The following is a 55,319-nucleotide window of genomic DNA, read 5'->3' on the forward strand; positions in this document are numbered from 1 at the left end:
GTGGGGAGAGGGATGGCGCATACAGGAAACCCCGGCGAGAGAGGCCGAAGGCCAATTCATGACCATGACTGATCCGATCGCGGACATGCTGACTCGTCTGCGTAACGCGAACTCGGCGTACCACGACTCCGTGACGATGCCGCACAGCAAGATCAAGTCGCACATCGCGGAGATCCTCCAGCAGGAGGGCTTCATCACGGGCTGGAAGGTCGAGGACGCCGAGGTCGGCAAGAACCTCGTCCTCGAGCTGAAGTTCGGCCCGAACCGTGAGCGCTCCATCGCGGGCATCAAGCGGATCTCCAAGCCCGGTCTCCGGGTGTACGCGAAGTCCACCAACCTGCCGAAGGTGCTGGGCGGCCTGGGCGTGGCGATCATCTCCACGTCGCACGGGCTCCTCACCGACAAGCAGGCCAGCAAGAAGGGTGTGGGCGGGGAAGTCCTCGCCTACGTCTGGTAGTCGGGAACGGAGGAGAAGAAACATGTCGCGTATCGGCAAGCTCCCCATCTCGGTTCCCGCCGGCGTGGATGTCACCATCGATGGCCGTACGGTCCAGGTGAAGGGTCCCAAGGGCACCCTCAGCCACACCGTTGCCGCGCCGATCGAGATCGTGAAGGGTGAGGAAGGCGTTCTGAACGTCACCCGCCCGAACGACGAGCGTCAGAACAAGGCCCTGCACGGCCTGTCCCGCACGCTGGTGGCCAACATGATCACCGGTGTGACCCAGGGATACACCAAGGCGCTTGAGATCAGCGGTGTCGGTTACCGCGTTGCCGCGAAGGGCTCCAACCTGGAGTTCCAGCTCGGCTACAGCCACCCGATCCTGGTGGAGGCCCCCGAGGGCATCTCCTTCAAGGTCGAGTCGCCGACCAAGTTCTCGGTCGAGGGCATCGACAAGCAGAAGGTCGGCGAGGTCGCCGCGAACATCCGCAAGCTGCGCAAGCCCGACCCGTACAAGGCCAAGGGCGTGAAGTACGCGGGCGAGGTCATCCGCCGCAAGGTCGGAAAGGCTGGTAAGTAAGCCATGGCATACGGCGTGAAGATTGCCAAGGGCAAGGCCTACAAGGGCGCTTCCCTGAAGCGTCGCCACATCCGCATCCGCAAGAAGATCTCGGGTACCCCGGCGCGTCCGCGTCTGGTCGTCACCCGGTCCAACCGCGGCATCACGGCTCAGGTCATCGACGACCTCGCGGGTCACACCCTCGCGTCGGCGTCCACCCTGGACTCGTCCATCCGCGGCGGCGAAGGCGACAAGTCGGCGAAGGCGAAGCAGGTCGGCCAGCTCGTGGCCGAGCGTGCCAAGGCCGCCGGCGTCGAGGCTGTCGTGTTCGACCGTGGCGGCAACCAGTACGCCGGGCGCATCGCCGCCCTGGCGGACGCCGCCCGCGAAGCCGGCCTGAAGTTCTGAGCCGGTTCCGTAGCTCAGCGGAAAACGAAGAGAGGTAATTCCAATGGCTGGACCCCAGCGCCGCGGAAGCGGTGCCGGTGGCGGCGAGCGGCGGGACCGGAAGGGCCGTGACGGCGGCGCAGCTGCCGCCGAGAAGACCGCTTACGTTGAGCGCGTTGTCGCGATCAACCGTGTCGCCAAGGTTGTGAAGGGTGGTCGTCGCTTCAGCTTCACCGCGCTGGTCGTGGTGGGCGACGGTGACGGCACCGTGGGTGTCGGTTACGGCAAGGCCAAGGAGGTGCCGGCCGCCATCGCCAAGGGTGTTGAGGAGGCCAAGAAGCACTTCTTCAAGGTCCCCCGTATCCAGGGCACCATCCCGCACCCGATCACGGGCGAGAAGGCCGCGGGCGTCGTCCTGCTCAAGCCTGCTTCCCCCGGTACCGGTGTTATCGCCGGTGGCCCGGTGCGTGCCGTGCTGGAGTGCGCCGGCGTTCACGACATCCTGTCGAAGTCGCTCGGCTCGTCCAACGCGATCAACATCGTGCACGCGACCGTGGAGGCCCTGAAGGGCCTGCAGCGTCCCGAGGAGATCGCGGCTCGCCGTGGTCTGCCGCTCGAGGACGTCGCCCCCGCGGCCCTGCTTCGTGCGCGTGCGGGAGCGGGTGCGTAATGGCCCGCCTCAAGATCACGCAGACGAAGTCGTACATCGGCAGCAAGCAGAACCACCGCGACACCCTGCGTTCGCTTGGCCTGAAGAGGGTCAACGACGTGGTCGTCAAGGAGGACCGCCCCGAGTTCCGCGGAATGGTGCACACCGTCCGCCACCTCGTGACGGTTGAGGAGGTCGACTGATCATGGCGGAGAACAACCCGCTCAAGATCCACAACCTCCGTCCCGCCCCGGGCGCCAAGACCGCCAAGACCCGTGTGGGTCGTGGTGAGGCGTCGAAGGGTAAGACGGCCGGTCGTGGTACCAAGGGCACGAAGGCCCGCTACCAGGTTCCGGAGCGCTTCGAGGGTGGGCAGATGCCCCTCCACATGCGTCTCCCGAAGCTGAAGGGCTTCAAGAACCCGTTCCGCACCGAGTACCAGGTCGTGAACCTGGACAAGCTGGCCGCGCTCTACCCGCAGGGTGGCGAGGTCACGGTGGCCGATCTGGTCGCCAAGGGTGCGGTGCGCAAGAACAGCCTCGTCAAGGTCCTGGGCCAGGGCGAGATCTCCGTGGCGCTGCAGGTTTCGGTTGACGCCGTCTCCGGCTCCGCCAAGGAGAAGATCGCCGCCGCCGGCGGCACCGTCACCGAGCTCGTCTGAGACGAGCCGATGGCTTGAACATCGACCGGGGATGCCTCGCAACGGGGGCATCCCCGGTTGGTCGTTCCAAGCGGGGCACACTCGCCGGTAAGGTGGCGTGCGTTGTTGCTGTTATCCCTTGGGGGGCGACCCCCTGGCCGTGAGGTCCGCCCGCAGGGCACTCCGAGCGGCTCTTGACTCATACGTATTCGTCGAACCTCAAGACCGTCACCTCTGACGCTTTGCGCGGGGGTCGCAGGAGGCACCGTGCTCACCGCGTTCGCCCGGGCGTTCAAGACGCCCGACCTGCGCAAGAAGCTGCTCTTCACGCTCGGCATCATCGTGCTGTACCGGGTCGGCGCGCACATTCCCGTCCCCGGTGTCAGCTACGAGAGTGTCCAGATCTGTGTGGACCAGGCCTCGAAGAACAACAACAGCTTGTTCGGCCTCGTCAACATGTTCAGCGGCGGAGCGCTGCTGCAGATCACGATCTTCGCGCTCGGCATCATGCCGTACATCACGGCGAGCATCATCCTGCAGCTGCTGACCGTGGTCATTCCGCGCCTGGAAGCCCTCAAGAAGGAGGGCCAGTCCGGCACGGCGAAGATCACGCAGTACACGCGCTACCTCACGGTCGCCCTGGCCGTGCTTCAGGGCACCGGTCTGGTGGCCACCGCCCGCAGCGGTGCGCTGTTCTCCGGCTGTTCGGCGGCCCGCGACATCGTCCCCGATCAGTCGATCTTCGTGACCGCCACCATGGTGATCACGATGACCGCCGGTACGGCCATGGTGATGTGGCTCGGTGAGCTGATCACCGACCGCGGTATCGGCAACGGCATGTCGATCCTCATGTTCATCTCGATCGCGGCCGGCTTCCCCGGCGCGCTGTGGGCCATCAAGGAGAGCGGCAAGCTCGCCAAGGGCTGGATCGAGTTCGGCACGGTCATTCTGATCGGCTTCGTGATGGTCGCCCTCGTCGTCTTCGTCGAGCAGGCTCAGCGCCGTATTCCGGTGCAGTACGCGAAGCGCATGATCGGCCGCAGGTCCTACGGCGGTACGTCCACATACATCCCGCTCAAGGTGAACCAGGCGGGTGTGATTCCCGTCATCTTCGCGTCGTCGCTGCTCTACATTCCGGCCTTGATCGCGCAGTTCTCGAACTCCAACGCGGGCTGGAAAACCTGGATCGAAACCCATCTGGTCAAGGGCGACCACCCGTACTACATCACTCTGTACTTCCTTCTGATCGTGTTCTTCGCCTTCTTCTACGTGGCGATCTCGTTCAACCCCGAGGAAGTCGCGGACAACATGAAGAAGTATGGTGGCTTCATCCCGGGTATCCGGGCTGGTCGACCTACTGCTGAGTATCTGAGCTACGTGCTCAACCGGATCACTTGGCCGGGCTCGCTGTATCTGGGTCTGATCGCTCTTGTGCCGACGATGGCGTTGGCGGGCTTCGGTGGTGCCAACCAGAACTTCCCGTTCGGTGGCACCAGCATCCTCATCATCGTGGGTGTCGGTCTCGAGACCGTGAAGCAGATCGAGAGCCAGCTCCAGCAGCGCAATTACGAAGGGTTCCTCCGCTGATGCGAATCGTCCTCGTCGGACCGCCCGGTGCCGGCAAGGGAACGCAGGCTGCGTTCCTTGCCAAGAACCTGTCGATCCCGCACATCTCCACGGGCGACCTCTTCCGGGCCAACATCAGCCAGGGCACGGAGCTCGGCAAGCAGGCCAAGGCGTACATGGACGCCGGCAACCTGGTGCCCGACGAGGTCACCATCGGGATGGCCAGGGACCGCATGGCTCAGCCGGACGCCCAGAACGGCTTCCTGCTCGACGGCTTCCCGCGCAACGTCTCCCAGGCCGAGGCGCTCGACGCCGCGCTCGCGGTCGACGGCGTGAAGCTGGACGCGGTGCTGGACCTGGAGGTCCCCGAGGACGAGGTCGTGAAGCGGATCGCGGGTCGCCGCATCTGCCGCAACGACAGCGCACACGTCTTCCACGTCACGTACAGCCCGGCGAAGACCGAGGGCGTCTGCGACGTCTGCGGCGGCGAGCTGTACCAGCGCGATGACGACTCCGAGGAGACCGTGCGCAAGCGGCTCGAGGTCTACCACACGCAGACCGAGCCGATCATCGACCACTACCGGGCCCAGGGCCTCGTGGTCACCATCTCCGCGCTCGGCAAGGTCACCGAAGTGACCGAGCGGGCGATGGAGGCGCTGCAGAAGGACCGGGCCGCACAGGCCTGAGCCACGCTGTACCTCTGAAGCTCTATGCGATACGGCCGCGGTGTCCCAGGGACGCCGCGGCCGTATCGTTGATTACCGACGCATACCGACGAAACACTCTCCGAACCTGAAAGGCGCCGGCCCTCATGGTGCAGATCAAGACCCCCGAGCAGATCGCGAAGATGCGTGAGGCGGGGCTGGTCGTCGCCGCCATCCATGCGGCAACCCGTGAGGCCGCGGTTCCCGGCGCCACCACGAAGGATCTGGACGAGGTCGCCCGCAAGGTGATCGCCGACCACGGCGCCAAGTCGAACTTCCTGGGGTACGGCGGCTTCCCCGCCACCATCTGCACCTCGGTGAACGAGGTCGTGGTCCACGGCATCCCGGACGAGAAGACGGTCCTCAAGGACGGCGACATCATCTCCATCGACGCCGGCGCGATCGTCGACGGCTGGCACGGCGACGCCGCGTACACCGCCTTCGTGGGTGACGGTCACGCCCCGGAGCTGATCGAGCTCTCCCGGGTGACCGAGGAGTCCATGTGGGCGGGAATCGCAGCGATGAAGAACGGCAACCGGCTCGTCGACATCTCCCGGGCGATCGAGACGTACATCCGCCGCCAGCCGAAGCCGGGCGGCGGTAAGTACGGGATCATCGAGGAGTACGGGGGCCACGGCATCGGCACCGAGATGCACATGGACCCGCACCTGCTGAACTACGTGTCGCGCAAGCGGGGCAAGGGCCCGAAGCTGGTCCCCGGCTTCTGTCTGGCCATCGAGCCGATGGTGTCGCTGGGCACCCCGCACACCGAGGTCCTCTCGGACGACTGGACGGTCATCACCATCGACGGCACCTGGTCCTCGCACTGGGAGCACTCGGTGGCGCTGACGGAGGAGGGCCCGCTGGTGCTCACCGCCGTGGACGGCGGAAGGGCGAAGCTGGCGGAGCTGGGCGTCACGGCGGCCCCGGACCCTCTCGCATAACGATCTCCGCGTTGGGCAAACTTCTCTGATTCGTCTTTTCCAGGGGCCTGACGTAGACTGACTCGTCGGCTCTCGTGTACCCGTATGTCCGCATGCGGCGACGAGGGTCGATCAAGGTAGCCGATTCGAAGGGCGAAGCGTGGCCAAGAAGCAAGGTGCCATCGAAATTGAGGGCACCGTGATCGAGTCCCTGCCGAACGCCATGTTCAAGGTGGAGCTCCAGAACGGTCACAAGGTCCTCGCGCACATCTCCGGCAAGATGCGGATGCACTACATCCGTATCCTCCCGGACGACCGGGTCGTCGTGGAGCTGTCTCCGTACGACCTGACGCGTGGCCGGATCGTCTACCGGTACAAGTAGATCTTGCCCTCACCCCCTCCCGTGGGGTGCTGGCACTGACCCGGAGAACCTCACATCCCATGAAGGTCAAGCCGAGCGTCAAGAAGATCTGCGACAAGTGCAAGGTGATCCGCCGTCACGGCCGGGTCATGGTCATCTGCGACAACCTGCGCCACAAGCAGCGCCAGGGCTGACGCACGCCAACCTGCACTTCGCAGTACTTCGCGCGACGCAAGCAATACGTACATAAGCAGTGCCCGTCCAAGCCGCACGGTTCCCGAACCACGCGGCTGACGACACCTCCGGCGGGGGCCGGGGACCCGGACGTACCACTTCTCCGGCAAGGAGAGGTCGGCGGTCGGGAGCGGTACTGCGGAAGACCCCCGAACACCACAGGAGCCATTGAATGGCACGCGTTTCCGGTGTTGACATCCCGCGCGACAAGCGTGTGGAGGTCGCACTCACCTACGTCTTCGGTATCGGCCGCACCCAGTCGAAGGCGACTCTCGCCGCGACCGGTGTGAACCCGAACACCCGCGTTCGTGACCTGGCCGAAGAGGACCTGGTCAAGATCCGCGAGTACGTGGACGCCAACCTCAAGACCGAGGGTGACCTCCGTCGCGAGATCCAGGCCGACATCCGGCGCAAGGTCGAGATCGGCTGCTACCAGGGTCTGCGCCACCGCCGTGGCCTGCCCGTCCACGGTCAGCGCACCAGCACGAACGCTCGTACCCGCAAGGGCCCGCGTCGCGCCATCGCCGGTAAGAAGAAGCCGGGCAAGAAGTAGTCCACAGCGGACGCTCATCAGCGGTCTTCGCTGTAGGACCGACCACCTCCTCTCCAGCTGGAGTTAAGACATGCCCCCCAAGGGACGTCAGGGCGCTGCCAAGAAGGTGCGCCGCAAGGAAAAGAAGAACGTCGCTCACGGCCACGCGCACATCAAGAGCACGTTCAACAACACCATCGTTTCGATCACCGACCCGACCGGCAACGTGATCTCCTGGGCCTCCGCCGGCCACGTCGGCTTCAAGGGCTCGCGCAAGTCCACCCCCTTCGCCGCGCAGATGGCCGCCGAGTCGGCCGCCCGCCGCGCGCAGGAGCACGGCATGCGCAAGGTCGACGTCTTCGTCAAGGGTCCCGGCTCCGGCCGTGAGACCGCGATCCGCTCCCTCCAGGCCACGGGCCTCGAGGTCGGCTCGATCCAGGACGTCACCCCCACGCCGCACAACGGCTGCCGTCCCCCCAAGCGCCGCCGCGTCTGACGCGTCGCGCTGACGGTACGGCTGCTCGTGGTGCGGCCCCCGGCCGGGGGTGTGGGGGTTGCCCCCCACGAAATCGCAGCACGGCTGCCGTCCCCCCAAGCGGAGGCGCGTCTGACCTCAGGTGCGTTACGCACCTGTGGCTGATGTGGGATTCCGGGCGCCAGGACCCCTTCGGGGCCCTGGCGCCCGTACCCTTGCAGTATCCGAGGGCGTCAAATAGTGGGCGTCCACGACTGAAGGAAAAACACCATGCTGATCGCTCAGCGTCCTTCGCTGACCGAAGAGGTTGTTGACGAGTACCGCTCGCGGTTCGTCATCGAGCCGCTGGAGCCGGGCTTCGGCTACACGCTCGGCAACTCTCTGCGCCGTACGCTCCTCTCCTCGATCCCGGGCGCTGCTGTCACGTCCATCCGGATCGACGGTGTCCTGCACGAGTTCACCACCGTGCCGGGCGTCAAGGAGGACGTCACCGACCTCATCCTGAACATCAAGCAGCTGGTCGTCTCCTCGGAGCACGACGAGCCGGTCGTGATGTACCTGCGCAAGCAGGGCCCGGGTCTGGTCACCGCCGCCGACATCGCCCCGCCGGCCGGTGTCGAGGTCCACAACCCCGACCTGGTCCTGGCCACGCTCAACGGCAAGGGCAAGCTGGAGATGGAGCTGACCGTCGAGCGCGGTCGCGGCTACGTCTCCGCCGTGCAGAACAAGCAGGTGGGCCAGGAGATCGGCCGGATCCCGGTCGACTCCATCTACTCACCGGTGCTCAAGGTCACCTACAAGGTCGAGGCGACCCGTGTCGAGCAGCGCACCGACTTCGACAAGCTGATCGTCGACGTCGAGACCAAGCAGGCCATGCGTCCGCGCGACGCCATGGCGTCGGCCGGTAAGACCCTGGTCGAGCTGTTCGGTCTGGCGCGCGAGCTCAACATCGACGCCGAGGGCATCGACATGGGCCCGTCCCCGACGGACGCCGCGCTCGCTGCCGACCTGGCGCTGCCGATCGAGGAGCTTGAGCTCACGGTCCGCTCGTACAACTGCCTCAAGCGCGAGGGCATCCACTCCGTGGGTGAGCTCGTCGCCCGCTCCGAGGCCGACCTGCTCGACATCCGCAACTTCGGTGCGAAGTCGATCGACGAGGTCAAGGCGAAGCTGGCCGGCATGGGCCTGGCCCTCAAGGACAGCCCGCCCGGATTCGACCCGACCGCCGCCGCCGACGCCTTCGGCGCCGACGACGACGCGGACGCGGGCTTCGTCGAGACCGAGCAGTACTGATCTGAGTCGCGGCTCGCGTCTCGGGCTGGGGGTCCGGGGGTCGTCCCCCGGATACATGCAGTGTCGAGACCGAGCAGTACTGAGAGATTTGCGGGGGGCTCACGCCCCCCGCACCTGCCCCCTCGCGACCGCCTGGGGGAACTGACATCGGTACCTGATACGGCCGGTGCAGATCACAAGGAGAAACACCATGCCGAAGCCCGCCAAGGGTGCCCGTCTGGGCGGCAGCGCCGCGCACGAGAAGCTGCTTCTCGCGAACCTCGCGAAGTCGCTGTTCGAGCACGGCCGCATCACCACGACCGAGGCCAAGGCCCGCCGCCTGCGTCCGGTCGCCGAGCGTCTGATCACGAAGGCGAAGAAGGGCGACATCCACAACCGTCGCCTGGTGCTGCAGACGATCACGGACAAGAGCGTCGTCCACACGCTCTTCACCGAGATCGCTCCGCGCTACGCCGAGCGTCCGGGTGGTTACACCCGGATCACGAAGATCGGCAACCGTCGTGGTGACAACGCCCCGATGGCCGTGATCGAGCTCGTCGAGGGCGAGATCGCGAAGAAGGCCACGGTCGCCGAGGCCGAGGCCGCCACCAAGCGCGCGGTCAAGGAGGCCGACGAGGCCAAGGTCGAGGAGACCAAGGCCGAGGACGCCGCCGAGGCTCCGGCCGAGGAGTCGAAGGACGCCTGAGCGTTCTGAGACGGCTTTACGGCTGACGGACGGGCCCGTTCCCCTTTGTGGGGGCGGGCCCGTTCCTGCTGAAAGGGATTACGAGACGTGAGCGATGACGTGAGGCCCGGCTTCGTACGGGTGCGGCTGGACCTGTCGTACGACGGCAAGGACTTCTCGGGCTGGGCCAGGCAGACCCGCGGGCAGCGGACCGTGCAGGGCGAGATCGAGGACGCGATCCGTACGGTGACACGGTCGTCGGAGACGTACGAGCTGACCGTCGCCGGACGTACCGACGCGGGGGTGCACGCCCGGGGGCAGGTGGCGCATGTCGATCTGCCGCAGGCGGTGTGGGACGACCACCGGGAGAAGCTGCTGCGGCGGCTCGCAGGGCGGCTGTCGCACGACGTGAGGGTGTGGAAGGCCGAGGAGGCCCCCGCCGGGTTCAACGCCCGTTTCTCCGCGATCTGGCGGCGCTACGCCTACCGCGTCACCGACCACCCCGGCGGCGTCGACCCGCTGCTGCGCGGCCATGTGCTGTGGCACGACTGGCCGCTCGACGTGGACGCCATGAACGCCGCCGCCGAGAAGCTCCTCGGCGAGCACGACTTCGCGGCGTACTGCAAGAAGCGCGAGGGCGCCACGACCATCCGGACCCTGCAGGAGCTGCGCTGGGAGCGCGGCGCGGACGGGATCCTCACCGCGACCGTGAAGGCCGACGCCTTCTGCCACAACATGGTGCGCGCGCTGGTCGGCGCGATGCTGTTCGTCGGCGACGGGCACCGTCCCGTGGACTGGCCGGGCCAGGTGCTGGCCGCGGGCGTCCGTGACTCGGCCGTACACGTCGTACGGCCGCACGGACTCACCCTGGAGGAAGTCGGCTATCCCGCCGACGAGTTGCTGGCCGCGAGGAATCTGGCGGCCCGCAACAAGCGGTCGTTGCCCGGGTCACTGACCGGCGGGAGCGGTGGCTGCTGCTGACGCCTGCATCTCGCCCCGGCGCACGATCTGACGGAACGTGAACTCCGCCAGGTCGTCGCCCGGCTGGAAGGCCTTGGTGTCGCCCTTGGTGACGGACTTTCCGTTCAGATAGCCCGTCGCGGTGAAGTAGGCGTAGCGGCCGTAGGAGTTGCCCACGAAGCGGCACACCGGGCCGCCCTTGCAGAAGCCTGCGACGCCCGAGCCGGCCAGCGGGGCGATGTTGCGCGCCGACTGCTTCACGGCGGCCTGTGCCTGAGCCTCCGTCGGGAAGACCGCGACACCGATGGTGACGGCCACGCCGTCCTTCGTGTACGTCGCGCGGATCACCTGGTCGCAGCCGTGGGACCGCAGGGCCGCGCCCAGCGAACCCTGGGTGGCCGAGGCGCAGTTGGTGGTGCGGGCGGTGGAGCCCTTGGCGTAGACCCGGTCGCCCATCGTCAGCTTCTTGCCCGGGTAGAGGGTATCGGCGCTGAGGGGCGCCTTGTCCTTCTTCTCGCTGGAGATGAAGTCCTTCGGGTTGGGCGGGGGCGGCGGCGCGACCGACGAGAACGACGGCTCGGGCTGGGTGGTCTCGTTCGGCAGATCGGGCGCCGTGGGCAGATCAGTGGCGTTCTTGCCGGACTCGGCGCCCTTGTTCGTGGACACGACGGCCGTGGCCACGATCGCGGCGATCGCGGCGGTCGCCACAGCGCCGCCGCCGATCAGCAGCCACCTCTTGCGGCGGGTGCGCGCGGCCGAGGCGTCGGCCAGCGCCGCCCAGTCCGGCGTCTGCAAGGACTGCGACTGCTGCGACTGCTGTCCGTACTGCTGGTGCGGCTCCTGCGGCCACTGGGGTCCCCCAAAGCTCATGCCGCGCATCCTAAACCGGTTGGGCGGGAGCGTGTCCGGCGGCGACAATGCCCGCCATGGGACATCTCGAGGCCGCGCATCTGGAGTACTACCTGCCGGACGGGCGGCCGCTGCTGGGCGACGTCTCCTTCCGGGTGGGGGACGGCTCGGTCGTCGCCCTCGTCGGGGCGAACGGTGCGGGCAAGACGACCTTGCTGCGGCTGCTCTCCGCGGAGCTGAAGCCGCACGGCGGGACCGTGTCGGTGAGCGGCGGTCTCGGGGTGATGCCGCAGTTCGTGGGCTCGGTGCGGGATGAGCGCACGGTCCGGGACCTGCTGGTGTCGGTGGCCCAGCCGCGGATCCGGGAGGCGGCGCGGGTGGTCGACGAGGCCGAGCAGCTGATCATGACGGTCGACGACGAGGCCGCGCAGATGCGGTACGCGCAGGCGCTGAGCGACTGGGCCGAGGTGCAGGGCTACGAGGCCGAGACGGTCTGGGACATGTGCACCATGGCCGCGCTCGGCGTCCCGTACGAGAAGGCGCAGTGGCGGCTGGTACGGACGCTCTCCGGCGGTGAGCAGAAGCGGCTCGTGCTGGAGGCGCTGCTGCGCGGCCCCGACGAGGTGCTGCTCCTCGACGAGCCGGACAACTATCTGGACGTCCCGGGCAAGCGCTGGCTGGAGGAGCGGCTGCGGGAGACCCGTAAGACCGTGCTCTTCGTCTCCCACGACCGGGAGCTGCTGGCGCGCGCGGCGCAGAAGATCGTGGCGGTGGAGCCGGGGCCCGCGGGCAGCGACGTGTGGGTGCACGGCGGGAGCTTCGGCACGTTCCACGAGGCGCGCCGGGAGCGGTTCGCGCGGTTCGAGGAGCTGAAGCGGCGCTGGGAGGAGAAGCACGCCCAGCTGAAGAAGCTGGTGATCAATCTGCGGCAGGCCGCGTCGGTCAGCCATGAGATGGCGTCGCGGTACGCGGCGGCCCAGACCCGGCTGCGGAAGTTCGAGGAGGCCGGCCCGCCGCCGGAGCCGCCGCGCGAGCAGGACATCCGGATGCGGCTGCGCGGCGGGCGCACCGGCGTGCGGGCGGTGACCTGCGAGAACCTGGAGCTGACGGGGCTGATGAAGCCCTTCTCGCTGGAGATCTTCTACGGCGAGCGGGTCGCGGTCCTCGGGTCGAACGGCTCGGGGAAGTCGCACTTCCTGCGGCTGCTGGCCGGGGAGCAGGTGGCGCACAGCGGGACCTGGAAGCTGGGTGCGCGGGTCCTGCCCGGGCACTTCGCCCAGACCCACGCGCATCCCGAGCTGCTGGGCCGCACGCTCGTCGACATCCTGTGGACGGAGCATGCGAAGGACCGCGGCGGCGCGATGAGCGCGCTGCGGCGGTACGAGCTGGAGCGGCAGGGCGATCAACCGTTCGACCGGCTGTCGGGCGGGCAGCAGGCGCGCTTCCAGATCCTGCTGCTGGAGCTGCGGGGGACGACGGCGCTGCTGCTGGACGAGCCGACGGACAACCTGGACCTGGAGTCGGCGGAGGCGCTGCAGGAAGGTCTCGAGGCGTACGAGGGGACGGTGCTGGCGGTGACCCACGACCGCTGGTTCGCGAAGAGCTTCGACCGCTACCTGGTCTTCGGCTCCGACGGGGTGGTGCGGGAGACCGGGGAGCCGGTCTGGGACGAGCGCAGGGTGGTGCGGGAGCGGTAGGGGGTGGGCGGCCGCCCTGTCGGCGGACGGGGTCCGTCGCAGCCTGCCGAAGCCGGGGAGGCCCCCTGGGGCCGAGCCGTGCGAGGGCGGCGTGGGGGAGAGGTCCCGGCCGTGGGGCCGAGGCGTTTTGACCCGCGTGGGTGCCCGAAGGTATTCTTCTGGTTCGTTATGCGTATTGGCTTGGTCGTTCTCACGCGAGGGGCCCTTACGCCGGTCCACCGGGCCGATGACCAGCGGCAGGCACTCGGGTTGCGTCCCCGATGTGCGGCCAAGGCTGTCGTGATCGTCCGGGTGGCCTTAGGACCCTTCCCCTAAGCCCTAGGGCTTGGGGATACCCCAACTGAGAAGCGAAGGCTACGACCGTGCGTACGTACAGCCCCAAGCCCGGCGATGTCACCCGCCAGTGGCACGTCATTGACGCCCAGGACGTCGTCCTGGGTCGTCTGGCGACCACTGCCGCCACCCTTCTGCGGGGCAAGCACAAGCCGATCTACGCGCCGCACGTTGACGCTGGTGACTTCGTCATCATCATCAACGCCGAGAAGGTGCACCTGTCCGGCAACAAGCGGACCCAGAAGATGGCGTACCGCCACTCCGGCTACCCGGGTGGTCTGCGTTCCGTCCGCTACGACGAGCTGCTCGAGAAGAACCCCGAGAAGGCCATCGAGAAGGCCGTCAAGGGCATGCTCCCGAAGAACTCCCTGGGCCGTCAGATGCTCTCGAAGCTGAAGGTCTACGCGGGCGAGAACCACCCGCACGCTGCTCAGCAGCCGGTTCCGTTCGAGATCACCCAGGTCGCGCAGTAAGTCCGGCCACCCCCTAAGACGAAAAGAATCTGAGGAGCATCGTGGCCGAGACCACCGCTGAGACCCCCGTCGAGGGCGAAGAGACCTACGCCGAGGTCACCACCTTCGAGTCCGACGTCCCCGTCGAGGGCGAGTACACGAGCGAGTCGCTCGCGTCCCGCTTCGGCGAGCCCCAGCCGGCCGCCGGCCTGGGTCGTCGCAAGAACGCCATCGCCCGTGTCCGGATCGTTCCGGGCACCGGCAAGTGGAAGATCAACGGTCGCACCCTTGAGGACTACTTCCCCAACAAGGTGCACCAGCAGGAAGTCAACGAGCCCTTCAAGGTGCTCGAGCTCGACGACCGCTACGACGTCATCGCCCGTATCTCGGGTGGCGGCGTCTCCGGCCAGGCCGGCGCCCTGCGCCTCGGCGTGGCCCGCGCGCTGAACGAGGCGGACGTGGACAACAACCGCGGCCCGCTGAAGAAGGCCGGCTTCCTGAGCCGCGACGACCGTGCCGTCGAGCGCAAGAAGGCCGGTCTGAAGAAGGCCCGCAAGGCCCCGCAGTACAGCAAGCGCTAATCCCGCCTGCTTGCCACATACGGCATACGTTCGCCCCGGCGGCACTCCGTGCTGCCGGGGCGTTCTGTTTCGGACCACCGGGGAGACCCCCCGGGGTGACACAGCTCGACGTCTCGGGCGTATAAACACAGGAAAGCGCCAGAGGCTCGCGTTTTCGGAGCATTTTCGGAGGACACCAGTGGGACGACTCTTCGGCACGGACGGTGTGCGCGGTGTCGCCAACGCGGATCTGACGGCGGAGCTCGCGCTCGGTCTGTCGGTCGCGGCGGCGCACGTACTCGCCGAGGCGGGCACGTTCGAGGGCCATCGGCCGACGGCGGTGGTCGGGCGTGATCCCCGTGCGTCCGGGGAGTTCCTGGAGGCCGCCGTGGTGGCGGGTCTCGCGAGCGCGGGCGTGGACGTCCTGCGTGTCGGAGTGCTGCCCACGCCCGCGGTGGCGTATCTGACCGGCGTGCTGGGCGCCGACCTCGGTGTGATGCTCTCGGCGAGCCACAACGCCATGCCGGACAACGGCATCAAGTTCTTCGCGCGCGGCGGCCACAAGCTGGCCGACGACCTGGAGGACCGGATCGAGTCCGTGTACGAGGAGCACCGCACCGGTGCGCCGTGGGACCGGCCGACCGGCTCCGGTGTGGGCCGTGTCCGCGACTACGACGAGGGCTTCGACAAGTACGTCGCCCACCTCATCGCGGTTCTGCCGAACCGGCTCGACGGGCTGAAGGTCGTCCTCGACGAGGCCCACGGCGCCGCGGCCCGGGTCTCGCCCGAGGCGTTCACGCGGGCGGGCGCGGAGGTCGTGACGATCGGCGCGGAGCCGGACGGGCTGAACATCAACGACGGCTGCGGGTCCACGCACCTGGACCTGCTGAAGGCCGCGGTCGTCGAGCACAAGGCCGACTTCGGTATCGCCCACGACGGTGACGCGGACCGCTGCCTCGCCGTGGACGCGGCGGGCAACGAGATCGACGGCGACCAGATCCTGGCGGTGCTGGCGCTGGCCATGCGCGAGGCGGGCACGCTGCGCGGCGACACGGTCGTCGCGACGGTGATGTCCAACCTGGGCTTCAAGCTGGCCATGGAGCGCGAGGGCGTGCAGCTCGTGCAGACCGCGGTCGGCGACCGGTACGTCCTGGAGTCGATGAAGGCCGAGGGCTACGCGCTGGGCGGCGAGCAGTCCGGCCACGTCATCGTCCTCGACCACGCCACGACGGGCGACGGCACGCTGACCGGTCTGATGCTGGCGGCGCGGGTCGCGGCGACGGGCCGCTCGCTCGCCGAGCTGGCGGGCGTCATGGAGCGTCTCCCGCAGATCCTGATCAACGTTCCGGATGTCGACAAGTCGCGTGTCGCCACCTCCGACGAGCTGTCAGCCGCCGTCGCCGACGCGGAGCGCGAGCTCGGCTCCACGGGCCGGGTCCTCCTGCGCCCGTCCGGCACCGAGCCCCTCGTCCGTGTGATGGTCGAGGCGGCGGACATCGACCAGGCGCGGTCGGTGGCGGGGCGGCTGGCTGACGCGGTGAAGTCGGCGCTGGGCTGACGCTGACGTGTGCGCAGGGGGTGGCCCCCTGCGCGTATCCCCTGGCGGGGTGCGGTTTGGGTACGGCGTGCCTCCGGCGGGGGCGGTGACGGTGTGCCCGGTGCCGTGGCGGCGTCCGGTGTGTCCGTCCTCAATCGCCGGACGGGCTTGGTGTGGCTGCTGCCGGTGGGTGGCGGGGGTGCGGTGTCGGTGTGCCCGGTGCCGTGGCGGCGTCCGGTGTGTCCGTCCTCAATCGCCGGACGGGCTTGGTGTGGCTGCTGCCGGTGGGTGGCGGGGGTGCGGTGTCGGTGTGCCCGGTGCCGTGGGCGCGGCCGGTGTGTCCGTCCTCAATCGCCGGACGGGCTCGGGGTGCGCCGGTGGGTGGTGGGGCGGGGCTCCGGGCTCGACTCCTCGGGACCGGCGGGTTGCCCGGTACCGCGGGAGCACCCGGTACTTCCGCCGGTCCCTGCGGGGCCGACCCTGCACGGCCCGCCCCGGACCCGTCCACCGACTGCAGCCCGGTGGGTGGGACGCGGGAGGGTGGGATCCGGCCCGGTTGCCGGGTGCCAGGGAAGTGCCGGTGCTCCGCCCTTCGGGGGAGTCGAGGGTGTGGCGTGCCCGGGGCCGCTGGTCGGGCTCGTACGTTCAGGTCGTATGACGGACGTATCGAGGGAGCCGCCCAGTCGGCGCGTTGCGCTTGCCGGGCTCGTCGGTGGGGCCGCGATGGTCGCCGGGTGCACACGATCGGACGCGGCGCCCACATCCAGCCCGAGCCCCACGGCGTCGTCCCCCGCCGGCGCGGGCGGTCCGACGCCTGGAGTGATGACGCTCTTCAAGGACCCGGCGTTCAATTTCAACGGGCTCTTCGCGCTCGGCGGGTCCGGCTTCGGCGCTGCTGAGGTCGGTGAGGTGCTCACCGCCGTGAACACGATCAACAAGGCCGGCCTCTCCTCGCAGACGTACGTCGAGACCTTCAGGAAGCTCGGCGACCAGCTGATGGAGGCACCCGAGGACAGCAAGTCCGACGACCAGACCACGCGCTTCCGTGCGCTGCGGGCCGCGCAGTACTACGCCCAGGCGCTGTTCTTCGTCCTCGGCTCCGACGACCCCGGCAGCGAGGAGCAGGTCTACAAAGCCGGACGCGGTGCCTGGGACAGGTTCTGCGACCTGTGCGACCCGGCGCCGGTGAAGACGAACGTCCCGTACGGGAAGTCCCCGCTGCCCGTGTGGTTCTTCCGGCCGGACGAGGCCGAACAGCGCCGTCCCACCGTGATCCTCACCAATGGCAGCGACGGGCAGAACGTCGACATGTGGACCTACGGCGTCTCGGCAGCCCTGAACCGCGGCTGGAACGCCCTGGTGTACGACGGGCCCGGTCAGGGACAGCTGCTCTTCGTGGACCAGGTGGTCTTCACCCCGACCTGGGAGAAGGTCGTCACCCCGCTCGTCGACTGGCTGGTCGCCCGACCGGACGTGGACACCGACAAGATCGCCCTGACCGGGCTGAGCATGGCCGGCGACCTCGCGCCCCGTGCCGCGGCCTTCGAGCAGCGGATCGCGGCACTGGTGGCGATGCCCGGCTGTGTGAACCCGTGGCTGGGCTTTCCCCCGGAGGTCCGCGAGATCCTCCAGCCGAGCAAGGAGGAGACCAACGACATCTGGAACAAGGAGGTCGTCCCCGAGCTGCCCCCGGCCGATGCCGCAACGCTGAAGAAGCGCTTCGAGCCCTTCTCCGTCCCGGCGATGCTGGACGCCCGCAAGGAGAAGATGTTCACCGACTTCTACACCCCTGCCAAGCTCATCCAGTCGCTGGACATCACGAACGTCGTGGGCCGCATCAAGATGCCCACGCTGGTCCTGGACTACGACTACGAGCAGTTCTATCCCGGCCAGCCGCGCCAGATGTTCGACAAGCTGACGGCTCCCAAGGACTACGTGAAGCTCACCACGGCCACCGGGGCGCAGCTGCACTGCTCCCCGATGGCTCCGCAGCAGCACTGCGAGGTGGTCTTCGACTGGCTGCAGGAGACGCTGTCAGGCCGCTGACTTCCTCGCCGTACGCTGCCGCTGGATCTTCCACAGCCACTTCTGGGTGAACAGCGTGAGCGTCCCGGCCAGGATGATGCCGAGCAGGTTGAGCAGCAGCTGCTCGCTGGAGCCCCAGGCCTGCCCGTAGTCGCTGTAGCTGAGAGCCACCGCCGCGTTCGAGGCGGCCGGGACCGTCGTCACCGAGATCGCCACGCCGACCAGCGCGCCCGATTTGGCCGAGGTCAGGGAGAGGGTGCCGGCGATGCCCGCGAGCACGGCGACGACGAACGAGAACTCGTCGGGGGCGTAGATGAAGGCGGTGTTGGGCCGGTCCGCCTCCAGCATCGAGCGCTCGAAGAGGCCGATGCCGTTCATGAAATAGCTGAAGAGGACCGTGAGCAGTATCGCCGCGGCGAAGCCCACGATCAGCGCCACCAGCGAGCGCCACGCGAGGCGCGGCAGGCGCTGCACCACGGCCGTGCTGAATCCGGCGAGCGGCCCGAACTCCGGGCCGACGGCCATCGCGCCCACGATGAGGATCGCGTTGTCGAGCACCACACCGCACGCGGCGATCATCGTCGCCAGCGTCAGGAACGTGATGTAGGTGAAGGAGAGCGTCGACTCCTCGTGGGTCGCGTCGGTCAGCTGCTCCCACAGCACCGCGTCCGCGCCCTCGCCCGGAGCCTCGTCCTCCGCCTTGTCGGCGCGCTTGGACAGCGACAGGTCGATGTTCTCGACCGCGATCGAGCCCTCTTTTTCGAGGCCCAGTTCCCGCAGGCGTTCGATCAGTTCGTCACCGGCCTCGCGTGCCACGTCGCACAGGACCAGATCGCCCGACGGGTTGCGGGCGGCACCGGGGAGGACGGCGAGATGCGTGGTGCCGACCGTCCTCTCCAGGGTGTCGACGACCTCCTCGGTGCGGTCGGAGGGGACGATCAGGCGCAGGTGCAGCAACGCGGCGCTCCTCGGCGGTTCAGAGTTTGCGCAGGGACAGGCGCTGGACCTTGTGATCGGGGCCTTTGCGCACGACCAGGGTGGCACGTCCCCGGGTCGGTGCGACGTTCTCCAGCAGATTGACCCCGTTGATCGTGCGCCACATCGTGCGCGCGTAGTCCAGCGCCTCGTCCTCGGACACCTGGGTGTACTTGCGGAAGTACGAGGAGGGGTCCTGGAACGCGGTCGCGCGCAGCTTGCGGAAGCGGTTGAGGTACCAGCGCTCGATGTCCTCGGGTCGCGCGTCCACGTACACGGAGAAGTCGAAGTAGTCGGCGAGGCCGACGCGGGTGCGGCCGTCCTTGCCGGGCAGGGCGGGCTGGAGGACGTTGAGGCCCTCGACGATGAGGATGTCCGGTCGGCGGACGGTGAGGCGCTCGCCCGGCACGATGTCGTAGATGAGGTGCGAGTAGACGGGGGCGGTGACCTCGTCCTTGCCGGCCTTGATGTCGGCGACGAAGCGGGTCAGGGCGCGGCGGTCGTACGACTCGGGGAAACCTTTCCGCGACATGAGGCCGCGCTCCTGCAGCTCCTTCATCGGCAGCAGGAAGCCGTCCGTGGTGACCAGCTCGACGCGCGGGTGCTCGGGCCAGCGGGCGAGCAGCGCCTGGAGGAGGCGCGCGACGGTGGACTTGCCGACGGCGACGGAGCCCGCGACACCTATGACGAAGGGGGTGCCGCGCTGGGTGCCGTGGCCGTTGCCCGCCTCGCCGAGGAAGGTGTTGAGGGCGCCACGGAGATTGGCGGTGGCGCCGACGTACAGATTGAGCAGCCGGGAGAGCGGCAGATAGATGTCCCGTACCTCGTCGAGGTCGATGACGTCGCCGAGACCGCGCAGCTGTTCGACCTCGGCCGCGGACAGGGGGAGCGGGGTTCTCTCGCGGAGAGCGCTCCACTCCTCGCGGGTGAGGTCGACGTAGGGGGACGACTCTGTCCTCTCGGCCCTACGGCTTCGTGGCGGCGAAGTGATCACATGCTCATTGTGGTCGCAGGACGGGCGGAGCGCGGCGTGTCGTCGCTCACGTCGACCCGTCACCTGTCCGTCGGACGCGTCGCGCGGCCACGGACCGGGGCGGCCCGGGTGCGCCCGCCGGAGTCGTAGGCTGCGGCCATGTGCGGAATCGTGGGATACGTGGGAGCGCAGTCCGCGCTCGATGTCGTCATCGCCGGGCTCAAGCGGCTCGAATACCGGGGCTACGACTCGGCAGGCGTGGCCGTACTCGCCGACGGCGGGCTCGCCGCGGCGAAGAAGGCGGGCAAGCTCGTCAACCTGGAGAAGGAGCTGGTCGACCGGCCCCTCCCGGCCGGGTCGACGGGCATCGGGCACACCCGCTGGGCCACCCACGGCGGCCCCACCGACGTCAATGCCCACCCCCATCTCGACAACGCGGGCCGGGTGGCGGTCGTCCACAACGGCATCATCGAGAACTTCGCGGCGCTGCGGGACGAGCTGGCCGAGCGCGGGCACGACCTCGCGTCCGAGACCGACACGGAGGTCGTGGCGCATCTGCTCGCCGAGTCGTTCTCGTCGTGCGGTGAGCTGGCCGAGGCGATGCGGCTGGTGTGCCGGCGTCTGGAGGGCGCGTTCACACTGGTCGCGGTGCACGCGGACGAGCCGGAGGTCGTTGTGGGGGCTCGCCGCAACTCGCCGCTGGTCGTCGGGATCGGCGACGGTGAGGCCTTCCTCGCGTCGGACGTGGCCGCGTTCATCGCGCACACCCGCTCGGCGATCGAGCTGGGCCAGGACCAGGTCGTCGAACTGCGGCGCGACAGCGTGACTGTCACGGACTTCGAGGGCGCGCCCGCGGAAGTGCGGGCGTACCACGTGGACTGGGACGCGTCCGCCGCCGAGAAGGACGGCTACGACTACTTCATGCTCAAGGAGATCGCCGAACAGCCGAAGGCGGTCGCCGACACGCTGCTGGGCCGAATCGACGCGAGCGGCTCGCTGACCCTGGACGAGGTGCGGATTCCGGCTACGGTGCTGCGCGAAGCGACCAAGATCGTGATCGTGGCGTGCGGTACGGCCTTCCACGCCGGGCTCATCGCCAAGTACGCCATCGAGCACTGGACGCGTATCCCGTGCGAGGTCGAGCTGGCGAGCGAGTTCCGGTACCGGGACCCGATCCTGGACCCGCGGACCCTGGTGATCGCGATCTCCCAGTCGGGCGAGACCATGGACACCCTCATGGCGCTGCGGCACGCGCGCGAGCAGGGCGCGAAGGTCCTGGCCATCTGCAACACGAACGGTTCCACGATCCCGCGCGAGTCGGACGCGGTGCTGTACACGCACGCGGGCCCCGAGGTCGCGGTCGCCTCGACGAAGGCGTTCCTGACCCAGCTGGTGGCGTGCTACCTGGTGGCGCTGTACCTGGGGCAGGTACGGGGTACGAAGTGGGGCGACGAGATCCGGGCCGTCGTCCGGGACCTGTCGCAGATCGCCACGCAGGTGGAACAGGTCCTGGAGACCATGGAGCCGGTGCGGGAGCTGGCCCGCTCGCTGACCCGCAAGAACACGGTGCTGTTCCTCGGCCGGCACGTCGGGTACCCGGTCGCGCTGGAGGGCGCGCTGAAGCTCAAGGAGCTCGCCTACATGCACGCCGAGGGCTTCGCGGCGGGTGAGCTCAAACACGGGCCCATCGCGCTGATCGAGAACGACATGCCGGTCGTGGTGGTCGTACCGTCGCCGCGCAGCCGGTCCGTGCTGCACGACAAGATCGTGTCGAACATCCAGGAGATCCGGGCGCGCGGTGCGCGGACGATCGTGATCGCGGAGGAGGGCGACGAGGCGGTCGTGCCGTACGCGGACCATCTGATCCGCATCCCGCCGACGCCCGCGCTGCTCCAGCCCATGGTCGCGACCGTGCCGCTGCAGGTCTTCGCGTGCGAGCTGGCGACGGCCCGTGGCAACGAGGTGGACCAGCCGCGGAACCTGGCGAAGTCGGTCACGGTCGAATGATCATCGGGGTGGGGATCGACGTCGCCGAGATCGACCGGTTCGACGACGCGCTGCGGCGGACGCCGGGGATGGCGCGCCGGCTGTTCCTCGACAGCGAGCTGTTCCTGGGCAGCGGTGAGCGGCGCGGCGTCGCCTCCCTCGCGGCCCGCTTCGCCGCGAAGGAGGCGGTCGCGAAGGCGCTGGGCGCGCCGGCCGGGCTGCACTGGACGGACTGCGAGGTGTACGTCGAGGACTCCGGGCAGCCGCGACTGCGGGTGCGGGGCACGGTCGCGGCGGCGGCCGAGGAGCGAGGGGTGCGGTCGTGGCATGTGTCGCTCAGCCATGACGCGGGCGTCGCGTCGGCGGTGGTGATCGCCGAGGGGTAGGTACCTCCGCGGGCCTTCTGTCGCCGTTTCGGTTCCGCCCCCGGCCGGTCGCTGGGTGCGGGCCGGTGGGTGGCCCGCGCGGGCGGAGTTGGCGCGATTCGTGGCGTGGCCCGGGAGGGCGGGGCGCGGCAGACTTCTGAGCATGCGTCATGCCTACAGCGTGGAGACCGTACGGGCCGCAGAGGCCGAGTTGATGGGCCGGCTGCCGGAGGGTGCGCTCATGCAGCGGGCCGCCGCCGGGCTGGCCGCCGCGGCCGCCGGACTGCTCGGGCGGGTGTACGGGGCCCGCGTCGTGCTGCTCGTCGGCAGCGGGGACAACGGGGGCGACGCGCTCTACGCGGGGGCGCGGCTCGCCCGCCGGGGCGCCGGGGTGACCGCGGTGCTGCTCGCCCCCGACCGGACCCACGGGGCCGGTCTTGCCGCGCTCCTGAAATCCGGCGGGCGGGTCGCCGACGACCCGTTCGCGGTGCTGGCCGTGGCCGACCTCGTACTGGACGGCATCACCGGGATCGGCGGCCACGGCGGCCTCCGCCCCGACGCCGTACCGGTCGCCCGCGCCGCACGCGGCTCCGGCGCGGTCGTGCTCGCCGTCGATCTGCCGAGCGGGGTCGAGGCGGACTCGGGCGAGGTCGCGGGGGAGGCGCTGCGGGCGGATGCGACCGTCACGTTCGGTACGTACAAGCCCGCCCTGCTGATCGACCCCGGCCGGGAGCACACCGGAGCGGTGCGGCTCGTCGACATCGGCCTGGAACCGCATCTGCCGTCCGTGCCCGATCTGGAGGCCCTGCAACACGCGGACGTGGCCCAGTTGTTGCCGGTGCCCGCCGTGGAGAGCGACAAGTACCGCAGAGGCGTGGTCGGTGTCGTCGCCGGGTCCCCACGTTACCCGGGCGCCGCCGTCCTCGCGGTGGCGGGCGCACTGCGCGGCGGCGCGGGGGCCGTGCGGTACGTGGGCCCGGGGGCGGACGCGGTGATCGCCCGGTTCCCGGAGGCGCTGGTGCACGGCTGGCCGCCCTCGAAGGCGGGCCGGGTGCAGGCCTGGGTCGTCGGCCCGGGCCTGGGCGACGGGCCCGGCGTGCAGGATCTGCTGGACTCAGACGTTCCGGTGCTGGTCGACGCGGACGGACTGCGCGGCCTCGACCCCGACGCGGTGCGCGGACGCAGTGCACCGACGCTGCTCACCCCGCACGCGGGTGAGGCGGCGGCGCTGCTCGGCGTGGCGCGTGAGGAGGTCGAGGGGGCACGGCTCACCTCCGTGCGGGCGCTGGCTGCGAAGTACGGTGCGACGGTGCTGCTCAAGGGCTCGACGACGCTGGTGGCCGATCCGGACACCCGCCGCGCGGTCCGGGTGAACCCGACGGGCACGTCGTGGCTGGCCACGGCCGGCAGCGGAGATGTCCTGTCGGGGCTCGCCGGTTCACTGCTCGCGGCGGGCCTCCCGCCGCTGGACGCCGCCTCCGTGGCCGCGTACCTCCACGGTCTGGCTGCCCGGCGCGTCTCCCGCGACGCCCCGGTGTCGGCGAACGACGTGGCCACGGCGATCCCCCAGGCCTGGCGCGACGTGACGAGCCCCTGACATGTCACCCCCCGGCACAGCAGGCGGGTGACCAGGGCCACTCGTGGTCCTTGCCGTACGAACTATGCCGGGGGGCTCTGAGACACTGACGGCGATGACTCAGAACGCACCCTTCCGAGCCCGCGCCGAGATCGACCTCGCCGCGCTGCGCGCCAACGTCCGCGCACTGCGCGCGCGGGCGCCCCGCGCCGCCGTCATGGCCGTGGTCAAATCGGACGCGTACGGACACGGGATGGTGCCCTGCGCGAAGGCTGCGCGGGCCGCGGGCGCGACCTGGCTGGGCACCGCCACTCCCGAGGAGGCGCTCGCCCTGCGTGCGGCCGGCATCGGTGGCCGGGTGATGTGCTGGCTGTGGACGCCCGGCGGCCCCTGGCGCGAGGGCATCGAGGCCGGTCTTGACATGTCGGTGAGCGGTATGTGGGCACTGCGCGAGGTGACGCGGGCGGCCCGGGAAGCTGGTCGCCCGGCCCGTATCCAGCTCAAGGCCGACACCGGTCTCGGACGCAACGGCTGCCAGCCGGCCGACTGGGCCGAACTGGTCGCCGCCGCCCGCGCCGCCGAGGAGGCGGGCACCGTCGAAGTCACCGGCCTGTGGTCGCACTTCGCGTGCGCCGACGAGCCGGACCACCCCTCCATCGCCGCCCAGCTGTCCGTCTTCAAGGATCTGGTGGCGTACGCCGAGAAGGAGGGCATCGAGCCCGAGGTCCGGCACATCGCCAACTCGCCGGCCACGCTGACCCTTCCGGACACGCACTTCGACCTGGTGCGCACGGGGATCGCGGTGTACGGGATCTCGCCCAGCCCGGAGCTGGGCACGCCCGCCGACTTCGGGCTGCGCCCTGTCATGACGCTCAAGGCGTCCCTGGCCCTGGTCAAGCAGGTCCCGGCGGGCCATGGCATCAGCTACGGGCACCACTACATCACCCCGGGCGAGACCACCCTGGGCCTGGTGCCGGTCGGGTACGCGGACGGTGTCCCGCGACATGCCTCCGGACGCGGCCCCGTGCTGGTCGGCGGCGAATGGCGGCGGGTGGCCGGCCGGATCGCGATGGACCAGTTCGTGGTCGATCTCGGCCCGGACGGCGGCACGGTGCGGGAAGGGGCGGAGGCGGTGCTGTTCGGCCCCGGCGACCGGGGCGAGCCGTCCGCCGAGGACTGGGCGGAGGCGGCGGACACGATCGCGTACGAGATCGTGACACGCATCGGGACACGCGTCCCGCGCGTCTACCTCAACGCGGAATCCGACGAGAGACCGGACGACCAGTAGGAGCGGCACGGTGAGCGAGAGCAGCGCGGGGGACGTGGCGGCGGCGGCGATGTCCGACGCCGCCACGGGCAACTGGCGCCGGGCGGGTTTCGCCGGCGCCGCCATAGGGGTGATCGCCGCCGGTGCGGCGGCGGGCGTCGCGATAGAGCGCATGACCGTGGGCCGCGGCATGCGCCGCAAGGCCCGGCTCGCCCTGGACGCCTCGGGGCCGTACGGGGCACTGCGCGGCACCCCGGGCAGGGCCGTCGCCGACGACGGCACGGCCCTGTACTACGAGACCGACGAGGTCGACCCGGAGACGGGCCAGGCCGCTCCGCGCAGGCGCCGGCTCTTCGGCCGCAAGGCCCCCGCGCCTGTCACCGTCGTCTTCAGCCATGGGTACTGCCTCAGCCAGGACTCCTGGCACTTCCAGCGGGCAGCCCTGCGCGGTCTGATCCGTACCGTCCACTGGGACCAGCGCAGCCACGGCCGGTCGGGGCGCGGGGCCGCCCAGTCGGGCCCGGACGGTGTGCCGGTCTCCATCGACCAGCTGGGCCGTGACCTCAAGGCGGTCATCGACGCGGCCGCGCCCGAGGGGCCGCTGGTGCTGGTCGGCCATTCGATGGGCGGCATGACGATGATGGCGCTGGCCGCCGCGTACCCCGAGCTGATCCGGGAGCGGGTGGTGGGCGCCGCGTTCGTCGGCACCTCGGCGGGCAGGCTCGGTGAGGTGAACTACGGCCTGCCGGTGGCGGGGGTGAACGTGGTGCGGCGGGTGCTGCCGGGTGTCCTCAAGGCGCTGGGCTCGCAGGCGGAGCTGGTGGAGCGGGGGCGCCGGGCGACGGCCGATCTCTTCGCGGGCCTGATCAAGCGGTACTCGTTCAGCTCGCGGGACGTGGATCCGGCGGTGGCCAGGTTCGCGGAGCGGATGATCGAGGGGACGCCGATCGACGTGGTCGCCGAGTTCTACCCGGCGTTCGCGGAGCACGACAAGGCGACGGCGCTGGACGTCTTCCAGGAGGTTCCGGTGCTGGTCCTGGCCGGGGACAAGGACCTGGTCACGCCCAGCTCGCACAGCGAGGCGATCGCGGATCTGCTGCCCGACTCGGAGCTGGTGATCGTGCCGGACGGGGGGCATCTGGTGATGCTCGAGCACCCGGAGGTGGTCACGGACCGGCTGGCGGACCTGCTGGTGCGGGTCGGGGCGGTCCCCGCAGCGGCTAACGTTGGCACCTATGGAAGCACCGCACAGCCCGGCGGCTGAGGCCGCCGCCCGTCTGACGCTCACGTCGCCGGACCAGATGCAGGAGCTGGGCCGCCGGCTCGCGAAGCTGCTGCGGCCCGGTGATCTGGTGATGCTCACCGGCGAACTCGGCGCAGGCAAGACGACGCTGACGCGCGGGCTCGGCGAAGGCCTGGGCGTGCGCGGTGCCGTCACCTCCCCGACCTTCGTGATCTCCCGCGTGCACCCGTCGCTGGTGGGCGGCCCCGCGCTGGTGCATGTCGATGCGTACCGGCTGGGCGGCGGGCTCGACGAGATGGAGGACCTGGACCTCGACGTGTCGCTGCCGGAGTCGGTGGTGGTCGTCGAGTGGGGCGACGGCAAGGTCGAGGACCTGTCCGAGGACCGGCTGCACGTGGTCATCCACCGCGTCGTGGGCAACACGGACGACGAACGCCGCCAGGTCACCGTGACGGGGTTCGGGGCGCGCTGGGCGGACGCGGGGCTCGCGGGGCTCACCGCCTGATGGCCTGACGGCCGGATTCGCCGCCCGCCCCCCTGAGGGCCGGGGGCCGGGGGCCGACCGGCCGTTTGTGTACGTTCCGACAAGACGTCGGCAAAATGTTGCGTCTGTTGCTCCAGGCATGGTCACATGGATACGAGACAAGGTTAGGTCTACCTAACCACGCCCCCCTGAACCCCAGGAGGCATCCATGTCGGCGTCCGAGCACGAGGCGCAGCCGCGGCCCAAGCCGCAGACAGCGTCGCCGTCGGCGTTGTCGATGAGCGATCTGCTGGCGTCATGCGCGGCGGCCACTGCGGTCTCCACTCCGCCGCGGCGGCGTGACGCGGGCACCGAGGCCGCCGTCGCCGAGGAGCGTGAAGCGCGCCGCGACGCGGCGTAGCCCGTCCGGGTGACGCACCGGACGCCCCGCGGCCCGCGCGCCCTGTCCGTGCGCATGGGCCATCGCAACTCGGGGACAGCCTCGAGGCGGCCCGGAGGCGGCTCGGAGGACGGCCTGGAGACGGCCTAGAGGACGACGACGACCTTCGAGCCGATCGTCGCGAACGCCCACATCGCGTCGCCGTCCACCCGCTTCATCCGCACGCCGCCCGTCTTCTTGTCCGGGTCCGGGCTCTCCAGCGAACCGTCCATGGCGGCGCTGAAGCCGATCGACACGTCATCGACCTTCGCGAACCGTACGACGTGCTCGATCGGCACCCCGTCCGAACCCTGGATCCTGCCGCTCCGCGACGTCACGACGTACGCGCCCGGAACCGGGCTGACGGTGCTCGGCACGACCCTGAAGGTATGCGTGGCCTGCCCGTCCGCATCCACCAGCCAGACCCGGCGCTCACCGAGCGAGTAGACGACCCGGGCGCCCTTGCCGGACTTCTCCGGGACGGCCAGCGGGTCCCTGTGCGGCTTCTTGGCGGCGTCCGAGGGGTGGACGGAGGGGGAGGAGACGGTGGGCTTTCCCAGGTTTCCCGGAACGTTCGCCGAGGCCTGGTAGGCGAGGAAGGCGACCACGGCGATCGCCGCTGTGGTGAGCCCGGCCACCATTCCCGAGCTGCTCCTTGCCACCTTGGCTCCCCTTTCGTACGCCCGTCCGTGGGTGACGGTAGCAGCAGGGGCCGGGGCGGACGGGACGCCGTGCCCTGTCCCGGTGGCCGTAGGCTGTTTGCGTGCTCCTCCTCGCTGTTGATACCGCCACCCCCGCCGTCACCGTCGCCCTGCACGACGGCGACTCAGTCGTCGCCGAGTCGAGCCAGGTCGACGCGCGCCGGCACGGGGAGCTGCTGCTGCCCGCCGTCGACCGGGTGCTCGCCTCGGCGGGGCTGAAACTGGACGCCGTCACGGACCTCGTCGTCGGCGTCGGCCCCGGGCCGTACACGGGACTGCGCGTCGGTCTGGTGACCGCCACGACGTTCGGCTCGGCACTCGGGGTCCCCGTCCACGGCCTGTGCACGCTCGACGGCCTCGCCTACGCCTCCGGGCTCGACGGGCCTTTCGTGGTGGCGACGGACGCGCGCCGCAAGGAGGTCTACTGGGCGCGGTACGACGGCTTCCGCACCCGGCTGAGCGAGCCGGGCGTCGACCGCCCCGCCGAGATCGCCGAGCAGGTCGCCGGGCTCCCGGCGGTGGGTGCGGGTGCGCTGCTCTACCCCGAGGTCTTCCCCGACGCCCGCGCACCCGAGCACCAGTCGGCCGCCGCGCTGGCGTCGCTCGCCGCGGAGAAGCTGGCCGCCGGCGCGGAGTTGCTGCCTCCGCGACCGCTGTACCTGCGCCGCCCGGATGCGCAGGTCCCGAAGAACTACAAGGTGGTCACGCCGAAATGACCGCCACGACCGCCGCTGTGCTGCGCGAGATGCGGTGGTGGGACATCGATCCGGTGCTGCGGCTGGAGCACGAGCTCTTCCCCGAGGACGCCTGGTCGCCCGGGATGTTCTGGTCCGAGCTGGCCCATGCTCGAGGTCCGCGCTCCACCCGCCGCTATGTCGTCGCCGAGGACCCCCGGGACGGCCGGATCGTCGGCTACGCGGGCCTCGCCGCGGCCGGCGGACTCGGCGACGTACAGACCATCGCCGTCGTCCGCGACCACTGGGGCACCGGACTCGGGGCCCGGCTCCTGACCGATCTGCTGCAGCACGCCACCGCCTTCGAATGCGACGAGGTCCTGCTCGAGGTCCGCGTGGACAACACCCGCGCCCAGAAGCTGTACGAACGCTTCGGCTTCGAGCCCATCGGCTTCCGCCGCGGCTACTACCAGCCCGGCAACATCGACGCCCTCGTCATGCGCCTACACGTACAAGGAACCGAGAACCATGGCTGACGAACCTCTCGTACTCGGCATCGAGACGTCCTGCGACGAGACGGGCGTCGGCATCGTCCGCGGGACGACCCTGCTCGCCGATGCCGTCGCCTCCAGCGTCGACGAGCACGCGCGTTTCGGCGGAGTCGTTCCGGAGGTCGCCTCCCGCGCGCACCTCGAGGCGATGGTGCCCACCATCGAGCGTGCCCTGAAGGACGCGGGCGTCTCAGCCCGCGACCTCGACGGCATCGCGGTCACCGCCGGCCCCGGACTCGCGGGCGCGCTGCTGGTCGGCGTATCGGCGGCGAAGGCGTACGCGTACGCGCTGGGCAAGCCGATGTACGGGGTGAACCACCTGGCGTCCCACATCTGCGTGGACCAGCTGGAGCACGGCCCGCTGCCCGAGCCGACGATGGCGCTGCTGGTCTCCGGCGGTCACTCGTCGCTGCTGCTCGCGCCCGACATCACGAATGACGTGCGGCCGATGGGCGCGACGATCGACGACGCGGCGGGTGAGGCGTTCGACAAGATCGCTCGCGTGCTGAACCTGGGCTTCCCCGGCGGCCCGGTCATCGACCGGCTGGCGAAGGAGGGCGACCCGTCCGCGATCGCGTTCCCGCGCGGGCTGAGCGGTTCGCGCGACCCGGCGTACGACTTCTCCTTCTCCGGGCTGAAGACGGCCGTGGCCCGCTGGATCGAGGCGAAGCGGAACGCGGGCGAGGACGTGCCCGTACGGGACGTCGCGGCGTCCTTCCAGGAGGCCGTGGTGGATGTACTGACCCGCAAGGCGGTGCGGGCCTGCAAGGACGAGGGCGTCGACCACCTGATGATCGGCGGCGGCGTCGCGGCGAACTCGCGGCTGCGGGCGCTGGCGCAGGAGCGCTGCGAGCGGGCCGGGATCCGGCTGCGGGTGCCGCGGCCGAAGCTGTGCACGGACAACGGCGCGATGGTCGCCGCGCTCGGCGCGGAGATGGTCGCCAGGAACCGGCCGGCCTCGGACTGGGAGCTGTCCGCGGACTCCTCCCTGCCGGTGACCGACCCGCATGTCCCGGGCAGCCACCACCACGATCACGACCATGTGCACGAGATCAGCAAGGACAACCTCTACTCATGAGCGTCGTCACGCTGATGTGGGAGGCGCGGGCGGCCGAGGGGCGGGGCGCCGAGCTGCTGGAGTGGGCGCGGGCGCAGGCCCTCGACGCGGCGCCCCTGCGCCGGGAGACGTTCCGGGCGCCCGGGGAGCGGGTCCTGGTGCTGACCTGGTGGGAAGTGCCGGACAGCGACGCCGGGCTGCCCGAACTCCCGGAGCCGGCCGCGGATCTGATCACCCGCCCGGTGCACCGCTGGCGCTTCGAGTCCCTCGACTTCTCTGAAGACCACGTGTGAGCGTCGCCCGGTGGAATGACTGTCACAAGTTCCTGCCCGATAGGGGTTGACGCACGGCTCAGCATCCCGGCTATGGGAGGACGTATGACCGCCAGTGCGTCCGAGCAGCCTTTGATCCCGCAGCCGCCGCCGACAGTCGCGGCGCTGCGCCAGGCCGTCGCGCAGATCGCCCCGGCCGCCCTGCCGGCGTTCACCCGCGAGCTGGATCAGGCTGCGGACCGAGCGCGACTGGGCTCGGACCTCGCACCGCTGAGGCGCTTCACCAGACACTGGGCCCTCCATGTGGAGATCCAGCGCCGACCACGCCAGGCAGCCCGCTTCCGTGAGCTGGAGTATCTGGCGGCGAGCGGGGATGCCGATCAGGTTCGCGAGGCCGCCGCCGAGCTCGGCCGACTCCTTGACGATGCCCGGAAGGCACTGACCGGGACCGCGGTGAGTGAGCCGTGGCGGGGAGCTGCTGTTCGCCAGGGCCGCGCAGGCCGACGCGTGATCATCGCGCTGTGACAGGGCGATAGCCTCGTACACATGTCCCGTCGCAACCCTCTCCCCCCGCCTCCGCCCCCCGAGGACATACGCGCCTGGCCCGACCGCGAGGCGCTGCTCGCCGACCGGGCGATGGTGCTGGACCGGCTCACCGGCCGGCTGCTGGGGGTGCCCCAACTGCTGGGCTTTCTGCTGCTGGTGGCGGCGCTTCAGCTCGGCTGGGGGATCATGGGCGCGGGGCTGGTCGGCCTGAACAGGTTCGATCCCCTGGCCCTCGTCTTTCTGGTGATCTTCGGTGTGCTCGGGCTCGCCGTCGTGGTGCCGCTCGGGTTCGTCGTCGGCTTCGGTGTTCGCCGTGATCTCAGGATCCGTCGACTGCTGGACGAATGGGCCGCGCTGGACCTCGATCCGGCGCGTGATTCCCGCCACCGCGTACCGGGCCTGAGTCTGCTGTGGTTTCTGGTGTCGTTCCTGCTCGGTGCGGTCGGGCTGTGGATCTCGTTCGTGGCCCCGGCGTCCGCACGCCCCGGCAGCTGGACGTACGGCCAAGTCGCGTACTTCATGGGCGTGGGCCTCATCCTCTGGGTGATGGGTCTGATCGGCATCACCAAGGCGGTGGCCCACTACCGCTGGGCGGTCCGCCTCACCTCGGCCGTACGCCCGGCGCATACGCCCGGCGGCGCGCACCGCTGAGCCGCTGTCGGACCGCTGAGCGAGTGTCAGACCGCTGCGGGAGCGCCGATCAGCATGGTCGGGGCCCCGGCGACGCGGGTGAGGAAGACCGTCGCAGCGTTGGGCCCGCTCGGCTTCACCTTGCGGCGCAGCTCCTCCGGTTCGACGGCCGAGCCGCGCTTCTTCACCGTCAGGGTGCCGACCTCGCGCTCACGCAGCAGGGCCTTCAGCTTCTTCAGGTTGAAGGGGAGTTCGTCGGTGATCTCGTAGGCGGTCGCATACGGGGTCGTCCGCAGCTCGTCCGCCGTGATGTACGCGATCGTCTCGTCGATCAGGCCGCCGTCGAGGTCCTCGGCGACCTCGGCGACGAGATGCGCGCGGATGACGGCGCCGTCGGGCTCGTACAGGAAGCGGCCGACCTTGCGGACCTGCGGGTTGGGCAGGCCGCGGTCGGTCAGGGTCGCGCCGGAGGGAAGGAGGGTGGCGCGGCGGGTGCCGGGGACGATGACCTCGGTGCGGCCCTCGTCGTGCCAGAGCACGGCTTCCTTCACATCACCGCTGTCCGAGATCCACTCCACCTCGAAGTCGTGGGGGACCAGCTCGTGCGGGATGCCGGGCGCGATCTTGATGGCGCCGGTGCCGACCTGCCGTACCGCCTCGACCGCCCACGAGAGCGGTGGCGAGTACGCCTCCGGGTCGAAGATCCGGCCCCGGCCGCCGCGCCGCGCCGGATCGATGAAGAGCGCCTCGGTGCCACTGAGGTCGTAGTCCATGACGTCCGCGCAGGTGACCGTCATCAGCGGCGTGCCCTCCATCACCGTGTGGACATTGACGAGGGCGGTTTCGGCGGTCACCGGGTCCCGGTCGACGGCCTGCACGACGAAACCCGCACGGGCGAGGGCGATCGCGTCGCCGCCGATGCCGCAGCACAGATCCGTGACGTCGACCGGGCCGATGTCCCGGAACCTCCGGGCGCGGTACTCGGCGACGGACCTGCGCGTGGCCTGCTCGATCCCGTGCGGCGTGAAGTACATCCGGTACGCGTCCTCCGCGCCGAACTTCGCCACCGCCCGCTGCCGAAGCCGCGCCTGCGTGAGCGCCGCGGAGACCAGCTCGGCAGGGTGCTCGCGGCGCAGCCGGGTGGCGAGGGCCAGCTCCTCTCCCGGGGCGTGGTCGCGCAGCGCGGCGAGCAGGGCCTGACCCTCGTCGCTGAGCAGCGGCGAGAGGAGCGGGAAGCAGTCGTCAGTCACCTGGCCATTGTCGGCCAGCCGGGGGACGCTGCGCGCAGGGCGGCGGTGTCGAGGCCTTGCGGGGGAGCGGCGCTGACAGGATGCGGCGCCATGCAGCAAGTAAGACAAAAAGGAAAAATGCCAAAAGGGTGGCGGGCTCGCGCGGCGCTCTCGATGTCGCTCCTCGTCGCGTTCGGCTCGGGCTGTGCCGCGGAGCCCTCGGACGGCGGTGAAGGCGGCGGGACGTCGTGGCCCGCCGCCGGGCCCGCCGCTCACGACCGGCAGCAGAACCAGAGACAGGACCAGGACCGGAAGCACGATCCGGGCCAGGCCCGGAAGCAGGACCCGGGCGGGAAACGTGCCCCGCAGCAGGCCCGGAAGCAGGCCCGGAAGCGCGCCCGGCCCGCGATTCCGAAGGCGGGTCCGCAAGGGGGTCCCGCCGCAGCGCTCTCCGCGTACGCGCGACGTATGAAGAAGGCGCAGGCGGCCCGCGCCGCGGCAGCCAAGCGCTGGGGGCTGAGGGAGACACCTCTGGCCGCCCCTCCGCCGCCCGCCAGGAAGCCGAGGATCACCACGCGCAAGGGATTCGAGGTCGATGACCACGACGGACTGCCGCCCGTCTTCACGACCGTGCCGACCAAGCGGAAGATCGTCTTTCTGACGATCGACGACGGTGCGGAGAAGGACCCCGAGCTGCTGGAGATGATGAGCGAGCTGAAGATCCCCTACAGCGCGTTCCTCACCGACTACGTCGTACGCGACGACTACGGTTACTTCAAGAAGATGCAGGACAGCGGCGTCGCCCTGCACAACCACACCCTCAACCACCGCTACCTGCCGGGGCTCTCGTACGCGAAGCAGAAGAAGGAGATCTGCGGGCAGCAGGCGATCCTCGAAGAGCAGTACGGAAAGCGGCCCCGGCTGTTCCGCCCGCCGTACGGCAACTACAACGAGGACACCCTGCGGGCGGCGAAGAAGTGCGGGATCAAGGCCGTGCCGCTGTGGGCGGCGGAGGCGTTCCCGGATCACATGGAGTGGCGGGAATGGGACCGGGACCTCCATCCCGGCGACATCATCCTCACGCACTTCCGCGGCAAGGACGTCTGGAACGGATCCATGGCCGACTTGGTCCGCAACGTCATGAAGGTCGTCACCGCGAAGGGATACGCGGTGGCGCGGCTGGAGGACTACGTGTGAGGTGCGCGCACCGGCCGCCGGCCGTCCTGGTGGCGGCCGGTGCGCTGATCGCGTGCGTGCTCGGCCCCGCCGGGTGCGCGCCGTCCGTCGACACGGTATTGAGCGCGTGGCGGGCGTGGCGGGCCCGGATCGAGAGACATGTCCGTAGGGTCGTACGGAACGCGGCGGCGCATCCGCGCGTTGTCCGTATCGAGTTCGAGATCGAGATCGAGATCGACGTTGAGAGAGGGCGACGTTGAGATCGACGTTGAGACCGAAGTTGAGTTCGAGACCGAGGTCCAGATCGAACCGTCCGCCGTGGTCCCACAGGCGCGCCGCGCAGTGAATTGGCACTCCGCTTGACCGAGTGCTAATCGCAGTCATAGTCTCGGCTCTGGCACTCCCCACCGGAGAGTGCCAACACAGCGACGGGCAGGTCCGGCACCCGCGACGACGGATCCACCTGGTCGCCACCTCAGACAGTTAAACCCCGTGAGATCTCCGAAGGGGGAGGTCGGATCGTGACGACCACCAGCTCCAAGGTTGCCATCAAGCCGCTCGAGGACCGCATTGTGGTCCAGCCGCTCGACGCCGAGCAGACCACGGCCTCTGGCCTGGTCATCCCGGACACCGCCAAGGAGAAGCCCCAGGAGGGCGTCGTCCTGGCCGTGGGCCCGGGCCGCTTCGAGAACGGCGAGCGCCTGCCGCTCGACGTCAAGACCGGCGATGTCGTGCTCTACAGCAAGTACGGCGGCACCGAGGTGAAGTACAACGGCGAGGAGTACCTCGTCCTCTCGGCCCGCGACGTGCTCGCGATCGTCGAGAAGTAGGTCGGACTTCCGGGGTTCGCCCCCCGGAAGACTCCGTACCAGGCAGTTTTGCTTGAGCCGCGCCCCTGGCCCCCGCGTCGTAAGAAGCCGGGTGGCCCGGGGCGTGGTTCGTTTTGAGAGGACTTGAGAAGCTCCATGGCGAAGATCCTGAAGTTCGACGAGGACGCCCGTCGCGCCCTCGAGCGTGGCGTCAACAAGCTTGCCGACACGGTCAAGGTGACGATCGGCCCCAAGGGCCGCAACGTCGTGATCGACAAGAAGTTCGGTGCCCCCACCATCACCAACGACGGTGTCACGATCGCCCGTGAGGTCGAGATCGAGGACCCGTACGAGAACCTCGGCGCCCAGCTGGTGAAGGAGGTGGCGACCAAGACCAACGACATCGCTGGTGACGGCACCACCACCGCCACCGTGCTCGCCCAGGCCCTGGTCCGCGAGGGTCTGCGCAACGTCGCCGCCGGTGCCTCCCCGGCCGCCCTGAAGAAGGGCATCGACGCCGCGGTCAAGGCCGTCTCCGACGAGCTGATCGCCACCGCGCGTCCGATCGAGGAGAAGTCCGACATCGCCGCCGTCGCCGCGCTGTCCGCCCAGGACCAGCAGGTCGGCGAGCTCATCGCCGAGGCGATGGACAAGGTCGGCAAGGACGGTGTCATCACCGTCGAGGAGTCCAACACCTTCGGTCTGGAGCTGGAGTTCACCGAGGGCATGGCCTTCGACAAGGGCTACCTCTCCCCGTACATGGTGTCCGACCAGGAGCGTATGGAGGCCGTCCTCGACGACCCGTACATCCTGATCAACCAGGGCAAGATCTCCTCGATCCAGGACCTGCTGCCGCTGCTGGAGAAGGTCATCCAGGCGGGTGGCTCCAAGCCGCTGCTGATCATCGCCGAGGACGTCGAGGGCGAGGCGCTCTCCACCCTCGTCGTCAACAAGATCCGCGGCACCTTCAACGCGGTCGCGGTCAAGGCCCCCGGCTTCGGTGACCGCCGCAAGGCGATGCTGCAGGACATGGCCACCCTCACCGGTGCCACCGTCATCGCCGAGGAGGTCGGCCTCAAGCTCGACCAGGCCGGTCTGGACGTGCTGGGCACCGCCCGCCGCGTCACCATCACCAAGGACGACACGACGATCGTCGACGGCGGCGGCAACTCCGAGGACGTCCTCGGCCGCGTCAACCAGATCAAGGCCGAGATCGAGACCACGGACTCCGACTGGGACCGCGAGAAGCTCCAGGAGCGCCTCGCGAAGCTGGCCGGCGGCGTGTGCGTGATCAAGGTCGGCGCCGCCACCGAGGTGGAGCTGAAGGAGAAGAAGCACCGTCTGGAGGACGCCATCTCCGCGACCCGCGCCGCGGTCGAGGAGGGCATCGTCTCCGGTGGTGGCTCCGCGCTCGTCCACGCCGTGAAGGTGCTCGAGGGCAACCTCGGCAAGGAGGGCGACGAGGCCACCGGTGTCGCGGTCGTCCGCCGCGCCGCCGTCGAGCCGCTGCGCTGGATCGCCGAGAACGCCGGCCTCGAGGGCTACGTCATCACCGCCAAGGTGGCGGAGCTGGAGAAGGGCAGCGGCTTCAACGCCGCGACCGGCGAGTACGGCGACCTGGTGAAGGCCGGCGTCATCGACCCGGTCAAGGTCACGCGCTCCGCGCTGGAGAACGCCGCGTCGATCGCCTCCCTGCTGCTCACCACCGAGACCCTCGTGGTGGAGAAGAAGGAAGAGGAGCCGGCGGAGGCGGGCCACGGCCACGGCCACGGTCACTCCCACTGAGTCACCGAGCCCACTGACCCGTTCAGGGCTTGAGGAGGCCCCCGTTCCCGGAGAGGGAACGGGGGCCTTCCCCGTGATGTGCGGCTGATGTGCCGCTGATGTGCCGCCGCCAGGTGTCCGCTGCGGCTGCATGTCCGTCGCGGCTGCGTGTCCGGCGCCGTTGCCTCTCCTGCGCCGTTGCCTCTCCTGCGCCGTTGCCTCTCCCGGCGGCCCGCTGCCGAGCCGCTCCATGTCCGATGCTGCTACATCTCCAGTGCGCCGATCTGTCCCATCAGCCCGAGCCGGTCGTACTGCCACCAGCCCTCGCAGATCATGCCTTCGTGGAGCAGGTGGGTCGTCGTACCGGTCATGGACACCTGCTTGCCGGTGGCCGGTATCCCCAGGAACTCGCCCTTGTGCGTGCCGTTCCAGGTCCAGCGCGTGCACACCCGGTCGCCCTCGGCGATCTGGTCCTCGATGGTGAAGGTGAAGTCGAAGCCGTCCTGCCACATCCCGATCTCGCGGCGGAGCGCCTCGAGTCCGATCAGGTCCTGCGCGTTGGACGGGTCGTGGTCGCGGTAGTCCCTGGTGAGCAGTCCGTCGAGGGCCGCGGGGTCACCGGCGAGGGCGTCGGTGAAGAACCTGCCGCAGGTGTCCTTGTTCAACTGCTCGTCGCGGATGACGTCCAGGTCGGTGAAGGTCGGCAAGCCGTCGCAGAGAGCCACCATCTCCTGGAAGACCCGGTCCGTCTCGGGCAGGTTCGAGTTCCTCATGGCGTCCTCGTACGAGGGGAACTCGACGATCTCTATGACGTGCGTCGCGTCGGAGCGGTCCGTGGCGACGAGATTGTGGGTGGCGGTGCGCTTGCCCTTGGTCTGTTCGACCCAGGTGTCCATGAGCCGGTTGAGCTCGTCGACACGATCCGTTTTACAATCGATCAATTGTACGAATGTCATGGCGTCTCCCGGGCGGGTGGGTCGCTGGGCCGGATACCCCCATTTTAGTGAGAATGGGTCAATTGTCTGCTTGGTGGGAGCGGGGTAATTGTCCGTCTAGGCCGACCGGTTCAGCGCCGCCGGAACGACCTGGTCGGCAAAGGGCCTGCCCAGCGCGTACCGCTCCACCTCGTCCAGCGCCAGGTCGGCCATCCGGTGCAGCTCACGGCCGAGCGAGCCCGCGACATGCGGAGTCAGCAGGACGTTCGGCAGCTCGTACAGCGGGGAGTTCGCGGGCGGCACCTCGGGCTCGGTGACATCCAGTACGGCGTCGAGGCGACCGGAGACGAGCTCCGGGAGCAGTGCGTCCGTGTCCACCAGCGAGCCGCGCGCGGTGTTGATCAGGGTCGCCCCGTCCGGCATCAGCGCCAGCTGGCGGGCGCCGATCATCCGGCGGGTGGCCGGGACCTCGGGGGCGTGGACGGTGACGATGTCGCTGCGCGAGCAGAGCACGTCCAGCGGGACCGCCTCGGCCCCGAGCAGTGCCGCCTCGGCGGCGTCCGCGTACGGGTCGTACAGCAGGACCCGCAGATCGAACGGGCGGAGCAGCTCGATGACACGGCGGCCGATCCGGGACGCGCCGACGACGCCGACCGTACGGCCGTAGTTGCCGGCTCCGTCGAGCTCGTGGCACCAGTCGAACTGGGCGCGCAGCTCGCGGTAGCGGCGGCGGCTGTGCAGGACCCGCTTGTTGGCGAAGAGGATCGCGGCGAGCGTGTACTCGGCGACGGGCAGCGCGTTGGCCGCGGCGGCCGAGGTGACGGCGATGCCGCGGTCCCAGCAGGCCTGGGTGATGTGGTGCTTGACGGAGCCCGCGGCGTGCACGACGGCACGCAGGCGCGGGGCGGCGTCCAGGACGTGCTCGTCGAGCGGGGTCGCTCCCCAGCAGGTCAGCAGCAGTTCCGCCTGGGCGAGTGCGGCCGCGACGGCGGGGGAGGGGGTGGTCAGGTCATGGGCGACGAGGTGGGGGTCGGTGTGCGCCAGTGTGGCGAGGCGGGCGCGATGGGCATCGGTGAGCAGGCGGTCGGCGATGCCGGGACCCATCGCGAGCAGCAGGGACGGCCCCCTGCCCGCGGAACTGTCAGCGGCGTGGTGCATGGTGGAAGTCGGACTCCTCGTTGGTCACTTGGGGTCAACGGGCGGGCTGCTCGACGAGTCACGTTCGCGCGTCTGCGGTCACTTGACGCTGCCGGCGGTCAGGCCCGCCTTCCAGTGACGCAGCAGGGAGACGAACGCGACGAGGAGGGGGATGACGGCGAGCAGGAAGCCGGTGACGACGAGGGGGTAGAACTCCGGCTCGCAGCGCGGCCACTGGGAGGCCACCGGGGACGAACTGCTGCTGGCCGTACGGCCGTACGCCTCGCCCCACCATGGACTGATCAACCTCCCGGGCCCCCGCCCCAGTTGGTCCGGACCCCGTTCGGACGGGCTCGAAGCGTACGCCCGGACGTTCCTCCCCGCCGCCCTCCGCCCTGCTGTCCCGTCCTGCACGCCCATCTCACCGGTGACAAGGACCTTCTCGGCCGCTACGACCCCGGCTGCGCTCCCATCTCGACGGCTGTGTCCGCCTGTTCGGCGCCGACGGAACACCGATGCCGTACGCGGCCGTTCGCTCACGTATCGCTTCGCCGCCGCGGCCGCGCCCTGGCTCGGCGCACTCACCGGGCACACCCCGCTCACCCCCCGGCGCCACCCGCCGCCTCGCCTCCGGCACCCTGCGCCACTTCCTCGGCGGGGGCGCCACCGACGCCGAAGGACTGCTCACGCTGGGCCGGCACGGTCCGTACGAACCCGTCATCACTTCGCCCTCGTCACCGACGGCAGAGCCACCGCGAGGGGCCCCGTGGTCCCGCAGGGCTCCGGCCCGGCTGGGCCGCCTCCGCCCATGCCCCGTCGCCCGGTGTCCGGGTCCACTCACTGACGCTCGCCCATGGCCGGGCCGAGGTCCGCGCCCATCTCGTCACCGGGGCGCCCGACGGCACCCCGGTACGCCAGACCGGCTGGGCCACCACCCCTGAAGGCCCGACCGCCCAACTCCAGCCGGTGCACGGCTACACGGTGCGCACCGCGTCCGACACCGGCTCCACCCTCCAGGGCCCCCGCACCCGTACCGCCCTTCTGCACGGCACGACCGGCGGCGGACCCACCACCCGCTACGTCGCCCTCGCCTCACTCACCGCCGAGCCCGCACCGGCACCCGTCACCGCGCTCGCGGACATCGACATCGACGGACACACCGTCACCGTCACCTGGCAGGACGGGACTACTTCGGTCCGTACTTGCGGCCCGCCCTGGAGCTGACCCCGCCGAGCAGCCCGCGCGGCGCCAGCTTCACGACACCCATGAGCGCCTTGTAGCGCGGGTCGGGAATGGACAGCGACTTCCCGCGCGAGAGGTCGGCAAGCGCCGCCGACACCAGCTTGTCGGCGTCCAGCCACATCCAGCCGGGGATGTTGTCCGTTCCCATTCCGGCCCGCTCATGGAACTCGGTCCGTACGAAACCGGGGCACAGGGCCATCAGCCGCACGCCCGTTCCGGCCAGATCGCGGGCCGCGCCCTGCGTGAACTGCACGACCCACGCCTTGGACGCGCCGTACGTCCCGCGCGGCACGAACGCCGCCACCGACGCGACGTTCACGACCCCGCCCCGGCCCCGGTCGCGCATCGGCCCCACCGCCGCGGCCGTCAGCCGCAGCACCGTCTCGCAGTGCACCTTCAGCATCCGCAGCTCATCGGCCATGGACACCTCGAGGAACCGGCCCTTGTTGCCGAACCCGGCGTTGTTCACCAGCAGGTCCACCGGACGCTTGCGGTCCGCCAGCCGCGCCTCGACCGCGGTGATCCCGTCCTCCTCGGCCAGATCCGCGGTCAGCACCTCCGCCTCGATGCCGTGCCGGTCGTGGAGCTCGGTGGCCTGCTCCTGGAGTCGCTTGGTGTCGCGCGCCACCAGGACCAGATCATGTCCGTCGGAGGCGAGCCGCCGCGCGAAGGCGGCGCCGATGCCCGCGGTCGCGCCCGTAATCAGTGCTGTCGTCATGGGCGGCACGTTAGTGCCCCGTGCGCGTGTGCGGCGTACCAGGCTTGCCCCCTCGCCGTGCCTTCCTGGTCACCTTGACCCGCATGCCTGGGACACCGTCAGACCTGGGTGTTTTGGCATCTCTTTGCCCGGACCGGACGAACCGGTTCATCGGCCCTTGTGTCCCGCTCACCGCGACCGGGTGGCCGGACCGGTCGTGCGGAGGACGCCCGGAGGACGCCCGGAGGACCGGTCGTACGCGGTCAGTCGCCGTACTTGGCGGTGTACGACCGCGCCACCTCCAGCAGCGCGGATTCCATCCACTCGGCCGCGACCAGGGTGCGCGGCAGCAGCTCCCGCTCGAGCGTGGCCGCGCGGAACAGCAGCGCGACCGTGATGTCGTGGTCGGGCCGGTGCACGATCTCGACCGGGTCGTCCGCCTGGAAAGTGCCCGGCTCGATCACCCGCAGCAGCGCCCCCGGCGCTCCCGCCCGGGTGAACCGCTTCACCCAGTCCTTCTCACCGACGTGCCCCTGGAACGTCCTGCAGGGCACGCGGCCGCCGGTCACCTCGAGCACCACCCCGGAGCCGACGCGCCAGCGCTCACCGATGAGGGCCCCGTTCACATCGAGGCCGAGGGTCGTGAGGTTCTCGCCGAACGCGCCGTCGGCCAGCGGACGCCCCAGCTCCCGCTCCCAGCCGTCGAGGTCCTCGCGCGCGAAGGCCGTGACGGCCCGGTCGTCCCCTCCGTGGAAGCGCAGGTCGCCGATGGTGTCCCCGTCCAGTCCGCTGCCGCTGGTCCCCGGCGGGCCGGGCGCGAAGACCCGTACGGGCCCGTCGGCCGGGCGCTTGTCCACGCCGGTGATCCCGCCCTGGGCGCTGGTGTACTCGACGGACTTCGGCCGGCCCACGTTCACGGAGAGAATCTTCATGCTCACGACGCTAGCCGACTCCCCCAAAGCTTCCAAGCGGAAACTAGCTCACACCCCAAGAGGCCCTTATGCTTGCAGGGTGATCGAAGCCCGCCATCTCCGCGTCCTGCGCGCCGTGGCCGCCACCGGGTCCTTCTCCGCCGCGGCGCGCGAGCTGGGCTGCACCCAGCCCGCCGTCAGCCAGCAGATGAAGGCGCTCGAAACCTCCGCCGGGACCCCGCTGTTGATCCGGACCGGCCGGGAGATGCGCCTGACCCAGGCCGGCGAGGTGCTCGTGCGCCATGCCGCCGGGATCCTGGCGGGGCTGACCGCGGCCGAGGAGGAGGTCGCGGCGATCGCGGGTCTGCGCGCGGGCCGGGTCCGCCTGGTGTCCTTCCCCAGCGGCAGCTCCACGCTCGTGCCCACCGCACTCGCCGCCCTCCGCGCGGCGCACCCCGGCACGCGCGTCTCGCTCGTCGAGGCCGAGCCGCCGCGCTCGGAGGAGATGCTGCGCGAGGGCGACTGCGATGTGGCGCTGGCCTTCCGGTACGGCCCGGCGGGTGCGGAGTGGGAGGACCTGGTCGTACGGCCACTGCTGAGCGACCGGCTCGTCGGCCTGGTGCCCGAGGGGCACCGGCTCGTGGACGCCGGTGCGGTCTCCATCGCCGATCTGGCGGAGGAGCCGTGGATCGCGGGGTGCCCGCGCTGCCGCCGCCAGCTCGTGGCGGTCTGCGAGGAGTCCGGCTTCACGCCCAGGATCGACTTCGCCACGGACGACTATCCGGCCGTGGTCGGACTGGTCGGCGCGGGTCTCGGCGTGGCCGTGCTGCCGGAGCTCGCGCTGGAGTCGGTGCTGCCCAAGGGCGCCCGTACGGTGGCGGTGGAGCCGTCGGTGCACCGCGAAATCGTCGCTCTCACCCTCCCTGACCTGGCTCAGGTCCCCGCGGTCGCGGCCACCCTGGACCAGCTCGCACTGGCCGCCGCGCGCTGAACCCGCGCGACTGCGCCGCTCCACCACTGCACCGTCGCCCGTTCCTGGGCCGGTCGGTGCAGGAACGTTTCTTCGAATCGATGCAGGAACGTTTCTTCGAAGATGACGGCCTGGATGTCAGCCGTGCGGGCTGCCGCCCGCGCCGCCTGCCGGGATCAGCCGGTGCCTCGCCCGCCCCATGAGCTCCTCACGCTCGTCCTCCGTCAGTCCGCCCCATACCCCGTAGGGCTCCCGCACTGCCAGTGCGTGCGCCGCGCACTCCGCGCGCACCGGGCACCTCATGCAGACCTCTTTCGCCGAGTTCTCGCGCGCACTCCTTGCCGCGCCGCGCTCCCCCTCTGGGTGGAAGAAGAGTGAGCTGTCTACCCCACGGCATGCCGCGAGCAGCTGCCAGTCCCACAGATCGGCGTTCGGTCCGGGAAGGCGGGAGAAATCTGCCATAGCGCATGTCCCCTTGAAACCGTGCTGAGTGGATGCCTGAAGGTCCGACCGTACATCTACGGTGTAAGTAGATGTAAATATGACTCATTGCGAATCTAGCCACAGACACCAGCAAAAGGGAAGAAATGCCGCTAAATGGGGCATAGCGGCCATGTGGCGCGTCGATGGGCTGTGTCGCTCTCCTCCGCTCATGGGTCCTCACGTAGAGTGCCGAAGGTGCCCGTCGCACCCGTAACTCTTTCGAGTGACCGTCGTTGAGAGTGCGGAGGCGGTTGAGAGAACAAGCGCTCGGGCAGATGTCCGGGGGCGTCAACCGCACAGGTGACGATACGTAACCAGCCTGGAGGCTCAAGGTGACGCGCATCAGCTGCGGAGGGCGGCCATGACATCCGTCCTCGTCTGCGACGACTCCCCGCTCGCCCGAGAGGCGCTCCGCCGCGCGGTCGCAACCGTGCCCGGCGTAGAGCGCGTGACGACCGCGGCCAACGGCGAGGAAGTCCTCCGCCGCTGGGGCGCCGACCGCTCGGACCTGATTCTGATGGACGTACGCATGCCCGGACTGGGCGGCGTCGAGACGGTCCGCCGGCTGCTCTCCGCCGACCCCGGCGCCCGGATCATCATGCTCACCGTCGCCGAGGACCTGGACGGCGTCGCGCTCGCCGTCGCGGCCGGCGCGCGTGGATATCTGCACAAGGACGCCTCGCGCGCCGAGCTGCGGGCCACGGTCACCCAGGCGCTCGCCGACCCGACCTGGCGGCTCGCCCCGCGCAGGCTGCGCTCGGCCGAGATGGGCGCCGCGCCCACGCTCACCGCGCGGGAGATCCAGGTGCTCGAAGGAATGAGCCACGGCAGGTCCAACGCCGAGATCGGGCGTGAGCTGTTCCTCTCCGAGGACACGGTGAAGACGCACGCCAGGCGGTTGTTCAAGAAGCTGGGCGCCTCGGACCGGGCGCACGCCGTCGCGCTCGGATTCCGCTGGGGCCTGGTCCGCTGAGCGGTGCCGGGCGTGGCCGGGACCACTCCTGGCGAGCGAGCCGAAGGGGCGCGCGGCTGTCGGAAGGGAAGGTGCGCAGAGGTCCCGAGGTGCGAGGGACCGAGCGCGGTTGATCGTCGACAGCCGCTGGGGCGCCCCGGAGGCGAGCCGCGGGAACGGGCGCGCCCGGTGCGCCCCAGGGGTCCCGCAGGCATCATGAGCCCCGCCGACCCGGCGGTGGGCGGGGCGGTCGGCGACGGGGGGCGCATGTTTCCCGCGCGATGCCGCATCCTTGAGGTGTGGAGTTCCTCAGGAACGAGTCGGTCGAGCGCAAGGGGAGGGCGCAGGAGATGACTTCCGGCGCACCTGCTCATAACGCTTCGGTGCACAACTACGGACGCGGTGCCACGGATCAGCGGCAGCCAAGGCACCATGGACCGATGCGTGACGACGAGGCGGCGACTGCCCATGGGGCCATCGGTGCACTCGTTCACCGTGCCGTCGACGGAGATGAGCAAGCCACGCACGATCTCCTGGCCCGTGTGCACCCGCTCGCGCTGCGCTATTGCAGGACGCGGCTGAACCGGCTGCCCGGTGATGCCCGTCACTTCGTCGAGGACCTCGCTCAGGAGGTCTGTGTCGCGGTCCTCATGGCGCTGCCGCGCTACAGGGACACGGGACGCCCCTTCGAGGCGTTCGTCTTCGCCATCGCCGCGCACAAGGTCGCCGATCTGCAGCGTGCGGCCATGCGGCACCCCGGATCCACGGCCGTGCCGTCCGACGAGATGCCCGAGCGGCCCGACGACTCGCTCGGCCCGGAGGAGCGGGCGCTGCTCAGCGACGACGCGGAGTGGGCCAAGCGACTCCTCGCCAACCTCCCGGAGAACCAGCGGGAGCTGCTGGTGCTGCGGGTCGCGGTCGGGCTCACCGCCGAGGAGACCGGGCAGATGCTCGGAATGTCCCCTGGCGCGGTGCGGGTGGCGCAGCACCGGGCGCTGAGCCGGCTGCGGGCACTGGCGGAGCAGTAGCGGTGATCAGGGGCGGCCGGGGTGAACCGGACGCCCCCTCCGAACGTATGACCTCCGTACGTGTGAACGTACAAAGCTGCTCATCGATCTTGATCGTGGAATGAGACACCCTCGGATCCCGTTAGCATGGACATCCGCACCGATCAAGGCCATTTGGGGAAGGTGTCATGACTGCCAACGTCGACGGAGTGCCCGAGAAATTCGCGACACTCGGGCTGACCTACGACGACGTGCTGCTGCTGCCAGGCGCGTCGGACATGGCGCCCGACCAGATCGACACCTCCTCGTTCATCTCGAAGAACGTCCGGGTGAACATCCCGCTGCTGTCCGCTGCCATGGACAAGGTCACCGAGGCCAGGATGGCCATCGCGATGGCCCGCCAGGGCGGCGTCGGCGTACTGCACCGCAATCTCTCCATCGCCGACCAGGCCAACCAGGTCGACCTGGTGAAGCGCTCCGAGTCCGGCATGGTCACCGACCCGATCACGGTGCACCCGGACGCCACGCTTGCCGAGGCCGACGCGATCTGCGGCAAGTTCCGGATCAGCGGCGTCCCCGTCACCGACGCGGCGGGCAAGCTCCTCGGCATCGTCACCAACCGTGACATGGCCTTCGAGACGGACCGCTCCCAGCAGGTGCGCGACGTCATGACCCCGATGCCGCTGGTCACCGGCAAGGTCGGCATCTCCGGCGTGGACGCCATGGAGCTGCTGCGCCGCCACAAGATCGAGAAGCTTCCGCTCGTCGACGACGCGGGCATCCTCAAGGGCCTCATCACCGTCAAGGACTTCGTCAAGGCGGAGAAGTACCCGAACGCGGCGAAGGACAAGGAGGGCCGGCTCCTCGTCGGCGCCGCCGTCGGTGTCGCCGGTGACGCCTTCGAGCGTGCCCAGGCCCTGATCGAGGCCGGGGTCGACTTCATCGTCGTCGACACCGCGCACGGTCACTCCAAGCTGGTCGGCGACATGATCGCCAAGATCAAGTCCAACTCGTCCGTCGACGTCATCGGCGGCAATGTCGCGACCCGCGACGGCGCCCAGGCGCTCATCGACTCCGGTGTCGACGGCATCAAGGTCGGTGTCGGCCCCGGCTCCATCTGTACGACGCGAGTCGTCGCCGGAATCGGCGTTCCGCAGGTCACCGCGATCTACGAGGCCTCGCTGGCGGCGAAGGCGGCGGGCATCCCGGTCATCGGCGACGGTGGTCTGCAGTACAGCGGCGACATCGCGAAGGCCCTGGTAGCGGGCGCCGACACGGTGATGCTCGGCTCGCTGCTCGCGGGCTGCGAGGAGTCCCCGGGCGAGCTGATGTTCATCAACGGCAAGCAGTTCAAGTCGTACCGCGGCATGGGTTCGCTCGGCGCGATGCAGTCCCGCGGCGAGCAGCGTTCCTTCTCCAAGGACCGCTACTTCCAGGAGGGTGTCGCCTCCGACGAGAAGCTGGTGCCCGAGGGCATCGAGGGCCAGGTGCCCTACCGTGGCCCGCTGTCCGCGGTCGTCCACCAGCTGGTCGGCGGTCTGCGCCAGTCGATGTTCTACGTCGGCGGGCGGACGGTGCCGGAGCTGCAGGACCGCGGCCGGTTCGTACGGATCACGTCCGCGGGTCTCAAGGAGAGCCACCCGCACGACATCCAGATGACGGTCGAGGCGCCGAACTACAGCAGGAAGTAGTCGCACGGGTTTAGCAGGGGCGGTTCCGGGGATGGCCGGGACCGCCCCTGGCGTGTGTGTCGGGGATACTGGTAGGCGCAGACGTAGAGGGAAAGGCCACACATCGTGACTGAGATCGAGATCGGGCGCGGCAAGCGCGGCCGCAGGGCGTACGCGTTCGACGACATCGCCGTCGTACCGAGCCGGCGCACCCGGGACCCGAAGGAGGTCTCGATCGCGTGGCAGATCGACGCCTACCGCTTCGAGCTGCCGTTCCTGGCCGCCCCCATGGATTCCGTCGTCTCCCCGCAGACCGCGATCCGCATCGGTGAGCTGGGCGGACTGGGCGTGCTGAACCTCGAGGGGCTGTGGACCCGGTACGAGGACCCGCAATCGCTCCTCGACGAGATCGCGGAGCTGCCCACCGAGAGCGCGACCCGCCGTCTGCAGGAGATCTACGCGGCCCCGATCAAGGAGGAGCTGATCGGGCAGCGCCTCAAGGAGGTGCGCGACTCCGGCGTCGTCACGGCCGCCGCGCTGTCGCCGCAGCGCACCGCGCAGTTCTCCAAGGCCGTCGTCGACGCGGGTGTGGACATCTTCGTCATCCGCGGCACGACCGTCTCGGCCGAGCACGTCTCGGGCGCCGCGGAGCCGCTGAACCTGAAGCAGTTCATCTACGAGCTCGACGTCCCGGTCATCGTCGGCGGCTGTGCCACGTACACCGCGGCCCTGCACCTGATGCGCACCGGCGCGGCCGGCGTCCTCGTCGGCTTCGGCGGCGGCGCGGCGCACACCACCCGCAACGTGCTGGGCATCCAGGTCCCGATGGCCACCGCCGTCGCCGATGTCGCCGCGGCCCGCCGCGACTACATGGACGAGTCCGGCGGCCGGTACGTCCACGTCATCGCGGACGGCGGGGTGGGCTGGTCCGGCGATCTGCCCAAGGCCGTCGCCTGCGGCGCGGACGCCGTGATGATGGGCTCCCCGCTGGCCCGCGCGACGGACGCCCCCGGCCGCGGCCACCACTGGGGCATGGAGGCCGTCCACGAGGACGTCCCGCGCGGCAAGCTCGTCGACCTGGGCATCGTCGGCACGACGGAGGAGATCCTCACCGGGCCGTCGCACAGCCCGGACGGCTCGATGAACTTCTTCGGCGCGCTGAAGCGGGCCATGGCGACGACGGGCTACAGCGAGCTCAAGGAGTTCCAGCGCGTCGAGGTGACCGTCGCGGACTCCCAGCACAAGCGCTGAGGTCTGTTCGTACGCGGCTCGAACGCGGGTGGGGCCCGGCACCGTGAGGGTGCCGGGCCCTTCGCATGCCCTCACAGGCGGTGCGCCGCGCCCGCCGGGGAGGCGCCCCTGGTGTCCAGGAGGATCTGGGCCTTCACGGCGAGGCTCTGGAGGTCGTAGGTGCGGTGGTGCTGGAGCAGGATCGTCAGGTCCGCGTTGGCCACCGCCTCGTAGAGGGAGTCCGCGCGGGGGACCGGGCGGTCGCGTACGCGCCAGTCGGGGACGTACGGGTCGTGGTAGCTGACCGATGCACCGAGTTCCATCAGGCGCTGGGCGATCTCGGGCGCGGGGGAGCCTTCGAGGTCGGCGAGGTCCGGCTTGTACGTGATGCCGAGGAGCAGGACGCGGGCCGCGCGGGCGGATTTGCCGTGTTCGTTGAGCAGGGTGGCGGCGCGCTGGATCACGTACTGCGGCATGCGCTCGTTGATCTGGCCGGCGAGCTCGACGAGGCGCAGGGTGCGGTGGGTGCCGACCGTGTCGACGGGGACGCCGTGGCCGCCGACACCCGGGCCGGGGCGGAAGGCCTGGAAGCCGAACGGCTTGGTCTCGGCGCAGCGGATGACGTCCCAGAGGTCGATGCCGAGGTCGTGGCAGAGCACCGCCATCTCATTGACCAGGGCGATGTTGACGTGCCGGAAGTTCGTCTCCAGGAGCTTCACCGCCTCGGCCTCGCGCGGCCCGCGGGCGCGCACGACCTTGTCGGTGACGCGGCCGTAGAACGCGGCTGCCGATTCGGTGCAGGCAGGGGTGAGGCCGCCGATCACCTTGGGGGTGCCGGTGTAGCCATGGGTGCGGTTGCCCGGGTCGAGCCGGCTGGGGGAGTACGCCAGATGGAAGTCGCGTCCCGCGCGCAGGCCTGAGCCCTCTTCGAGGATGGAGCGGAGGTAGCTCTCCGTGGTGCCGGGCTCGGCGGCGGATTCGAGTACCACGGTGGTGCGCGGGCGCAGCCGTGCGGCCAGGGCGCGGGCGGCGTCGCCGACCGCGGTGAGGTCGAGCGTGCGGTTCGCGCCCGGGGGTGTGGGGGCGCAGATGACGGCGGTACGGACCCGGCCCAGCTCGGCCGGGTGGGTGGTGGGCCGGAAGCCCCCCGAGAGCATCCGGCGGATTTCGGAGGCGGTGAGCGAACCGTCCACGGGCGGCCGCCCCGCGGCGAGTTCGGCAACGGGGCGGGGGTCCGTGTCGTATCCGATGGTCTCGATGCCCGCGGCTACGGCGGCCTGGGCGAGTGGCAGTCCGAGGTGGCCGAGTCCGATGACGGCGAGATCTGCGGGCATGGCGGTGAGCCGTCCTTCCCAATAGCCGAGGGTGACGCAGTGTGCAAGTGCTGTGGACAGAACGAGCACGCGCAATGTCAGACTAGGAGTAAATATGACCGTTATGCGGCATTGCGAGGCTCTGGCCGCCCGAGTGTTGTCCACAGGCGGTGGCTGAAGTCGGGGAGTGCGGACAGAATCAAATTTGTGAGCCTGGCCAACGGGGGCGACGGGAGGCAGCAGTGAGGACAGCGACACTGGGACCCGCGCAGCGCACCGAGGCGCTCGCCGCGATGGCGGAGCGCGAGCTGGACGTGCTGGTGGTAGGTGCCGGAGTGGTCGGCGCCGGCACCGCACTGGATTCCGCGACACGCGGCCTGTCCACCGGCCTGGTCGAGGCCCGCGACTGGGCTTCGGGCACATCGAGCAGATCGAGCAAGCTCATCCACGGCGGTCTGCGCTATCTGGAGATGCTGGACTTCGCGCTCGTGCGGGAGGCGCTCAAGGAGCGCGGACTGCTGCTGGAGCGGCTGGCCCCGCATCTCGTCCGGCCCGTGCCCTTCCTCTACCCGTTGCAGCACAAGGGCTGGGAGCGGTTCTACGCCGGATCGGGCGTCGCGCTGTACGACGCGATGTCGGTGTCCTCGGGCCATGGACGCGGTCTGCCCGTCCACCGCCATCTCTCCCGGCGCAACGCACTGCGGGTCGCCCCCTGTCTCAAGAAGGACGCCCTGGTGGGCGCCTTGCAGTACTACGACGCCCAGATGGATGACGCCCGCTATGTGGCGACCCTGGTGCGTACGGCCGCGAGCTATGGCGCGCAAGTCGCCAGCCGGGCCAGGGTGGTCGGCTTTCTGCGCGAGGGGGAGCGGGTCGTCGGCGCCCGGGTGCAGGACGTGGAGGAAGGCGGGGAGTACGAGGTCCGGGCGAAGCAGGTCGTCAACGCCACGGGGGTGTGGACGGACGACACCCAGGCCCTGATCGGCGAGCGGGGCCAGTTCCATGTCCGGGCGTCCAAAGGCATCCATCTGGTCGTACCGAAAGACCGGATCCATTCGACCACCGGACTCATCCTGCGCACCGAGAAGTCCGTGCTGTTCGTCATCCCCTGGGGACGGCACTGGATCGTGGGCACCACCGACACCGACTGGGACCTCGACAAGGCCCATCCGGCCGCATCCAGCGCCGATATCGACTATCTGCTGGAGCACGTCAATTCGGTGCTGGCCGTGCCGCTCACCCGCGACGACGTCCAGGGGGTCTACGCGGGACTGCGCCCGCTGCTCGCCGGGGAGTCGGACGCGACCAGCAAGCTCAGTCGCGAACACACGGTCGCGCACCCGGTGCCCGGCCTGGTCGTCGTCGCCGGCGGGAAGTACACGACCTACCGGGTGATGGCGAAGGACGCCGTGGACGAGGCGGTGCACGGACTGGACCAGCGCGTCGCGGACTGCGTCACGGAGGACGTGCCGCTGATGGGAGCCGAGGGCTACCGGGCCCTGTGGAACGCACGGGCGAGGATCGCGGCGCGCACCGGCCTCCATGTCGTCCGGGTGGAGCATCTGCTCAACCGTTACGGATCCCTGGTCGAGGAGCTGTTGGAGCTGATCGCGGCCGACCCGAGGCTCGGCGAGCCGCTCGCCGCCGCAGACGACTATCTGCGGGCCGAGGTCGTGTACGCCGCCTCGCACGAAGGAGCGCGCCACCTCGACGACGTCCTCACGCGACGGACCCGCATCTCCATCGAGACCTTCGACCGGGGGACGCGCAGTGCACGGGAGTGCGCGGAGCTGATGGCCCCGGTGCTCGGCTGGGACAAGGAGCAGATCGAGAAGGAGGTGGAGCACTACGAGAAGCGGGTGGAGGCCGAGCGCGAGTCGCAGCGGCAGCCGGACGACCTGACGGCGGACGCGGCGCGGCTGGGGGCGCCGGACATCGTCCCGATCTAGGATCCACGGAATCCCTTCCTCCGGAGCCCTCCTGACGCACGGTGGACCCGGGAGACCGGCCGGTCCTGGAGTGAGAGAGAATGGGGGCTCTTCCAGGGCGGGTTACCGCATCGCGCGGATAGCGGCAGGCGCGGGCGAAGATCAGGGATCGCAGAGGGGACGCATGTCGGAGGCGGAGCAGTCGCGGGACACGACACGGAGCCCTCTGCGGGACGCGGACGGAAACGGCGGGCGCGTCCCGGCCGTGGGCCCGGTCGGGCGCGAGGACGGCAGTTCGGGCGTGAGCACGGGCAAGGACGCGAAGTCGGGGGCCGGACACGACGCGGCGGACGACGCGGGGCGGGGTGCCGGGAGCGGTGGTGCGAAGGGCACCGAGCCGGAGGCCCGGCGTGCCGGCGCCGAGCCGGACACCGGGACCGGCGAGGCCGGTGGCGCCAAGTCGGCCGCCGGGCAAGGTGAGGTGAAGAAGGACGCGCCGTCGGCTGCGGGCGACAGCGTGAAGTCCGGGCAGGCGGACGCCCGCCGTGCCGGTGCGAAGGAAGCGGAGCCGGGCGCGGTGAAGGAATCGGAGTCCGACGGGGCGGCGAAGGGTTCCGAGTCCGGCGGGCGGACGAAGGGTTCGGAGTCCGGCACGAAGGACGACGCGGAGCGGGGGGCCGGACGCGGCGACGCGAAGCGCGCCACGCCGGGCGCCCACTCCGGTGCGCAATCCGGGGCCGGGCGGCCCGAGGCCGCCAGGAGCGGCGCATCGCAGGAGCGCGGGCAGACGACCGCCGAGGGGCGGTTGCTGGCCGGGCGGTACCGGCTGGGAGGCGTCCTCGGACGCGGCGGCATGGGCACCGTATGGCGGGCCGTCGACGAGACGCTCGGCCGCACGGTCGCCGTGAAGGAACTGCGGTTCCCCAACAGCATCGACGAGGAAGAGAAGCGCCGCCTCATCACGCGCACGCTGCGCGAGGCCAAGGCGATCGCCCGGATCCGCAACAACGGCGCGGTGACGGTCTACGACGTGGTCGACGAGGACGACCGGCCGTGGATCGTCATGGAGCTCGTCGAGGGCAAGTCGCTCGCCGAAGCCGTGCGCGAGGACGGCATCCTGACGCCCCGCCGGGCGGCCGAGGTCGGCCTCGCCATTCTCGACGTACTGCGCTCCGCGCACCGCGAGGGCATCCTGCACCGCGATGTGAAGCCGTCCAACGTGCTCATCGCCGAGGACGGCCGGGTCGTGCTCACCGACTTCGGCATCGCGCAGGTCGAGGGCGACCCTTCCATCACCTCGACCGGCATGCTCGTCGGCGCTCCCTCGTACATCTCGCCGGAGCGCGCCCGCGGCCACAAGCCTGGCCCGGCCGCCGATCTCTGGTCGCTGGGCGGGCTGTTGTACGCGAGCGTGGAGGGCTGCCCGCCGTACGACAAGGGCTCCGCGATCGCCACCCTGACCGCCGTGATGACCGAGCCCCTCGACCCGCCGAAGAACGCGGGGCCGCTGGAGGAGGTCATCTACGGCCTGCTCGCCAAGGACCCGGCGCAGCGGCTCGACGACGCGGGTGCGCGGGCGCTGCTGCTCGACGTCCTTCACACGCCGGAGCAGCCGGCCGGGCCGGAGCCGTCGCCCGAGGCGACCCGGGTGGTCGCGCTGCCACCGCTCCCGCCCGAGCCCGCCGTTCCCGCCAAGGACCGCGCCAAGGACGCGGCCGACGCGGCTGCCGAGCGGGTCCGCGGCGCGCTCCGCTCCGTGCGGAACGCGGCGGCGAAGGCCGAGCCCAAGCCCGCCGCCACCAAGGCTGCGGCCCCCAAGCCGGAGCCCGGACCCGCGGTCACGCGGACGGCCCCCGTGCGGGCGCCGCTCACCGATGTGGTGCCCAAGCGGACGCTGGTCATCATCGCGGTCGTCGCCGTGCTCGCCGTCCTGTCCACCGTGCTCGTCTTCTCGCTGGGCGGGGGCGACGACAAGGGCGGTCAGGGCAAGCCCAAGAAGGGCACGACCGCCGGATCCACCGCGGGCGGTGACGCCAAGGGCAACGACGGGGCCAAGGACGGCGCCAAGGGCGGCGGCAGCGGTCAGAAGGACCAGGACCAGGGCGACGGCCCCACCGGGGGCAACGACGGGAAGGACGGCGGCGGGAGCAACGGCACGGGCGGCACCCAGCCGTCCGGCGGAAAGGGCACCGGCGCCGGCGCGGGCGGGATCCCCGCCGGGTACGTGATGGTCTCCAACGACCAGTTCCACTTCACCATGGCGATGCCGAAGGCCTTTCACCGCACGGGCACCGCGGGCCAGAACTCGGGTGCGATCTTCAGCGCCGACGGCGGCTTCCCGCGCGTCCAGGTGGACTTCACGAACAGTCCCGGGGACGACGCGAAGGCCGCATGGGCGGCCGCGCTCGGCGCCGTCAGGGCCAGCAGTGACGGCTACAAGCACCTCGGTATCAAGACCGTCGCCTACAAGGGCTACCCCACGGTCGCCGACTGGAGCTTCGAGCGTGACCAGAGCGGTCAGCGGGTACGAGTGCTCAACCGCGGCTTCAAAGTCGACGCCAAGCACGGCTACTCGATCATGATCAGCTGCAAGGCGAGCGTGTGGGACGGCGCGGAGTGCAGGACGCTGCGCAAGACGGCGTTCGACACGTTCGCCCCCAAGGACTGACCAGGCCACGTATCGTGAGAGACCGTGGACCGAACGCAGCCGCAACAGGCCGGTGAACGACCGGAATTGACGGTTTCGTGCGGTCCTCGGGACCGGGGGACAGGCGGCGAATGAGCCGAAGGAGCGCGTCGACAGGGACCGGCGCGCTCCGGAGGTGAACCGAGCCGGGAAACAGCGCTGTGGGGAGGCGTCGTGGACGACTATGCGGGACGGGTGCTCGCCGACCGCTATCGCCTGCCGCTGCCGCCCTCCGACGAGTACGAACTGGTCGAGACCCGCGCCTTCGACACCTACAGCGGCCAGGAAGTCCTCGTCCGTCAGCTGCCGTTGCCGGAGGTCGTGCAAGCCGAAGTGCTCGACGCGGACGGCGCGAACGGCTCGGACGGCGCGGGGGGAATCCCCGCATCCCGCCGGGCGTCGGGGCGTACCACCCGGCGGCCCACGGATCCGGCGGTGCGGCGGGCCGTCGAGGCCGCCCAGGCCGCCGCGCAGATTCCCGACCACCCCCGCCTCGACCAGGTCTTCGACGTGTTCGCGGAGGGCGGTTCGCTCTGGATAGTGAGTGAACTCGTCGCGGCGCGTCCGCTGGCGGCGCTGCTCGCGGAGAAACCGCTGAATCCCTACCGGGCGGCGGAGATCGGCTCGGACGTGCTCACGGCCCTCCGCGCCCTCCACGCACACGGCTGGACCCACCGCAACATCACCGTCCGTACGGTCCTCGTCTGCGACGACGGCCGGGTCGTGCTGACGGGCCTCGCGGCGGGCGCGGCGGAGGAGGCCCTGTGCGGATACGCGCCGGTGCCGGAGCCCGTGGAAGAAGCGGAGACCGTTGAGGACGCGGAGCTCGTGGAGGACGCGGAGCTCGTCGACGACTCCCCGGACCCGGCCGGTCCCGTGCACACGGCGGAGCCGTACCTGCCGCCGCAGAAGTACGGCGGGACGGCCGTGGGCGGGGCGCCCGTACCCGGCCCCCCGCCGGACGGCGGCCGGGCGGAGGGCCCGTACACCGCTCCGGCCTACGGGTACGGATTCGGTGAGACCGCCGGAGACTCGCGGGCCGCACGCGCCGGCGCCATCGCCGCCTACCGGGCGGGGGCCCGCGCCGCGGCCCGCGTCAGCGAGGACCGCCGCCAGGGCGACGACCGCCGCCAGGACGAGAACCGACAGGCCGGGCCCGGAGGCCTCGTGCGCCGGTCGCAGGACGAAGCCGCGCGACAGGAGGAAGCCCGGCGACAGGACGAAGCACGCCGCCGGACCTGGATGCAGCCCCCGGTCGAGGGCCGCTCCCCGGCCGGGAGTCATGGCCAGGGCGGTGCGGAAGAACTCCACGGCGACGACGACCGCCACCCGGGGCTTCTGCCGCCCTCGGGGCGTGTCCCCGACGGTGTCGAGCGGCTGCACCACCCCGGTGTGTGGGACGAGCCGGACGGCGGCCGCGGCGCCGCCCTGCCCGCGCCACGTCCCGGCGGCGCCCTTCCCGCCCCCCGCGCCGGACTGCCCGCGCCGCAGTGGTGGTCCCGGCCCGCGGACGACGAGGCGTACGACAGCGACGACGGGTACGACGCCGAGGACGCCGACGAAGCCGACGAAGCCGACGACACCTACGGGACCCGGTCCCGCAGCCCGTACGGTGATCCGCCC

The 55,319-nt window shown here is 70.3% G+C and carries 58 protein-coding genes and 2 pseudogenes (1 of these 60 only partly in view); 48 read left to right on the forward strand and 12 right to left on the reverse strand.

Going from position 1 to position 55,319, the window contains the following annotated elements; genetic code table 11:
- The first annotated feature begins 58 nt into the window (after positions 1 to 58).
- The 16 genes from rpsH (at position 59) to truA (ending at position 10,407) form a co-directional block, all read left to right on the forward strand.
- Positions 59 to 457, forward strand: a complete 399-nt coding sequence (rpsH, locus tag AC0699_RS03190) for a 30S ribosomal protein S8 (RefSeq protein ID WP_017949652.1) — start codon at positions 59 to 61, stop codon at positions 455 to 457.
- Between the two features lie 22 nt (positions 458 to 479).
- Positions 480 to 1,019: a 50S ribosomal protein L6 gene (rplF, locus tag AC0699_RS03195; protein WP_469769382.1), complete on the forward strand. Its 540-nt coding sequence runs from the start codon at positions 480 to 482 to the stop codon at positions 1,017 to 1,019.
- Between the two features lie 3 nt (positions 1,020 to 1,022).
- Entirely contained in the window at positions 1,023 to 1,406 is a 384-nt protein-coding gene (rplR, locus tag AC0699_RS03200) for a 50S ribosomal protein L18 (RefSeq protein WP_336547169.1), read from the forward strand.
- Between the two features lie 43 nt (positions 1,407 to 1,449).
- Entirely contained in the window at positions 1,450 to 2,055 is a 606-nt protein-coding gene (gene rpsE / locus AC0699_RS03205; protein WP_020132624.1) for a 30S ribosomal protein S5, read from the forward strand.
- A complete protein-coding gene (gene rpmD, locus AC0699_RS03210; protein ID WP_071273185.1) occupies positions 2,055 to 2,237 on the forward strand; it encodes a 50S ribosomal protein L30 in 183 nt (60 codons plus the stop codon). Before rpsE ends, rpmD begins: the two co-directional genes overlap by 1 nt.
- A 2-nt stretch (positions 2,238 to 2,239) precedes the next feature.
- Positions 2,240 to 2,695 carry a 50S ribosomal protein L15 gene (rplO, locus tag AC0699_RS03215; protein WP_351226540.1) on the forward strand — a complete coding sequence of 152 codons (456 nt, stop codon included), beginning with the start codon at positions 2,240 to 2,242 and terminating at the stop codon, positions 2,693 to 2,695.
- Between the two features lie 246 nt (positions 2,696 to 2,941).
- Positions 2,942 to 4,261 (forward strand): preprotein translocase subunit SecY, encoded by a 1,320-nt coding sequence (gene secY / locus AC0699_RS03220; RefSeq protein ID WP_478654971.1) that lies wholly within the window; start codon positions 2,942 to 2,944, stop codon positions 4,259 to 4,261.
- Positions 4,261 to 4,926, forward strand: a complete 666-nt coding sequence (locus tag AC0699_RS03225; RefSeq protein ID WP_478654974.1) for an adenylate kinase — start codon at positions 4,261 to 4,263, stop codon at positions 4,924 to 4,926. Before secY ends, AC0699_RS03225 begins: the two co-directional genes overlap by 1 nt.
- A 125-nt stretch (positions 4,927 to 5,051) precedes the next feature.
- Entirely contained in the window at positions 5,052 to 5,888 is an 837-nt protein-coding gene (gene map / locus AC0699_RS03230; protein WP_478654977.1) for a type I methionyl aminopeptidase, read from the forward strand.
- 139 nt (positions 5,889 to 6,027) lie between these two features.
- Positions 6,028 to 6,249 (forward strand): translation initiation factor IF-1, encoded by a 222-nt coding sequence (infA, locus tag AC0699_RS03235; protein WP_003956442.1) that lies wholly within the window; start codon positions 6,028 to 6,030, stop codon positions 6,247 to 6,249.
- 59 nt (positions 6,250 to 6,308) lie between these two features.
- The gene (gene rpmJ, locus AC0699_RS03240) at positions 6,309 to 6,422 is read left to right on the forward strand and encodes a 50S ribosomal protein L36 (protein ID WP_003956441.1); all 114 of its coding nucleotides are present in this window, start codon (positions 6,309 to 6,311) and stop codon (positions 6,420 to 6,422) included.
- A gap of 212 nt (positions 6,423 to 6,634) precedes the next feature.
- Positions 6,635 to 7,015 carry a 30S ribosomal protein S13 gene (rpsM, locus tag AC0699_RS03245; protein WP_004946638.1) on the forward strand — a complete coding sequence of 127 codons (381 nt, stop codon included), beginning with the start codon at positions 6,635 to 6,637 and terminating at the stop codon, positions 7,013 to 7,015.
- A gap of 70 nt (positions 7,016 to 7,085) precedes the next feature.
- Positions 7,086 to 7,490, forward strand: coding sequence for a 30S ribosomal protein S11 (gene rpsK / locus AC0699_RS03250; protein WP_003948617.1), 405 nt, complete (start codon positions 7,086 to 7,088; stop codon positions 7,488 to 7,490).
- Between the two features lie 249 nt (positions 7,491 to 7,739).
- Positions 7,740 to 8,762: a DNA-directed RNA polymerase subunit alpha gene (locus AC0699_RS03255; RefSeq protein WP_003956430.1), complete on the forward strand. Its 1,023-nt coding sequence runs from the start codon at positions 7,740 to 7,742 to the stop codon at positions 8,760 to 8,762.
- A gap of 190 nt (positions 8,763 to 8,952) precedes the next feature.
- Entirely contained in the window at positions 8,953 to 9,447 is a 495-nt protein-coding gene (gene rplQ, locus AC0699_RS03260) for a 50S ribosomal protein L17 (RefSeq protein ID WP_469769386.1), read from the forward strand.
- An 87-nt stretch (positions 9,448 to 9,534) separates the two neighbouring features.
- Positions 9,535 to 10,407, forward strand: coding sequence for a tRNA pseudouridine(38-40) synthase TruA (gene truA / locus AC0699_RS03265; RefSeq protein ID WP_478654979.1), 873 nt, complete (start codon positions 9,535 to 9,537; stop codon positions 10,405 to 10,407).
- On the opposite strand, the gene AC0699_RS03270 is transcribed toward truA, so the two are convergent.
- Positions 10,375 to 11,256 carry a hypothetical protein gene (locus tag AC0699_RS03270; RefSeq protein WP_478654981.1) on the reverse strand — a complete coding sequence of 294 codons (882 nt, stop codon included), beginning with the start codon at positions 11,254 to 11,256 and terminating at the stop codon, positions 10,375 to 10,377. The genes truA and AC0699_RS03270 overlap by 33 nt on opposite strands.
- 47 nt (positions 11,257 to 11,303) lie before the next feature.
- Between AC0699_RS03270 and AC0699_RS03275 the strand changes: the two genes are divergently transcribed.
- From AC0699_RS03275 to AC0699_RS03295, 5 genes are all read left to right on the forward strand, one after another.
- Positions 11,304 to 12,932, forward strand: coding sequence for an ABC-F family ATP-binding cassette domain-containing protein (locus AC0699_RS03275; RefSeq protein ID WP_478654984.1), 1,629 nt, complete (start codon positions 11,304 to 11,306; stop codon positions 12,930 to 12,932).
- Between the two features lie 362 nt (positions 12,933 to 13,294).
- The gene (gene rplM, locus AC0699_RS03280; protein ID WP_453657898.1) at positions 13,295 to 13,738 is read left to right on the forward strand and encodes a 50S ribosomal protein L13; all 444 of its coding nucleotides are present in this window, start codon (positions 13,295 to 13,297) and stop codon (positions 13,736 to 13,738) included.
- A 41-nt stretch (positions 13,739 to 13,779) separates the two neighbouring features.
- A complete protein-coding gene (rpsI, locus tag AC0699_RS03285; protein WP_453657900.1) occupies positions 13,780 to 14,298 on the forward strand; it encodes a 30S ribosomal protein S9 in 519 nt (172 codons plus the stop codon).
- A gap of 178 nt (positions 14,299 to 14,476) precedes the next feature.
- Complete coding sequence (glmM, locus tag AC0699_RS03290; RefSeq protein ID WP_478654988.1) at positions 14,477 to 15,835, forward strand: phosphoglucosamine mutase; 1,359 nt, start codon at positions 14,477 to 14,479, stop codon at positions 15,833 to 15,835.
- Positions 15,836 to 16,636: 801 nt separating this feature from the next.
- Positions 16,637 to 17,860 (forward strand): alpha/beta hydrolase family protein, encoded by a 1,224-nt coding sequence (locus AC0699_RS03295; protein WP_478654990.1) that lies wholly within the window; start codon positions 16,637 to 16,639, stop codon positions 17,858 to 17,860.
- Here AC0699_RS03295 and AC0699_RS03300 read toward each other — a convergent pair.
- The gene (locus AC0699_RS03300) at positions 17,849 to 18,796 is read right to left on the reverse strand and encodes a DUF389 domain-containing protein (RefSeq protein ID WP_478654992.1); all 948 of its coding nucleotides are present in this window, start codon (positions 18,794 to 18,796) and stop codon (positions 17,849 to 17,851) included. The two genes, AC0699_RS03295 and AC0699_RS03300, sit on opposite strands and share 12 nt — an antisense overlap.
- Positions 18,797 to 18,815: 19 nt before the next feature.
- Positions 18,816 to 19,808 (reverse strand): type I pantothenate kinase, encoded by a 993-nt coding sequence (gene coaA, locus AC0699_RS03305; protein WP_478654994.1) that lies wholly within the window; start codon positions 19,806 to 19,808, stop codon positions 18,816 to 18,818.
- A 138-nt stretch (positions 19,809 to 19,946) separates the two neighbouring features.
- Here coaA and glmS point away from each other — a divergent pair, with 138 nt between their 5' ends.
- The 7 genes from glmS (at position 19,947) to AC0699_RS03340 (ending at position 27,108) form a co-directional block, all read left to right on the forward strand.
- Positions 19,947 to 21,794, forward strand: a complete 1,848-nt coding sequence (gene glmS / locus AC0699_RS03310; protein WP_478654996.1) for a glutamine--fructose-6-phosphate transaminase (isomerizing) — start codon at positions 19,947 to 19,949, stop codon at positions 21,792 to 21,794.
- Positions 21,791 to 22,159, forward strand: coding sequence for a holo-ACP synthase (locus AC0699_RS03315; RefSeq protein WP_469769394.1), 369 nt, complete (start codon positions 21,791 to 21,793; stop codon positions 22,157 to 22,159). Before glmS ends, AC0699_RS03315 begins: the two co-directional genes overlap by 4 nt.
- Before the next feature lie 142 nt (positions 22,160 to 22,301).
- A complete protein-coding gene (locus AC0699_RS03320; protein ID WP_478654998.1) occupies positions 22,302 to 23,735 on the forward strand; it encodes an NAD(P)H-hydrate dehydratase in 1,434 nt (477 codons plus the stop codon).
- A gap of 94 nt (positions 23,736 to 23,829) precedes the next feature.
- Positions 23,830 to 25,002, forward strand: a complete 1,173-nt coding sequence (gene alr, locus AC0699_RS03325) for an alanine racemase (RefSeq protein ID WP_478655000.1) — start codon at positions 23,830 to 23,832, stop codon at positions 25,000 to 25,002.
- 10 nt (positions 25,003 to 25,012) lie between these two features.
- Positions 25,013 to 26,245: an alpha/beta fold hydrolase gene (locus tag AC0699_RS03330; protein WP_478655002.1), complete on the forward strand. Its 1,233-nt coding sequence runs from the start codon at positions 25,013 to 25,015 to the stop codon at positions 26,243 to 26,245.
- Positions 26,217 to 26,729, forward strand: a complete 513-nt coding sequence (gene tsaE, locus AC0699_RS03335) for a tRNA (adenosine(37)-N6)-threonylcarbamoyltransferase complex ATPase subunit type 1 TsaE (RefSeq protein ID WP_478655004.1) — start codon at positions 26,217 to 26,219, stop codon at positions 26,727 to 26,729. The genes AC0699_RS03330 and tsaE overlap by 29 nt, the downstream gene beginning before the upstream one ends.
- Before the next feature lie 187 nt (positions 26,730 to 26,916).
- On the forward strand, positions 26,917 to 27,108 hold the full coding sequence (locus AC0699_RS03340) for a hypothetical protein (RefSeq protein ID WP_478655007.1): 192 nt from the start codon (positions 26,917 to 26,919) through the stop codon (positions 27,106 to 27,108).
- Between the two features lie 125 nt (positions 27,109 to 27,233).
- On the opposite strand, the gene AC0699_RS03345 is transcribed toward AC0699_RS03340, so the two are convergent.
- Complete coding sequence (locus AC0699_RS03345) at positions 27,234 to 27,764, reverse strand: hypothetical protein (RefSeq protein WP_478655486.1); 531 nt, start codon at positions 27,762 to 27,764, stop codon at positions 27,234 to 27,236.
- A gap of 125 nt (positions 27,765 to 27,889) precedes the next feature.
- Between AC0699_RS03345 and tsaB the strand changes: the two genes are divergently transcribed.
- The 6 genes and pseudogenes from tsaB to AC0699_RS03375 all read left to right on the forward strand — a co-directional run bounded on the left by tsaB (position 27,890) and on the right by AC0699_RS03375 (position 31,578).
- A complete protein-coding gene (gene tsaB / locus AC0699_RS03350) occupies positions 27,890 to 28,543 on the forward strand; it encodes a tRNA (adenosine(37)-N6)-threonylcarbamoyltransferase complex dimerization subunit type 1 TsaB (protein ID WP_469769400.1) in 654 nt (217 codons plus the stop codon).
- Positions 28,540 to 29,037, forward strand: a complete 498-nt coding sequence (gene rimI, locus AC0699_RS03355; RefSeq protein ID WP_478655009.1) for a ribosomal protein S18-alanine N-acetyltransferase — start codon at positions 28,540 to 28,542, stop codon at positions 29,035 to 29,037. The genes tsaB and rimI overlap by 4 nt, the downstream gene beginning before the upstream one ends.
- On the forward strand, positions 29,030 to 30,130 hold the full coding sequence (gene tsaD, locus AC0699_RS03360) for a tRNA (adenosine(37)-N6)-threonylcarbamoyltransferase complex transferase subunit TsaD (protein WP_478655012.1): 1,101 nt from the start codon (positions 29,030 to 29,032) through the stop codon (positions 30,128 to 30,130). Before rimI ends, tsaD begins: the two co-directional genes overlap by 8 nt.
- Positions 30,127 to 30,402 carry a hypothetical protein gene (locus tag AC0699_RS03365; protein ID WP_478655014.1) on the forward strand — a complete coding sequence of 92 codons (276 nt, stop codon included), beginning with the start codon at positions 30,127 to 30,129 and terminating at the stop codon, positions 30,400 to 30,402. Before tsaD ends, AC0699_RS03365 begins: the two co-directional genes overlap by 4 nt.
- 84 nt (positions 30,403 to 30,486) lie before the next feature.
- Positions 30,487 to 30,822, forward strand: a pseudogene (locus AC0699_RS03370) (DUF6247 family protein); the annotation flags it as partial.
- 105 nt (positions 30,823 to 30,927) lie between these two features.
- Entirely contained in the window at positions 30,928 to 31,578 is a 651-nt protein-coding gene (locus AC0699_RS03375) for a hypothetical protein (RefSeq protein ID WP_478655015.1), read from the forward strand.
- Positions 31,579 to 31,604: 26 nt separating this feature from the next.
- Here AC0699_RS03375 and AC0699_RS03380 read toward each other — a convergent pair whose 3' ends face one another.
- Positions 31,605 to 32,807, reverse strand: a complete 1,203-nt coding sequence (locus AC0699_RS03380) for a THUMP-like domain-containing protein (RefSeq protein WP_478655018.1) — start codon at positions 32,805 to 32,807, stop codon at positions 31,605 to 31,607.
- Positions 32,808 to 32,924: 117 nt separating this feature from the next.
- Here AC0699_RS03380 and AC0699_RS03385 point away from each other — a divergent pair, with 117 nt between their 5' ends.
- The 4 genes from AC0699_RS03385 to groL all read left to right on the forward strand — a co-directional run bounded on the left by AC0699_RS03385 (position 32,925) and on the right by groL (position 36,556).
- Positions 32,925 to 33,983 carry a polysaccharide deacetylase family protein gene (locus AC0699_RS03385; RefSeq protein WP_478655021.1) on the forward strand — a complete coding sequence of 353 codons (1,059 nt, stop codon included), beginning with the start codon at positions 32,925 to 32,927 and terminating at the stop codon, positions 33,981 to 33,983.
- Entirely contained in the window at positions 33,980 to 34,222 is a 243-nt protein-coding gene (locus tag AC0699_RS03390; RefSeq protein ID WP_478655024.1) for a hypothetical protein, read from the forward strand. Before AC0699_RS03385 ends, AC0699_RS03390 begins: the two co-directional genes overlap by 4 nt.
- Positions 34,223 to 34,483: 261 nt before the next feature.
- Positions 34,484 to 34,792 carry a co-chaperone GroES gene (gene groES / locus AC0699_RS03395; protein ID WP_015035628.1) on the forward strand — a complete coding sequence of 103 codons (309 nt, stop codon included), beginning with the start codon at positions 34,484 to 34,486 and terminating at the stop codon, positions 34,790 to 34,792.
- A gap of 135 nt (positions 34,793 to 34,927) precedes the next feature.
- Positions 34,928 to 36,556 (forward strand): chaperonin GroEL, encoded by a 1,629-nt coding sequence (gene groL, locus AC0699_RS03400; RefSeq protein WP_478655027.1) that lies wholly within the window; start codon positions 34,928 to 34,930, stop codon positions 36,554 to 36,556.
- 242 nt (positions 36,557 to 36,798) lie between these two features.
- Here groL and AC0699_RS03405 read toward each other — a convergent pair whose 3' ends face one another.
- The 3 genes and pseudogenes from AC0699_RS03405 to AC0699_RS03415 all read right to left on the reverse strand — a co-directional run.
- Entirely contained in the window at positions 36,799 to 37,491 is a 693-nt protein-coding gene (locus tag AC0699_RS03405) for an ester cyclase (RefSeq protein WP_478655029.1), read from the reverse strand.
- 96 nt (positions 37,492 to 37,587) lie between these two features.
- Positions 37,588 to 38,628: a hydroxyacid dehydrogenase gene (locus AC0699_RS03410; protein WP_478655032.1), complete on the reverse strand. Its 1,041-nt coding sequence runs from the start codon at positions 38,626 to 38,628 to the stop codon at positions 37,588 to 37,590.
- Between the two features lie 78 nt (positions 38,629 to 38,706).
- Positions 38,707 to 38,829, reverse strand: a pseudogene (locus AC0699_RS03415) (carbohydrate ABC transporter permease); the annotation flags it as partial.
- 40 nt (positions 38,830 to 38,869) lie between these two features.
- Between AC0699_RS03415 and AC0699_RS03420 the strand changes: the two are divergent.
- Both AC0699_RS03420 and AC0699_RS03425 read left to right on the forward strand, forming a co-directional pair.
- Positions 38,870 to 39,451: a hypothetical protein gene (locus AC0699_RS03420; protein WP_478655489.1), complete on the forward strand. Its 582-nt coding sequence runs from the start codon at positions 38,870 to 38,872 to the stop codon at positions 39,449 to 39,451.
- Between the two features lie 122 nt (positions 39,452 to 39,573).
- Positions 39,574 to 39,831, forward strand: coding sequence for a hypothetical protein (locus AC0699_RS03425; RefSeq protein WP_478655035.1), 258 nt, complete (start codon positions 39,574 to 39,576; stop codon positions 39,829 to 39,831).
- On the opposite strand, the gene AC0699_RS03430 is transcribed toward AC0699_RS03425, so the two are convergent.
- Together AC0699_RS03430 and AC0699_RS03435 are read right to left on the reverse strand one after the other, a co-directional pair.
- Entirely contained in the window at positions 39,794 to 40,567 is a 774-nt protein-coding gene (locus AC0699_RS03430) for an SDR family NAD(P)-dependent oxidoreductase (RefSeq protein WP_478655037.1), read from the reverse strand. The genes AC0699_RS03425 and AC0699_RS03430 overlap by 38 nt on opposite strands.
- A 242-nt stretch (positions 40,568 to 40,809) precedes the next feature.
- Positions 40,810 to 41,478, reverse strand: coding sequence for an MOSC domain-containing protein (locus tag AC0699_RS03435; protein ID WP_478655040.1), 669 nt, complete (start codon positions 41,476 to 41,478; stop codon positions 40,810 to 40,812).
- A gap of 79 nt (positions 41,479 to 41,557) precedes the next feature.
- On the opposite strand from AC0699_RS03435, the gene AC0699_RS03440 reads away from it, so the two are divergent.
- A complete protein-coding gene (locus tag AC0699_RS03440) occupies positions 41,558 to 42,448 on the forward strand; it encodes a LysR family transcriptional regulator (protein ID WP_469771340.1) in 891 nt (296 codons plus the stop codon).
- Between the two features lie 117 nt (positions 42,449 to 42,565).
- On the opposite strand, the gene AC0699_RS03445 is transcribed toward AC0699_RS03440, so the two are convergent.
- Complete coding sequence (locus tag AC0699_RS03445) at positions 42,566 to 42,889, reverse strand: WhiB family transcriptional regulator (protein WP_453660296.1); 324 nt, start codon at positions 42,887 to 42,889, stop codon at positions 42,566 to 42,568.
- 382 nt (positions 42,890 to 43,271) lie between these two features.
- Between AC0699_RS03445 and AC0699_RS03450 the strand changes: the two genes are divergently transcribed.
- From AC0699_RS03450 to AC0699_RS03465, 4 genes are all read left to right on the forward strand, one after another.
- Positions 43,272 to 43,883 (forward strand): response regulator transcription factor, encoded by a 612-nt coding sequence (locus AC0699_RS03450; protein WP_003948568.1) that lies wholly within the window; start codon positions 43,272 to 43,274, stop codon positions 43,881 to 43,883.
- A 419-nt stretch (positions 43,884 to 44,302) separates the two neighbouring features.
- Positions 44,303 to 44,890: a sigma-70 family RNA polymerase sigma factor gene (locus tag AC0699_RS03455; RefSeq protein ID WP_469771339.1), complete on the forward strand. Its 588-nt coding sequence runs from the start codon at positions 44,303 to 44,305 to the stop codon at positions 44,888 to 44,890.
- A 167-nt stretch (positions 44,891 to 45,057) separates the two neighbouring features.
- Positions 45,058 to 46,560 (forward strand): IMP dehydrogenase, encoded by a 1,503-nt coding sequence (gene guaB / locus AC0699_RS03460; RefSeq protein ID WP_478655044.1) that lies wholly within the window; start codon positions 45,058 to 45,060, stop codon positions 46,558 to 46,560.
- A 105-nt stretch (positions 46,561 to 46,665) separates the two neighbouring features.
- Positions 46,666 to 47,790: a GuaB3 family IMP dehydrogenase-related protein gene (locus tag AC0699_RS03465; protein WP_478655047.1), complete on the forward strand. Its 1,125-nt coding sequence runs from the start codon at positions 46,666 to 46,668 to the stop codon at positions 47,788 to 47,790.
- Between the two features lie 71 nt (positions 47,791 to 47,861).
- Here AC0699_RS03465 and AC0699_RS03470 read toward each other — a convergent pair whose 3' ends face one another.
- Positions 47,862 to 49,103, reverse strand: coding sequence for a nucleotide sugar dehydrogenase (locus tag AC0699_RS03470; RefSeq protein WP_478655050.1), 1,242 nt, complete (start codon positions 49,101 to 49,103; stop codon positions 47,862 to 47,864).
- A 221-nt stretch (positions 49,104 to 49,324) separates the two neighbouring features.
- Between AC0699_RS03470 and AC0699_RS03475 the strand changes: the two genes are divergently transcribed.
- The 3 genes from AC0699_RS03475 to AC0699_RS03485 all read left to right on the forward strand — a co-directional run.
- Complete coding sequence (locus tag AC0699_RS03475) at positions 49,325 to 51,031, forward strand: glycerol-3-phosphate dehydrogenase/oxidase (RefSeq protein WP_469771335.1); 1,707 nt, start codon at positions 49,325 to 49,327, stop codon at positions 51,029 to 51,031.
- A gap of 163 nt (positions 51,032 to 51,194) precedes the next feature.
- Entirely contained in the window at positions 51,195 to 53,678 is a 2,484-nt protein-coding gene (locus AC0699_RS03480) for a serine/threonine-protein kinase (protein WP_478655053.1), read from the forward strand.
- A gap of 192 nt (positions 53,679 to 53,870) precedes the next feature.
- On the forward strand, positions 53,871 to 55,319 hold the 5' end (the start) of the coding sequence (locus tag AC0699_RS03485) for a protein kinase (protein ID WP_478655056.1). It continues 1,494 nt past the right edge of the window; the window shows 1,449 of its 2,943 coding nt (coding positions 1-1,449); it begins with the start codon at positions 53,871 to 53,873; its stop codon lies off the right edge, out of view.

Source organism: Streptomyces sp. NPDC043870 (genome assembly GCF_056435785.1).

Bases quoted from the DNA above. Each gene is read 5' to 3' on its own strand.
- AC0699_RS03435 (WP_478655040.1), bottom strand. From the start codon at position 41,478: ATGAAGATTCTCTCCGTGAACGTGGGCCGGCCGAAGTCCGTCGAGTAC.
- alr (WP_478655000.1), top strand. From the start codon at position 23,830: ATGACTCAGAACGCACCCTTCCGAGCCCGCGCCGAGATCGACCTCGCC.
- guaB (WP_478655044.1), top strand. From the start codon at position 45,058: ATGACTGCCAACGTCGACGGAGTGCCCGAGAAATTCGCGACACTCGGG.
- tsaE (WP_478655004.1), top strand. From the start codon at position 26,217: ATGGAAGCACCGCACAGCCCGGCGGCTGAGGCCGCCGCCCGTCTGACG.
- rplO (WP_351226540.1), top strand. From the start codon at position 2,240: ATGGCGGAGAACAACCCGCTCAAGATCCACAACCTCCGTCCCGCCCCG.
- AC0699_RS03270 (WP_478654981.1), bottom strand. From the start codon at position 11,256: ATGAGCTTTGGGGGACCCCAGTGGCCGCAGGAGCCGCACCAGCAGTAC.
- rplF (WP_469769382.1), top strand. From the start codon at position 480: ATGTCGCGTATCGGCAAGCTCCCCATCTCGGTTCCCGCCGGCGTGGAT.
- glmS (WP_478654996.1), top strand. From the start codon at position 19,947: ATGTGCGGAATCGTGGGATACGTGGGAGCGCAGTCCGCGCTCGATGTC.
- AC0699_RS03405 (WP_478655029.1), bottom strand. From the start codon at position 37,491: ATGACATTCGTACAATTGATCGATTGTAAAACGGATCGTGTCGACGAG.
- AC0699_RS03320 (WP_478654998.1), top strand. From the start codon at position 22,302: ATGCGTCATGCCTACAGCGTGGAGACCGTACGGGCCGCAGAGGCCGAG.
- AC0699_RS03385 (WP_478655021.1), top strand. From the start codon at position 32,925: ATGCCAAAAGGGTGGCGGGCTCGCGCGGCGCTCTCGATGTCGCTCCTC.
- rpsE (WP_020132624.1), top strand. From the start codon at position 1,450: ATGGCTGGACCCCAGCGCCGCGGAAGCGGTGCCGGTGGCGGCGAGCGG.
- AC0699_RS03365 (WP_478655014.1), top strand. From the start codon at position 30,127: ATGAGCGTCGTCACGCTGATGTGGGAGGCGCGGGCGGCCGAGGGGCGG.
- AC0699_RS03315 (WP_469769394.1), top strand. From the start codon at position 21,791: ATGATCATCGGGGTGGGGATCGACGTCGCCGAGATCGACCGGTTCGAC.
- rplR (WP_336547169.1), top strand. From the start codon at position 1,023: ATGGCATACGGCGTGAAGATTGCCAAGGGCAAGGCCTACAAGGGCGCT.
- tsaD (WP_478655012.1), top strand. From the start codon at position 29,030: ATGGCTGACGAACCTCTCGTACTCGGCATCGAGACGTCCTGCGACGAG.
- AC0699_RS03340 (WP_478655007.1), top strand. From the start codon at position 26,917: ATGTCGGCGTCCGAGCACGAGGCGCAGCCGCGGCCCAAGCCGCAGACA.
- AC0699_RS03410 (WP_478655032.1), bottom strand. From the start codon at position 38,628: ATGCACCACGCCGCTGACAGTTCCGCGGGCAGGGGGCCGTCCCTGCTG.
- rplQ (WP_469769386.1), top strand. From the start codon at position 8,953: ATGCCGAAGCCCGCCAAGGGTGCCCGTCTGGGCGGCAGCGCCGCGCAC.
- AC0699_RS03430 (WP_478655037.1), bottom strand. From the start codon at position 40,567: ATGACGACAGCACTGATTACGGGCGCGACCGCGGGCATCGGCGCCGCC.
- rpsM (WP_004946638.1), top strand. From the start codon at position 6,635: ATGGCACGCGTTTCCGGTGTTGACATCCCGCGCGACAAGCGTGTGGAG.
- AC0699_RS03450 (WP_003948568.1), top strand. From the start codon at position 43,272: ATGACATCCGTCCTCGTCTGCGACGACTCCCCGCTCGCCCGAGAGGCG.
- rimI (WP_478655009.1), top strand. From the start codon at position 28,540: ATGACCGCCACGACCGCCGCTGTGCTGCGCGAGATGCGGTGGTGGGAC.
- AC0699_RS03295 (WP_478654990.1), top strand. From the start codon at position 16,637: ATGACGCTCTTCAAGGACCCGGCGTTCAATTTCAACGGGCTCTTCGCG.
- AC0699_RS03375 (WP_478655015.1), top strand. From the start codon at position 30,928: ATGTCCCGTCGCAACCCTCTCCCCCCGCCTCCGCCCCCCGAGGACATA.
- rpmD (WP_071273185.1), top strand. From the start codon at position 2,055: ATGGCCCGCCTCAAGATCACGCAGACGAAGTCGTACATCGGCAGCAAG.
- AC0699_RS03255 (WP_003956430.1), top strand. From the start codon at position 7,740: ATGCTGATCGCTCAGCGTCCTTCGCTGACCGAAGAGGTTGTTGACGAG.
- rpsH (WP_017949652.1), top strand. From the start codon at position 59: ATGACCATGACTGATCCGATCGCGGACATGCTGACTCGTCTGCGTAAC.
- AC0699_RS03480 (WP_478655053.1), top strand. From the start codon at position 51,195: ATGTCGGAGGCGGAGCAGTCGCGGGACACGACACGGAGCCCTCTGCGG.
- rpmJ (WP_003956441.1), top strand. From the start codon at position 6,309: ATGAAGGTCAAGCCGAGCGTCAAGAAGATCTGCGACAAGTGCAAGGTG.
- rpsK (WP_003948617.1), top strand. From the start codon at position 7,086: ATGCCCCCCAAGGGACGTCAGGGCGCTGCCAAGAAGGTGCGCCGCAAG.
- groL (WP_478655027.1), top strand. From the start codon at position 34,928: ATGGCGAAGATCCTGAAGTTCGACGAGGACGCCCGTCGCGCCCTCGAG.
- AC0699_RS03225 (WP_478654974.1), top strand. From the start codon at position 4,261: ATGCGAATCGTCCTCGTCGGACCGCCCGGTGCCGGCAAGGGAACGCAG.
- AC0699_RS03275 (WP_478654984.1), top strand. From the start codon at position 11,304: ATGCCCGCCATGGGACATCTCGAGGCCGCGCATCTGGAGTACTACCTG.
- AC0699_RS03455 (WP_469771339.1), top strand. From the start codon at position 44,303: ATGCGTGACGACGAGGCGGCGACTGCCCATGGGGCCATCGGTGCACTC.
- AC0699_RS03445 (WP_453660296.1), bottom strand. From the start codon at position 42,889: ATGGCAGATTTCTCCCGCCTTCCCGGACCGAACGCCGATCTGTGGGAC.
- map (WP_478654977.1), top strand. From the start codon at position 5,052: ATGGTGCAGATCAAGACCCCCGAGCAGATCGCGAAGATGCGTGAGGCG.
- AC0699_RS03470 (WP_478655050.1), bottom strand. From the start codon at position 49,103: ATGCCCGCAGATCTCGCCGTCATCGGACTCGGCCACCTCGGACTGCCA.